We start from the raw sequence: 49,119 nt of genomic DNA, 5'->3' as shown, positions 1-49,119 counted from the left end.
GCCCCGCCCTGACCCCCGGTTCCCCCGGTGCCGGCCGAACCGCCGGGGCCGCCGGGATTGCCAGGGCCGCCCTGGCCGCCGTCACCACCCCGACCGCCCGTGCCGCCGCTTTGCCCGGCCGCTCCGTTCTGGCCGGGGTCACCATTGATACCGGCGCCACCCTGCAGTCCAGCACCGTTGCTGCCGGTCTCACCCATCTCGCCGGCGCCGCCGTCGTGCGCGACGACAGGCGGGGCAGCCGGGTTCGCGACGCGCTGAGGGTTAACCGCGTTGGCTCCGACGAAGCCGGCACCACCATTTCCACCCAGGCCCCCGTGACCGGACAGCCACCCGGCATTTCCGCCGTTGCCGCCGGCGCCTCCCGCGCCTCCAGGCAGCGCGACGCCGCCGGCGCCGCCGTTTCCGCCGTTGCCGATCAGGCCGGCACTCCCCCCGGCCCCGCCCGCCTGCCCGACAGCGCCGGCAGCACCATTGCCGCCGTTGCCATACAGCAAACCGCCGTCAGCACCGGGTTGGCCGGGCAGAGCGCCATTGGCCCCGTCACCGACCAACGGGCGTCCCAGCATGGCCCGGGTGGGGGCGTTGACCACGTCGAGTAGTTGCTGCATCGGTGAAGCGTTGGCCGCCTCGGCGGCCTGGTAAGCCGTTCCCGCGGCGCTTAGCGCCCGAATGAAATCCGCATGCAACGCCGACGCCTGCCGGCTCAACGCCTGATATGCCTGGGCATTCCCGGAGAACAACAGCGCGATTGCCTCCGACACTTCGTCGGCGCCGGCAGCCATGACTCCAGTGGTCGACGCGGCCGCGGCGGCGTTGGCCGCTCGCAGTGCCACTGCAATTCCATGCAAATCTGCCGCTGCCGACGAGAAAACCTCGGGCACAGCGCTGACAAACGACATCTCCCGACCTTCCGCTGCGCGATAACGCCCCGAGCGGATCGTATGCTCCAAACCCGCGTTTTGGGGAATCGGCGCCTAATTCATATACGAATTCGACGGTCGGGCGGCGTCCGGCAGCGGCTAGTTGACCGGCGTCAACGCTGCTTATGCAGCAGGTGTGATGGCATTCGCGAGATCGTGGGGCACGGTGTTCAGCAGTGCCGGGAGAAGTCCGCCGAATTTGGTGCCACCCAGTGTCAGGTTGATCGGGATATCGATCCCAAGAATCTGCAGTGGCACCGTCGCCGTTATGGCATGCGGCCGAACAAGCAAACCTTGGTAGGGCAGATGGACCACCACCGGTATGTTCAGGTCCCCGATGATCGGCAGGCTGAACGTCACCGGCAGCGACATATCCACGATCGTTTCGCCATTGAGGAAGCCGTTCAGGACGAGGGCGGGAGCGTCACCGAAGCCGCCGATCACCATTAGCGGGTTCCCGGTCGCTATGCCGTGGCCGATCTCTGTCGCGGCGGTGGCAAGCCCGTCGAGGCCGGCGACGGGCGCCCCAGCTACCCCGAATAGCAGCGATAGCGGCAAGCCGAAGTTCGCGCCGAGCACTAACGCGGGCGGAGTCAGGCTTCCAGAAATCGTCGTCGAGACACTCGTATCGGTGAGTGCACCGAACACGTTGGCGACGTTGTGCGTCATCTGAGCATTGATAGAACCGGTGGGCATGAGGGTGGCCAGAGCCTCCATGTTTTTACCGGGGATGCCCAGAATCGGGAACAAGTCCGCCACCGGGCCAAGCAACCTCACATCGTTCAAGTTGTGGGTGTCGAACCCGGTGATGAACACATTGACCAGGGCCTTTGTCCCGTCATTAACCGCAAGGTTGTACTGACCGGCCGCAATGTCGTTCCACGCAATCTGCATATCTGCCGGGAAGCCGGCCAGCCCCGCCTGAAGGTCGCTACCGGCGGCTGAAAGCGACGTGCTGATCGTCTGCCAATCGTTCACCGTGCCGCTGACGAACTGCTGCGCATACATGCCCGCAGGGAAGGACGCGGCGCTTTGGATACCGAACTGAATGTTCTCCGGCAGGTGCGCCATCTCGTTGGGGAGGTTCTGGACGGCAACGTTGATATCGTTGCCCAGCTGCAGCGCGTAGTGCTGCTGATTGACCAGGATCTGGCGCAGGAACGGGAATGGGTCAGCAGCCCAGTCACTGCCAAGGGCGCCCAGGTTGCTGCTGGTATTGATGTACAGCTGCCACCACGGGTTGATGGGCGGGGTGGGAGCAACCCCGGTGGGCGACGGGAACAGCCCCGGCAACAGACCCGGCAGCAGCGGCCCGATCACGGGCAAGCTTACGAGGGTACCGGTAATCGGCGCGAGCGGGTTAGCCAGCAGTGCTGTCCCGTTGCCGCTGATCAGCGCCGATATCGCGTTGCCGAATTGCTGACCGGCGGACGCGAAGAACGGGCCCAGCGGACCGCCACTGACGAGCGAGGTGAGCGCCCCGTTGCCGCCGATCAGCGGGCCCAGGAGACCGCCGGTGCCACCGAAGACGATGGGGTCCAAGAGCCCGCCGCTACCACCGAGGATCCCGCCCAGCCCGCCGGTGCTGGTAGTCGTGCCGCCGCCGAGAAGTCCGAGAAGTGGGTCGGTGGCGGCCGCCGCCGCCGTGCTGCCGCTGAACGTAGCCAGCAGATTTCGCTCGGCGTTGGCTAATTCGGTGGTGAGGTAAGCGGCCGCCCCGCCGTTCAACAGCTTGACGAATTCGGCGTGAAACGCCGCGGCCTGAGCATTAGCGGCTTGAAATTCCTGTCCGTACGCGCCGAAAAGCCTTGAGATGGCCGCCGACACCTCGTCGGCGGCCGCCGCCGCGACCTGTGAGGTGGGTGTTGCCGCAGCCGCGGTTGCCGCACCCAGCGACGAACCAATTCCCGCGAGATCCCCTGCTGCCGCACTGACCAACTCCGGCGCGATTACGAATGACATGTTTTAGCCTCTCTTCGACCCAACAGCCACCGCTCAACCTTGAGCCGGACAGAACGGGACTTATTGCTGCGGCCTATACCCGCCGGGATACCTCTTTCAAACTCCGAATTTGCAGCGATTTCTCGTCGCATCCAGCACCCGCGTCGGTTCGCCGGCGCTCCACGGCCCGGGACGTGGATTTCGCTGGGGCACTTCGTCATTGGGTCGGAGGCCGCCGGCGCCTTGCGGTCGCAACGACTAATCGAACAAGAGCCGCATTCGCGCCCACAATGGGAGCGGTTCCGCGAAATTGAATTCAAAGCCATTGCTGATTCCGATTTTCGTGTGGCCTGCCTTAATCACACCGCGAACATTGCGTCTTCGGCGTAGCGCTGTAGGCCCGAGCGTGCTCTGGCGACCACTGCGCTGCCGTCGGCCACGGATGCGGCGTAGGTGTCGAAGCAGTCAGCGCCCAACCGATCCTTCAACAGCGCCAACTGGTCAGCGTGCAGCGGTGACGGCTTAGCCGCCTTCAGCAGGGCGTAGTGCAGGAACACCGCGTCTTCGTCGGCACCGAGCCGGGCGAGCAATCTCGTGACGTGACGCAGACTGAGCCACTGCTGAGCCCAGTCGCCGACCCGATCCCAATGGTCGAGCACCTCGACGAACAGCCCGGCCGCTTGTACCGGATCACCGTGTACGGCACGCGTTGCCGCCGCCTCCATCAGCGCGATGCCATACCACCAGAAGTTCTGCACCCCACCGGCCAGCCGCGCCGCGTCATCGAACAGTGTCAACGCGCGTTCGGGCTCAGACTTCTTGAGCAGGTAAGCGAGCGTGAAGTAGGCCGTCGATTGCGCCGTCGGGTTGCCCGTCCGGTCGGCGACTTCGACTGCCTCCTGCGCGGCGGGCAAAGCGGTGTCGGGATTGCCCAGCACCACCTGACAAGTGGCAAGCACGCAGATCGTGTGCACCAGCCGGATCGGGTCGTCGTTGCCACGCGCGAGCGTGACCTCCTTGTCCCAATACGCGAGGAAACCGCTCGCGTCACCCTCGAAGAGGACCACGTCGGCGAGCACGTCCTCGGGGTAGGCAACTCGGGCGGTGCCGCGCCCGGGCACCCGCCCTTCGGCCAGGTTCACCAGGCGTCGGGCACGAGTGAAATCGCCGCGAACCCAGGCGACCCGGGCGGCGGCACCCACTACCGCGGCGAACAGCGGATGGTCCGGATCGGCGACGGCGACGGCACGTTCGGCCCAGTCGCCCAGTTCATAGCCGACGCGAACGCCAACCAACTCGGTGTTCGCGGCGACCAACCGCAAAGCCAGATCGACGTCGTCGTCGGCCATCGCGTGCTCGAACGCCGTTCGCAGGTTGTCGTAGTCCGGCAGCATCCGCTCGACCCATTCCCGCTCCTCGGCGGTATGCAGTCCGACGGCGGCGCGCTCGGCGAGCTGGGTGAAGTAGGCGGCATGCTGCTTGATCAATTGCCGGTCAATCCCCTGCTCCTGCAAGCGATCCCGGCCGTAAGCGCGCAGCGTTTCCAGGACGCCGTATCGGGTGCGGTCGGCGACGCTGCGCACGACGACCATCGACTTGTCGACCAGACCGACGAGCAATTCGAGCGTGTCCTCGAGCTCAGAACCGTCTTCGGCGGCGCCGGCTCCGCAAACGCCGTGCGCGGCATCGAGGTCGAAGGAACCGGCGAAGACCGAAAGCCGCGCGAACAAGGCTTGCTCGGGCTCGGTGAGCATTCGATATGACCAATCGATGGTCGCCGTCAGGCTCTGGTGGCGGGGTACGGCAGCGCGCATTCCGCCCCGCGAGATACCCAGGCCGTCCAGCCGCCGGACCACATCCAAGGTGCTCATCACCCGCATCCGTGCGGCGGCCAATTCCACGCCCAACGGCAAGCAGTCGACCCGCCGGCAGATCTCGGCCACCGCGCCCTTCGGCTGCTGCTCGAGGTTGAAATCCGGCCGGCTGGCGCGGGCCCGGTCGGCGAACAACCGCGTGGCATCCTCCACCGGCAGCGGCGGCAGAACCACGATTCGTTCGCCCTCGACGCCCAGCGGTTGCCGGCTGGTCGCCAGCACCGTTATCCCGGGGCAGTGCTGCACGATGCGCTCCAGCAATCCCGCCGCCGCATCCAGCACATGTTCGCAGTTGTCGACGACCAGCAGCACCTCGCGCGACCGCAGGTATTCGATCACCGATTCCTCGATGTCCAGGCGGGCCTGCTGGCGCAATCGCAGGGCCGCCGCGATGGTATGCCCGATGGCATTGCCGTGTTCCACCGGTGCCAGCTCACAAATCGACACACCGTCGCTGAACTGCTCTTGCTCGTGCCGGGCGACCTCAATAGCCAGCCGCGTCTTACCGACACCGCCCACCCCGGTCAGCGTTACCAGCGGTCCGGCGCGCAATGCGTCGACGATGCGCGCGACCTCCTGCGCGTGGCCGACGAAGCTGGTGGCGCGCCGCAGCAACCCCGAACGCGGCCGGTGAAAGATCAGCCCCTGCGGCACCGGCGAACCATCCGGCGACTTCCCGTTCTCGGCGGCGCCGTTCGAGCTGTCGCCGGACAGAATTTGCTGATGTACCTGGCGCAGGGACGGGCCCGGCTCAACACCGAGTTCGTCGACCAGACGCTGGCGCATCTTGCGGTAGGTGTCCAGCGCGTCGGCCTGCCTGCCGGCGCGGTACTGGGCCAGCATCAACTGCCCGGCCAGGCGTTCGTCCAACGGGCTGCCGGCCTGCGCCGCGGTGAGCTCCACGAGCAACTCGGCATGCCGACCGGCGCGCAGCGCCGCATCATTGCGGTCCAACGACGCCGAACGCTGCTCGGCGACAAGAGCACCGCGCAGATCGTTGACCCACGGCGTGTCCAAGGATGCAAACGGCTCGCCCGTCCACATCACCAGCGCACGATCAAACAGGGCCGCCGCCGCGACCGCGTCTTCGGTATCCCTCGCCTCGGCGACCACCTCACGGAACCGGTGCAGGTCGATCGACGATGTGTCGGCCATCAGCGCGTATCCACCCGGGCCGCGCGCGATCCTCACCCCTTCGACGGGGGCGAGCAGGCTTCGCAGCCGGGAGAGATAACTCGTCAGCGAACCGCGCGCGGAGTAGGGGGGCCGATCAGACCACACCCGATCGATCAGCTGCTCGGCCGGGATCGGATGGTTGGCGTCCACCAGCAGGGCGGCCAGCACACACCGTTGCCGGGCGTGGCCGATGTCCAGCCGCACTCCGTCGACTAGGGCTTCGACGTCGCCGAGCAGGCGGAACTCGACGGTCATCCACACCCTCCGCAAAGGCGCACAGCAAACATGGCACTAGCTAGCAGTACTAGGTAGCATACGACGCCCGCCGGAATGGTTCGGCCACTTCGGGCCCGTGGTTTGCAATGCGAGACCGGGCGGCGGCTCCCCGCTGCGTGCCAAGCCGCCCGGTCCGCAACCTCGCCGTTCGACTAGGCAGCCGCGCCGATGGCCTCCGCAAGCTGTTCGGGCAGGAAGCCCAACAACGCGGGCACGATCCCACCGAGCGGCGTGCCGCTGACGACGGCGTCCGTACCAAGCAGCGGAATCGTTGCCGTGTAGGGCCCCGGCGGCACCAGAATTCCGTCCAACGGCAGGTTGAGCGTGGTCGGGATGCCCAGTGCGTCGATGGTCAGCGGGAACGTCGTCTGCCCGTTGAGGAACCCGTCCGCGACGGCCGCCGGAGCGTTGAGGAAAGCCGTGGCGGCGCCCAGCGTGTCTCCGGTCTGCACCGCGTTGACGAACGCGCTTGTGCTGCTGCCCAACGCGTTCAGCGCGTTGACCGGCCCGCCGAGTGCATCGATACCCAGCGCCAGCGGCAAGCCCATGTTGGCGTTGATCGCCACTCCGATGCCGGTCGGAGCGCTCGGATCGAAGACCAGCTCCAGCGTCGAGGTGACCGAAGTGTTCGTCGCCGTCTGCACCAAGTTGGTGAAGTTCTGCGACACCATCGCTGGGATGGATCCGGCCGGCAGCAGGTTGGTGAAGTTCTGCGCCATCTGCCCGGGTATGGCGAAGATCGGCAATAGGTCGCCCACCGGGCCTATCGGCGTGATCGACAAGACAGCATTCGCGCCCGTCGTCACATCGAAACCGGGAAGCAGCAGATTGACCAGGCCGGCGCCCACGGTATCCATTGCGCCGGTGACATTGCCCGCCGAAAACTGCTGGAACGCGGTCTGCAAACCGTCCTGGAAGGTGGGCAGTCCGGCGTTGAGATCCTGGCCTGCGCTGTGCAGCGCCGACGAGATCGTGTGGGCGAAACCAGCCTGGTTGGTTGCGACCTGGTTGATGAGGGCGCCCGGGTTTGCTGTCAGCAGCGACTGGAAGGCCCCCTGCACCCCCGACGGCAGGTCGGCCAGCACCGCAGGCAGGTTGGCGACGGTGTTCTGCACCGACGCGGCGATCGCCTGGCCATAGCCGATCTGGTTGTGGACCAACTGCTGCAGGAACGGCGCCGGGTTCGCGTGCACGGCGCTGTTGAGGCTCTGCAGGTTGGCGGTGGTGTTCGCCAACAGCGTCTGGTACGGCGCTGCCACCTCGCCGGCGAGGGTGTTGAGGCCGGTGGCAGCAGCCGCGCCGCCGAACAACGGCTGCCCGAACAGCGCCTCGGCGGGCGCGTTCACCGCGCTCGCCAGCAACTGCGTGCCGGTGGCCTCAGCGTTGCTGTATGCGGCAGCTCCGGCGTTCAGCATGTTCACGAACTCGTCGTGAAACGCCGTGGCCTGGGCGCTGAGCGCCTGGAATTCCTGACCGTGCGCACCGAACAGCTGCGAAATCGCCAGAGACACCTCGTCGGCGCCCGCTGCTACAAGTCCGGTGGTCGGGCCGGCTGCCGTCGCCGCGGCCTGGTGCAGCGCCGATCGAATGCTGGCTAGATCCTGGGCTGCCGCCTCGACGAGGTCCGGCGCCGCGATCACAAATGACATATCAATCTCCCTGATTCATCCCCGAAAATGACCGGTGGTCATCCCGAGATGAATCTAATACTGCTGTTGTACATACGTCTAATTCCCAGCAAATTGCCAGTACGCCCTACGGCTTCTGGCAGAGATAGTCAGAATTTGGACCTGAACAGGCAGAACATGGCCGTAACTGAATTTATTCCCGGGCCGCTACAGCGTGGTGTAGTTCAGCCGCGCAGAACGGCGCCCACGCGCTCGGCCGCACGTTGCACGGCGGCATCGCGAGCCGCGCTTGCGTCGTCTTCGGTCAACGTGCGGTCCGGCGCACGGAACCGCAGGGCGAAGGTCAGCGACTTACGGTGCTCGCCGATCTGTGGGCCCACGAAAACGTCGAACAGCTCGAGGTGCTCGAGCAGGTCGCCGGCCCCTTCGCGAACAGCGTCGGCCACCGATTGAGCCGGAACGTCAGCGGACACAACCAGGCTGACGTCCTGGAACACCGCCGGGAACGGCGACACCCGCGGCGCCGGCAACACCTCGCCGATGGGAATTCCGTTCAGGTTCAGCTCGATCGCACAGGTTCCCTTGGGCAGGCCGGAGCGCTCGATCACGGCGGGGTGTAATTGGCCGGCATGGCCGACGGAGGTTTCGCCGACGAAGACCTCGGCACATCGCCCCGGATGCCACGGCAGGTATTGGGCCGGCCTGAGCGTCACGTCGATTCCGCTGGCGCGGGCGATGTTTCGCACCGCTTCGATAGCGTCCCACGCCTCTACCGCCCGGCCCGGACCCCACGGACCGCGCGGTTCGCGCAGCCCAGCCAGTACCGCGGCCACGTGCTGAGGCTGGTGCGGTAGCGACTCGTCCAACAGGGCGACTTCGGCATCGGTGGGCCTGCGATGCACCGGAATCAGCTCGACGGCCCGAGTGCGGTCGGTGGGACGGACCACCTGGGCAATGGCATACAACGCGACATCGACGAGTCCGCGGGAGACGTTGCGTGTCAACGCTTCCAGCAATGCGGGCAACAGCGTGGTGGCCAGCTGCGGCCGGTCGGCCTCCAGCGGGTTGAGCACATCGGTAGTGCTGCGCCGCGGATCATCGGCCGGCAGGCCCCACAGGTCGAAGACACCGGCGGGCAGAAACGGGGTGGGCAGGATTTCGACGTAGCCGGACTGCGCCAGCGATCTGCCGATCGCGCGACGGCGTTTTTGCACCGGGGTAAGTCCGCGGCCAGCGGGCGCCGACGGCAGCACCGAGGGAACCGCTTCCAGTCCCTCGAGCCGCAGCACCTCTTCGACGAGATCGGCGGGTTGCCGCAGATCGGGTCGCCAGCTGGGCGGGGTCACCGCCAAGCTGGCGCCGTCTTGCGTTACGGCACAACCGATTTGGACCAGTCGACGTGCGGCCGTGCCCGACGGGTACGCCACCCCGGCGACGCGGTCCGGCAAGTCGGCGGCTATCGCGATCGGCGGCATCGACCAGTCGTCGCGCGGCGGGTCACCCCGCCAGTCGGTCAAGGTCGGGTCGACCGAGCCGCCGGCGATATCGGCAAGCAGGGCGGCACACCGGTCCAGGGCCACCACCGAAACGGCTGGGTCCACTCCCCGCTCGTATCGACGGGCGGCCTCACTGGGCAGATGCAGCCGGCGCTGAGTTCGCGACACCGCGGCCGCGTCCCAAACCGCTGCCTCCAGCAGGACGTCGGTGGAATCGGCGCGCACCTCGGTGCTGGCCGCGCCCATCACGCCGCCGATCGCCGCTGTCGCGGCGTCATCGACGATGAGGACGTCGGCGGGATCGAGTTTGCGCTCGATGTCGTCGAGGGTGACAACGGTTTCGCCCGGCTGGGCGAACCGCACACCAAAGCCACCGGTGATGCGGTTGCGGTCGTGGGCGTGCATCGGGTGACCCAGTTCCAGCATCACGTAGTTGGTCACGTCCACTGCCGGTGACGTAGCCCGGATGCCGCACAGCAGTAGTCTGCGCTGCAACCACCACGGCGACACGGCGGCCGGATCAATCCCGGTCACCGGGCGCAGCGCAAAACGGCGCACCCCGGTTTCGGGCCGCACCGTCAGTGCCCACGCCTCGCCCTGTATCGGTAACGGCGGCACCACCTGACTGCTGGCCGGATCCACGAAGTCCAGGTCATAGGCGCAGGCGATTTCGCGGGCCAGACCCCGAACCGACATGCCGTAACCGCGGTCCGGCGTGATCGCCAGGTGAAAGACCACGTCGTCGAGGCCCAGCACGTCGATGCCGGACGCGCCGGGTTCCGCCGTCCCGTCCGGCAGCACCAGGATGCCGGAATGGTCTGCGCCCAAACCGAGTTCGGCCGCCGAGCAGATCATCCCGTCGGAATTGCGGCCGTAAGTCTTGCGGGCCGTGATGGTGAAACCGCCGGGCAGTACGGTACCGGGCAGAGCCACGACAACTAAGTCGTCAACCTTGAAATTGGTTGCACCGCAAACGATTTCATGCTGCTTGCCGTCGCCGATGTCGACCAGGCAGGCTAGGATCGGTTTCTTGAAGCCGGTGAGCTCATCGATCGCGGTGACCCGCCCAACCGTCAGCGGACCCTCGACCGGACCGAGCGTGCTCACCGCTTCGACCTCGTGGCCGATGCGCACCAACGCCTGCTCGAGATCGGCTGGCGCAACGTCCCATTCGGGTGCGCCAACCGCGACGACCTCGCGCAGCCAGCTGTAGGGAACGCGCATCAGGCCCCCACCCCGAACGGCAGCGAGAACCGGATGTCGCCCTCGACCATGTCGCGCATGTCGGGAATGCCGTTGCGGAACTGCAGAGTTCGCTCCAGACCCATCCCGAAGGCGAAGCCGGAGTAGACATCGGGGTCAATGCCGGCGGCCCGCAGCACGTTGGGATGCACCATTCCGCAACCGCCCCACTCCACCCAGTCGGCCCCACCCTTCTTGTTGGCAAACCACACATCGACCTCGGCGGAGGGCTCGGTGAACGGGAAGAAGTGCGGCCGGATCCGGGTGCGCGCCAGCGGCCCGAACTCGGCGCGCGCGAAGGCATCCAGTGTCCCCCGTAAATGGGCCATGGTCAGCCCGCGATCCACGGCCAAACCCTCAACCTGATGAAAGACCGGGGTGTGGGTGGCGTCGAGTTCGTCGGTGCGGAACGTCCGGCCGATCGAGATGACGTACACCGGCAACTCGCGCTCCAGCAGGGTGCGCACCTGCACCGGAGAGGTGTGCGTGCGCAGCAATTGGCGGGAATCCTCGGGCGCGATGTAGAAGGTGTCCTGCTCGCTGCGCGCGGGATGGTCGGGCGGGAAGTTCAGGGCATCGAAGTTGAACTGCTCGGTCTCCACCTCCGGCCCCTCGGCCAATTCCCAACCCATGGCGATGAACGTGTCGGCGATGTGCTCGGCCAAGATCGTGATCGGGTGCCGCGCGCCGGTCGGTTGCCGGGTGGACGGCAGGGTGACATCGATGCCTTCGGCCACCAGCACCGCCGCGTCGCGCTCGGCACGCAGCGTCGCCAACCGGTCTTCGTAGCTGCGCTGAGCATCGGCGCGCGCGAGGTTGACCCGCTTGCCCGCATCGGCACGGTCGGCTTTGGGCAGCGCGGCCAGGGCTTGCCGTGCCAGCGCCAGCGGCGAGCGATCCCCGAGGTACTCCGTCTTGACCCGGGCCAATGCGTCTAGGGTGTCCGCGCCAGCGATCGCGTGCTGCGCGGCGCTGACCGCCCGGGCCAACGCATCCGGCGACAGGTCGACGGGTTGATCACCCACGCGGCCACACTCTCCTTGCTGACGAGGCTGTTCGGGCTGCCCGGCTCCCTTGCAAGGGACTTGCAAGGGCCAATCCCAGCTCGGTTCGATCACGGCACGCGGTGCATTCGCCGCACGGGCATGACGCAAGTGCCGATCATAAGTCAGCGGTGGCGACGCGGAACCGCCGGGATCACGCCTCGAACTGCTCGAAGGCGTGCGAGAAATCCCAGTTGTTTTGCGCCACTCCGCTGCTGGTGTTGGATTGGGCTCCCACCGGACCCGAGTAGTCGCGGTCAGCCGACCACATGTGCAGCCCGCCCAATCCCTTCTGCTGGGCGAAGGCGGTCAGCTTCTGCGCGTCGGCGACAGTGAAGATTTCGCTCGCGTCGTCGTTGACGCCGATCATCGGGGTCACGTCGATCATCGACCAGATCTGCGCGTCGGTCTTCGCCGGATACAGCGGCACCAACTGATCGTGGACGGCCGTGGCCGCCTGGATCGCGTAGTCACCCATATGCCCGGTGTACTGCAGGCTCGGGTCGTAGTAATCCATGGCCATGACGTTCACGTGCCCGATGTCCACCTTGTTGGTGATGGCGTTGGTGATCACCCCCAGCCCGTCGGCGGTCAGCCCCGTCGGCAGCACGGGAAGGGTGAACGTCACTTCGACCGGATGCCCGCTGGTGGTGCCGGCCGTCTGCAGCGCGGCAATGGCCTGCGAACGGCGCGTGAGTGATCCGAGGTCGGCCTGGGCGGCGCCTTCGATGTCGAAATCGAGTTTGTGGATCCCATAGGTGTCGATCACCGACTGGTACTTGGCGGTCAATGTCTGCACGCTGGTGTTGGTGAGCGCGAGTTCCTGGTTGGCGGCGCCGCCGAAGGAGATGGTGGCGTCGGCTCCGCCGTGTTGCAATGCGGTCATGGCGCTGGTCACCCAGGGGTCGTTGAGCCCGTAGTAGGTGCCCCAAGACGGGTTGCCATTCGCATCGCTGACGATGAAGCCGAGCATGACGTGGTCGATTCCACCCGCGCCGGTGGCGGTGGTGTAGTCGAACTGCGGCCACAACGACATGTCGACGTAGGGCGAGAACTGCCCGGTCGTCGTCGGTCCGGAGGGAACCGGGGGCGGCGTCACGGGCGGCACCACCGGCGGAGTCACCGGCGGTGGGGTCGTGCCGCCGGTCACTGGTTGTCCGTTGACCACAGCGTTCGTCGGCGGCGCATAGGTACCGGTTTGCGCCACCTGGAAACCAACGGTGAACGACTGTCCGGGCGCAATGGGTTGCGCCCCGGCCTCCGAGGCCACGGTGTAGTGCGTGCCGTCCGAGACGAGCCGACCGCCCCACGCGCTGGTCACGGATTGTCCTTGCGGCAGGTCGAATTCGAGTTTCCAGGCGCCCAGGGCCGTGCTGTCGGAGTTGGTCACGGTGTATTTGGCGACGTAGCCGGTGTCCCACTGTGAGGTCACCGCGTACGTCGCGTCCAGCCCGGTACCGGTTCCTCCCTCGGTGCCCGTTCCGCCTCCGGTACCGGTTCCGCCCCCGCCGTCGGTGCCGCCCGGGGGGTGGCTGGGCGTGACGTCGGCGGCGCTCGCGCCGACCTGGCCGTTGCTCCCCGGGTGACCGAACGGCCCGGCCGTGCCGCCCAGACCGCCCTGGCCGGGATTACCGCCGTTGAGTCCCGCCACGGCCTGGCCACCGGGGCCGCCGTTGCCGCCATTGCCCAGCAGCTGACCGCCGCTACCCCCATTGCCGCCCGGCGCGCCGGCGCCGCCGGCTCCGCCGGCCCCACCGTTTCCGAACCACCCAGCGTTGCCGCCGGCCCCGCCGGGGTGGCCTTCGGCGCCGGCGGCCCCGTTGCCGCCGTTGCCGTAGATCAGCCCGCCGTCGGCGCCGCGACCGCCCGCCACGGTCGCGTCCGCCCCGTTGCCGAACAGTGGGCGCCCCAGCACCGCCTTGGCCGGTGCATTCACCAGGTTCAGCGCCTGTTGTTCAACCTGCTGGACCAGAGATCCGTTGACCGCTTCCGCGCTCGCGTACCAGCCGGCGCCCGCGCTCAGGGCCCGGACAAACCGGGCGTGAAACGACGCCGCCTGAGCGCTGAGGACTCGATAGTCCTGCGCGTAGGTGCCGAACAACGCCGCGATGGCCGTCGACACCTCATCGGCGGCTGCCGCGGCCACCGCCGTCGGACTGCTCAGGTTCGCCGCACTCAACGCCGAGCCAATGTCCTCCAAATTCGCCGCCGCAGCCGACAGCGTCTCCGGATCAGCGATCATAAAAGGCATCTCGCAGTCCTCCGGCCCCATTTATCACTTCGCAATAACGTTGCCACGTAATTATTCGAGTTTCAATTGTAAAAATTGCGCTTGCACCGCCGGTGATAAATTCGAATCTCATTCCACAATCGCAATTTGATGAATATTCGCCCGGCGCTTATCCAGACCCCGCCCTGCGCCCTGGCCTTGGCTGGCAGGTGACGGCGCGCAGATCGGATATCGCCAACGGGCGCCGAATCTGCCATGCTGTCGGCCATGGACTTACTGAAGATTTCGTCAGTTAAGGCGGTGCGCCCGGTAGAAGCGGCGCGACACTACCTCGCCCGCTTGCGTCAGCGCATGGCTCCGCCCCAGGCGGCGTTGATGGAAATGATTCTGTCGGCGTGGTCAGCGCAGGCCATCGCCGCGGCCGCAGACCTCGGCATCGCCGACGCGCTGGCCAAGGGTCCGATGTCGGCCCGGGAACTCGCGGCCGCGGTCAGCGCGGACGCCGACGCCGTCAGTCGGCTCATGAGGGCCTTGATTGGACACGGCATCTTCCGGCAACGTCGCGACGGTCGTTACGCCCTGACCCCGCTCGGCGATCCGCTCCGCAGTGACGCAAAAATGTCGGTGCGCGGAATGGCGAGATGGGTCGGCACTCCGCAGGAACGCGAGCACTGGAGCCAGCTGACGCAAGCGATCCGTACCGGCCATAGCGTTGTCGAGGAACTACGCGGCAAGGTCTTCTTCGACTACCTGTCGAGTGAACCGGACCTGGCCGCAATCTTCAATCAAGCGATGACGAGCACATCCGAACTCGCCGTCGCACCCGTGGTCGCCGCCTACGACTTCAGTGCATTTGCGACGGTGGTCGACGTTGGCGGCGGGCACGGCCGGCTGTTGGCCGCGGTTCTGACCGCGGCGCCGCACGCCCGCGGCATCCTGTTCGACCAGCCGAAAGTGGTCTCCGGAGCCTCATCGGTACTGTCCGAACACCACGTCACTGACCGGGTTCAGATCGCCGAAGGATCGTTCTTCGACGACGACATACCAAGCGGCGGTGATGCTTACGTGCTGAAGTTCATCATCCATGACTGGACCGATGACGACGCGGTACGCATCCTGCGCAACGTCCGCGCGGCGGCCGGCGCAGGCAAGAAAGTCTTGCTGGTCGAGCAAGTGATTCCTGAGCACAACCGCGATTTCCTGGGCAAGTGGCTGGACCTGGAAATGTTGGTGCTCGGTTCTGCCCGCGAGCGCACCGCCGCCGAGTACGAGCAACTCCTGAGCCGCGCAGGTCTTCAGATGACGCGGGTGATAGAGACGGTTTCACCGTTCGGCGTCATTGAGGCGGTAGCGAACTAGGCCGTTGCCCGACGACGGGAACTACCCTTCAGCGACGCGCTCGTCGACGTCCGTCGGCGCAGGCGAGGACAAGGCCAAGCCAGTCGAGGGAGGCTGAGCCACCGCCTGCAACTGACTGAGTGCATCCAGGTCCAGCGGCATGGAGCACAATCGGTGCGCCTCCTCAGCAACCATTCCGAACATCTTCAACATGTCTTCGGCGACCTCGTCGGTGGCCTGCGCCGCGTCCCGCTCGGGCTCGGCATGCAGCAATTCACCCAGGGCCAAAATCATGCCCGCGGTTAGCGCCATCGCCAGCTGCGGGTCGCTCACAGTAAGTCTGCCGGCGGCCGCCGCAGCGGCGATATCACGCTTGGCCCGCGGCCCCAAACCGCGGTCGGCGGTGATCAGGGCCAAACCGTGATTGAGCACAATACGGCTCTCCGGCTGACGAAACATCCGCCCGGTCAGCCGAAAACTAAACGCCAGCGTTTCGGCCGGGTCCTCAATTGATGCCGTCAAGGCATCAAGCAACGCCCCATGAGCGTCGAGGACTTCGTTGATGGCCGCGTCGAAAAGTTCTTCTTTGCTCTCGAAATGGTTGTAGAACGAGCCGACACCAACATCGGCCGCCTCGCTGATGTCCTGAATCGGCACATTGAACTTGCCCGCGGCAATGAACCCCTGCGCGGCCGCGATCAACGCCGCGCGGGTGCGCTGCTTACGCAACTGCAGGCGGTTGGGCCGGTTCTCGACGTCAGCCACCGATCAGCTCCTAAATCGTTAGGTGAAGAACTCTGGACTACAGCATTCCTCGGTTATGAAGGTTTCTTCGCAAGGAGTGTAATTGGTCGATCATTCTTGAGTGAAGATTCTTCAAGCATCGGTGCGACCCCAGCTTGTCGACGCCCGCTACGCTCGCCAGCGAGCCGCCGCGGTTCCAACGATGTCCGTTTGCGACGGCGGCTGGACCGCCGCCTGCAACCGACCGAGCGCATCGAGACCGACGGGCGTGCAGCACACCGTGCGCGCCTCTTCGGCTGCCATTCCGAACATTTTCAGCATGTCTTCGGCGATCTGGTCGGTAACTTGCGCCGCGTCGCGTTCGGGTTCTGCTTGCAGCAATTCCCCCAGCCCCAAGAGCATGCCCGCGGCAACCGCCATCGCAAGCTGCGGGTCGGTCACGGTAAGTCTGCCGGCAGCCGCCGCGGCGGCGATGTCACGCTTGGCCCGCGGCCCCAGCCCGCGATCGGCAGTGATCAGGGCCAAACCGTGATTGAGCACAATCCGACTCTGCGGCAGCGGAAACATCCGCCCGGTCAGCCGAAAACTAAAGGCGAATCGTTCGGTCGGATCGTCGATCGATGCGGTTAACGCGTCCAGCAACGCCCCATGGGCGTCAAGGACCTCGTTGATGGCCGCCTCAAAGAGTTCTTCTTTGGTCTCGAAGTGGTTGTAGAACGAGCCGACGCCGACATCGGCGGCCTCGCTGATGTCCTGAATCGGAACGTTGAACTTACCCGCGGCAATGAACCCCTGCGCGGCCGCGATCAACGCCGCGCGGGTGCGCTGCTTGCGCAACTGCAAGCGGTTGGGTCGGTTGTCGACGTCAGCCAATGATGGCTCCCAAATCGTTAGGTGAAGACCCCGCTGTTACAGCTTACCTCGATTTTGAAGGAATCTTCACACTCTTGACTGGTTGGGCCATCCTTGACTGAAGATATCTTCAACTATCCCCCTAAGGCGGAGGTAGCTCGATGGCGCACGAGGGATTCCTCAGTCAAGCTGTTGTGAAGAAACCTTCACCCACAAGACGGCATGGGGAAAGCCGTACTTAGTGCCGCGCCGATCAGGCGCTCAGCACCGGCTGCGCAACTGGCTGCTCGGACACCGGCGGGCCGACGACCCGTTCCCGCCCGGCGAACACCTGCGCCAGCGCGGCACCCAGCACACCGATCACCAGGCCGGCCACCATTGCCCACCAGCTGTGCGCCAGGAGCAGGAAGCCGAACCCCGAGGACATCGCCAGCATCAGGCACCGCACCCGTGTCCAGTGGATCGGGTGGCGGAAGCGGGTAGCTACCAGCACGCCCAGGATCACGGCAATGGCGTGCCCCGCGTTGGTGAACTCCGCGCCCACGACACCGGCCGTCACGCTCACCGAGACCCACCAGCCGATCCACGCCGGCTGCCAGCGCCGCGGAATCGCGGCGGTCAGCGCGCCGAGCGCGGCGAGCGCGCCGTAGCTCATGCCGACATCACTTGCCCGGGTGATCGACCATGGCAACCAGCCGAATTCGACCGCCGCGGCCAGAGCCGCCGCGACCACCAGCGTCGCCCCAACGTGGCCGACGACGAACGCCACCACCAACCGGATGGTGTGCAGATGCAGCTCTGCGAGCGCGAGCAGACAAGCCAGAAACGGCATCCAGAAGTAGAGCGGGCCGGCTTCCACGACGAAGGCGCTGCCCAACAGCGTCCCCAGCCGGCCATGCGACAGATTGTGCAAATTGGTGCTGGCATGGCGGATCAGGCGATCGTGCGCCTGTGGACTGAGCGTGAGAATCACAGTGCTGACCCAGGCAAGAGCTGCGAGATAACCGACCGTGAACCGGACCCGGGACAGCCGGGAGAAAATGCCGTAAATCATCGGGTTCCACTATGCATTGGAATTTGTTACATCCGGGTCATCGGTCGCTGTCAACTCTCTACCAGTCTTGAGGCGATAGATCGCCAAGTCCGGAGGGATGCCAGTGAGTTTGCTGGAAAACATCGGCCTGCGGGCCCGCTTAGCGACGACGCCCAAGGCGTCCAACTCGCTCTGCGGGATCAGGTCCAGGGTGGGGCTGGAAATCATGATGCCACCTTTGGTGGCCCTTTCCATAACCCGAGCAGCGATGTTCACGTCGACACCGAGCCAGTCGGCACCGAGTCGTTGCGGGCGGCCGGTGTGGATACCGACCCGCATGCGTGGTCTATAGCCGTCCACCTCAACGGATTTCAGGGCATCGGTGGCCGCACAGACAGCGCGCACGGCAACCTCGGGCTTGCGGAACACCGCCATGATTCCGTCGCCCATTCGTTTGACGATGTGTCCGCCGGCATCCAGCAGCGGGGGCTCGACGGCGCGGGCCACCTGGCGCAGCAGGGTCAGGGCCGCATCGTCGCCCGCCTGCAATGACCACGTCGAGAATGCGACAAGGTCGGTGAAAACCAGCGTGACCTCCGGATTTGCCGGGCGGCGGGAAACCGCCTCGGACAACGCCTGCCATACCTGCAACACGCCCAGACTTACCTCCCGAGACGCCGCATCGCGGTCGCCCAGCAGCCGGTCGGCGGCGCGTGCCGCGGCACGCGGACCACCGTCTCCAGCTGTGGACAGCGGATCGCCGAACTCGGGATCGCCAGGTAACAGCCGTCGCGCGCGGCGGACGAAGGCCACCACACCAGGGCTGTGGTTTGTGGTTCTCAGCCACCGGCCTGGAGAACGTCGCTCTGCAGCGTCTTCCGAGACCGCGGTCGCCGTATCGTCGGGCACGCCGGACTCCGAATCCTCCAGCCCGACCTCCACCTGGCCAGGGTAGGTGGTTTTGGCTAAGGCAGGCAATCAGTTGCGTTCGGCGTGTGCTGCGATCCGCGACACACGCTTCGCGGGGCCCGGGCTAGTGGAACAAGCTAAGGAGGCCAGGTAGCAGACCGCCGACCTCCGTGCCGCCCAACGCAATGTTCGTCGGCGCGCTACCGGTAGGCGTCAAAATCAGTGTGAGGGGCTGAAGAGGCGAGAAGAGCCCACCGACCGGAACCTGGAACCCGACTGAGGTGTATCCGAACCCCCCTGGTGCGGGCACCGTCTGCGAAATCGTGTCATGGCCGAAGAAGAAGCCGCCCATGGCATTAGTGGGAGCGAAGAAAAGTGCATTTACTGCCCCCAACACATTTCCGTGTTGCATCGCGCTGACAAATGCCGTGCCGCTGTGGTGTAGGGAATTCATTGCGAGGTAATACGGACCCAGCGCATCAAAGCTGAGCGCAAGCGGCGCCGGCAACGCGATTGAGCCCGAGTCGATGGTGATCTGACCGGTAAACAGGTCTTCCATTCCGCTCAGAGTCAGCGACAGGGGGCCGAATGGGGTGTTCGCATTGATCAGCGGAATGGTGGCCGGAGCGGAATCCAACAGGGTGGCGCTGCCGCCGGTGGCCCCGCTGATCGGAACCCCGGTGACCGGGTCGATGACCGGGGCGGGGGTGACCGGCTCGACGACGGGAGCTGGGGCGACTGGCGTAACGGTGACCGTAGTCCCGGGGTCCGCCCCGACGGCGGTGCCCACGGTCGTGGCATCGGTGGCACCGCTGGTCCCTGCGGTCACCACAGTGCTGCCGCCGGATGTGGCGGTCACGCCGGTGAGGGCAGTGCCGGTGCTGACCACTGCGCCGCTGGATGCGGTGGTCACATCGGTTGCGGCGGTACCAGTGCTGACGGTGGTGCCGCCGGCGGTGGCCGTCGTCGTTCCCGACACCGTGGTACCCGTGCTGCCGGAGGTGGCGGTCGTCGTTCCCGACGTGGCGGTACCAGTACTGCCAGAGGTAGCCGAGGTGCCCGAGCCGGCGGTAGTCGTGCCGACGGTGCCGCTGGTTGTCGTCGCAGGTATGCCGGCAGAAACTGTGCCTCCCCCATGACCGCCAACGGGGCCGGTCGGGATCACTGCGTGACCCAGTAGTGCGACCGCCGGGGCATTCACGGCGTTTATCAGCACCTGCTCGGCGTTGGCGATTTCAGAGCTGAGGTATGCGAGCGCACCGGAACTCACGGCGCGAGCGAACTGGGCGTGAAACGCCGCAGCCTGCAAGCCGAGGGCTTGATATTGCTGAGCGTACGACGTCAACGCCGCTGTGACGGCTGCCGATACCTGATCCGCGGCCATAGCCACCAGACGTGTCGTCGGTGCCGCAGCCGCCGAATTGGCGGCACTCATTGCCGAACCGATGTTCTCCAAACTCCCCGCCGCTGCAGTCACGACTTCGGGTGACACATTCAGAATCGACACAGCTGGCCTCCCCTTTACTCAAGAAGAAAACAACCGGGTAGAGCTCGGAAATCCAAAGTGTACCTTGAGCGATCCTTTCGTGGCCAAAGGAATTTTTGCCGCTTTCCGATGTCCGGACGGCCATTTCGCCGGCGTCTTGGCGCAGGTTGACCGGCCCACCGGTCCCGGGTTGGCCCGCGCGCCGGGACTCCCGTCATAGCGCCTGATCACGGCGCTGGCACGCCGGTGTGGACGGCGGATAACACCGCCTGCGACCATCCGCCGAAATCGTAGACAACGTGCGTTGTCAGCGTTTATCGTGAGCGCAAATTACGCGCATGGAGGCCGTGATGACCGTCGTATCGACCACCTCCGCCGAGCCACTCGGGCCCGACTCGCTGACCTGGAAATACTTCGGAGACTTGCGCACGGGCATGATGGGCGTCTGGATCGGCGCCATCCAGAACATGTATCCGGAGCTGGGAGCCGGCGTCGAGGAACACTCGATTCTGCTGCGCGAACCGTTGCAGCGGGTGGCCCGCTCGGTGTACCCGATCATGGGTGTGGTCTACGACGGTGACCGGGCGGCCCAGACCGGCCAGCAGATCAAGGGCTACCACCGCACCATCAAGGGCGTCGACGCCGAAGGCCGTCGCTACCACGCACTGAATCCAGAAACCTTCTATTGGGCACACGCGACGTTCTTCATGCTCGTCATCAAGGTGGCCGAGTACTTCTGTGGCGGCCTCACCGAGGCCGAAAAGCGCCAACTGTTCGACGAGCACGTGCAGTGGTACCGCATGTACGGCATGAGCATGCGCCCGGTGCCCACGTCGTGGGAGGAGTTCCAGGAGTACTGGGAGCGGGTCGGCCGCGACGAGCTGGAAATCAACCAAGCCACCCTGGACATCTTCAAGATGCGCATCCCCAAGCCCAAGTTCGTGCTCATGCCCACCCCGATCTGGGACCAGATCTTCAAGCCGCTGGTGGCTGGTCAGCGCTGGATCGCCGCCGGGCTGTTCGAGCCCGCCGTGCGGGAGAAGGCGGGCATGCACTGGACGCCGGGTGACGAAATCCTGCTACGCGTGTTCGGCAAAGTGGTCGAGTTGGCTTTCTTGGCGGTGCCCGACGAGATCCGTCTGCATCCACGTGCGCTGGCCGCCTACCGCCGCGCGGAGGGGCGCGTCTCGAGCGACGCCCCGCTGGTCGAGGCGCCCAGCTTCATGGCGCCACCGCGCGACCGCCGCGGCCTGCCGATGCACTACTTCCCGCCGCGCAGCAATCCGGCCAAGCTCTTGATGGAGCGGGCCGGGTCGCTGGTGCACGGAACGCTCTCGATCGCCGGCCTGCGCCCGGCACGCGGCCGCAAAAAGGCCGCCTAGCCGTCCGGATGGGCGCGCTACCGCACCAGGTGTGCCCGCGCGCTCTGATAAAGGCAGATCGCCGCGGCAGCGGCCACGTTCAGGCTCTCGGCGCCACCGGCCATCGGGATGTGCACCCGGTGGTCGGCCGCCGCGGCGATTTCGTCGGAGAGGCCGTGTGATTCGGGCCCGAACAGCCATGCCGTCGGCGCAGCCAAATCGGCGTCGTCGAGGCAGATTTCACCGTCAACCGTGGTCGCCAGCACCTGCAGGCCGGCCGCGCGCAGAGCGGTGATGGCCGTGTGGGTGTCGGGTGCGACGACTACGGGAATCGAGAAGATACTGCCAGTCGAGGCGCGCAGGCATTTGCCGTTGTACGGGTCGACGCTGTGGCCGGCCAGGATCACCGCCGCGGCACCCATGGCATCGGCGATGCGGATCAGCGTGCCCGCATTGCCCGGCTCGCCGATCTCCACCCCGGCCGCGATCAATGCGGGTGCGCCGCTGAGCACCTCATCCAGCCGCGTTGACGGCATGTCGCAGGCCGCGACCAGACCCGTCGGCGTCACCGTGTCAGACAGCGCTTTTGCGGCGCGCTCGGTGACCAGATGGACCGGCGCCTGCTGCGCGGCCAGTAGCGATTCGTAACGCTGGGCCGCGGACTCGGTGACGAAGAGATCGCGCACCAGCCCGCGCGCTGCGGCGGCCTCGACCAGGTTGGGTCCTTCGGCGAGGAACCGTCCCGCACGCCGCCGGCCGACGTGACGATGCAGTTTGACCGCCGTCGCCACCCTGGCCGAGCGTTCGGTCAGCAGGCTAGGCGGCCTCTCCCGAAGGTGCGTTCACGTCTTCGGGCAGTGCGGCCCGGGCGACGTCGACCAGCGCGCTGAAGGCCGCGGGATCGGTGATCGCGATGTCGGCGAGATTCTTGCGGTCCACTTCCACACCGGCGGCCTTCAAGCCCTGGATCAGCCGGTTGTACGTGATGTCGTTGGCGCGCGCGGCGGCGTTGATGCGCGAGATCCACAGCTTGCGGAACTCGCCTTTGCGTGCCCGACGGTCGCGGTAGGCGTAGTTCAGTGAGTGCAGCTGCTGCTCTTTGGCCTTGCGGTAAAGGCGGGATCGTTGGCCCCGATAACCCTTGGAGGCCTTAAGGACGGAGCGCCGCTTCTTGTGGGCGTTTACTGCCCGCTTTACGCGTGCCATTGATTTCCTACTCTCGTTCGGACGAAATGGTCAGGGCCGGTGGCCGAGTGTCGCTGGGCGCCGAGTCAGCCGTTGAGCAGCGCGTTGACCCGCTTGGTGTCGTTGGCCGCCACGGTCGTACGGCCATCGAGGCGCCGGGTGCGCTTGGTCGGCTTGTGCTCGAGCAGATGCCGGCGGTTGGCTTTCTGCCGGACGATCTTGCCGGTCCCGGTGCGGCGGAACCGCTTTGAGGCCCCGCTGTGGGTCTTGGCCTTGGGCATGTTTCCTCAGTTCTGCTAGTTCGCCGACGGCTTGGTGTCGCCGGCGGTGTTGGGGTTGGGCGGTGGGGGCCCGCCCGCAGGTTCATCGCGCGCTTTGGCACGAGTCTTCGCGCCGCGGTGCGGTGCCAGCACCATCGTCATGTTGCGTCCGTCCTGCTTGGCCGACGTCTCGACGAATCCGTACTCGGCCACGTCGGCGCCCAGGCGCTGCAGCAATCGGTAGCCCAACTCGGGCCGGGACTGCTCGCGGCCACGGAACATGATGGTGACCTTGACCTTCGACCCCGCCTCTAAGAAGCGGACCACGTGGCCCTTCTTGGTCTCGTAGTCATGGTCGTCGATCTTGGGCCGCAGCTTCTGTTCCTTGACGACGGTCTGCTGCTGGTTCCTGCGGGATTCGCGCGCCTTCTGCGCCGCCTCGTACTTGTACTTGCCGTAATCCATGATCTTGCAGACCGGTGGCCTGGCGTTCGGGGCAACTTCGACAAGGTCGAGATCGGCGTCCGCGGCAACGCGGAGTGCGTCTTCGATACGCACTATGCCTACCTGCTCCCCCCCTGGGCCGATCAGTCGGACTTCAGGTACGCGAATGCGCTCGTTGACGCGGGTCTCAGTGCTGATGGGGCCTCCCTCGTTGGCTTCTCTTCCAGTGCGGCTCAAAACCCGAAACCAGCCGGAATCAGCACGGGAAACACACCAGCCATCAGCAAAAAAGCCCTGCATAGCAGGGCCCAATGCCGACCGATCGCGGCCTGGATTTACTCAAGCCGCCTGCGGCACGCGCAGAACAGGCATTCTTAAGATGCCTGTGACCGGACCGTTTTGCCTCAAAGAGCTTTGAAAACCTTCTCGGCAAGCGGTGGGAGTGGGACTCCACTTAACTGTCCCTGGCCTTCGCCGGGATGGTCGCAGCAGTGAGTCTAACAGGCAGGACGCGCCATCTTGGCAACGAACTGGCCGAACTGGGCACACCGCCACACCCGAACTGTGCAACCTAGCCACGACATCGCCAAGAATTTCCGGGTTTAAGGGAATATCCTCGCGGTCTGTGACACTTATCAGGCCTCGCTTGGGGGAGGGCAGGCAGATTTCCCGGTTTCACTGGGTACCTGCGACGGCGGGCTGGATCGTCGGGGTCATCGCTTCCCTGTCGCTGCTGGCAAGTGTGTCGCCGCTGGTGCGGTGGCTCATCCACGCTCCACGGGAATTCATCAACAGCTACCTGTTCAACTTCCCCGACACCAGCTTCGCGTGGTCCTTTGTGCTGGCATTGCTGGCCGCCGCGCTCACCGCCCGTAAACGGATCGCCTGGCTGCTGCTGCTGGGCAACATGGTGCTCGCCGCAGTACTGAACGTCGCCGATATCGCAGCGGGCGATAACACCGCCGCCGAGAACTTCGGCGAGAATCTCGGCTTTGCGTTCCATATCGTGGCCAGCGTCCTGCTGGTACTGAGCTATCGGCAGTTCTGGGCCAAAGTTCGCCGCGGAGCGCTGTTCAAGGCGGCCGGCGTGCTGGTGACCGGCGGCGCTATCGGGATCCTGATTTCGTGGGGCCTGGTGGAAATGTTCCCGGGATCGCTTGCGGCGCATGACCGGTTGCCCTATGTCGCCAACCGGGTGATCGGGTTCGGCCTCGTCGATTCCGCGCTGTTCACCGGCAGACCGCACGTCTTTCTCAACGCGATCTTCGGCCTGTTGGGTGCCTTCGCGCTGATCGCCGCGGCGATCGTGTTGTTCCAATCCCAGCGCGCCGATAACGCGCTGACCGGTGAGGACGAGTCGGCCATCCGCGGGCTGGTCGAGCTGTACGGGCAGAACGACTCACTCGCCTATTTCGCCACCCGGCGCGACAAGTCGGTGGTCTTCGCACCCAGCGGCCGGGCCTGCATCACCTATCGCGTGGAGATCGGGGTCTGTCTGGCCAGTGGCGACCCGGTGGGCGACCCGCGGGCCTGGCCGCAGGCCGTGAACGCCTGGCTACACCTGTGCCAGACCTACGGCTGGTCCCCCGGGGTGATGGGCGCCAGTTCGCAAGGAGCCCAGGTATATCGCGAAGCGGGGCTCAACGCGCTGGTGCTGGGCGACGAAGCCATCCTGCGCCCTGCCGACTTCAAGTTGACCGGGCCCGAAATGCGCGGCGTACGACAGGCTGTGACGCGGGCGCGAAGGGCCGGCCTGACGGTCCGGATCCGGCGGCACCGTGACGTTCCCGGCGACGAGATGACCCAAACCATTGAGCGCGCGGATGCCTGGCGTGACACCGAATCCGAACGTGGTTTCTCGATGGCCCTGGGCCGGCTCGGTGATCCGGCGGACTCCGACTGCCTGCTGGTGGAAGCGCTGGACCCCGAGCAGCGGACGGTGGCACTGCTGTCATTGGTGCCATGGGGAAGCACCGGTGTTTCGCTGGATGTGATGCGCCGTTCCCCGCAATCCCCCAACGGCACCATCGAGCTGATGGTCAGCGAGCTGGCCTTGCACGCGGAAAGCCTTGGCATTACCCGGATTTCGCTTAACTTCGCGGTGTTCCGCTCCGCGTTCGAGCAGGGCGCCCAGCTGGGCGCCGGTCCGATCGCACGGCTGTGGCGCGGGCTGTTGGTCTTCTTCTCACGTTGGTGGCAGATCGAGACGCTGTACCGCTCGAACATGAAGTACCAACCCGAATGGGTGCCGCGCTACTCCTGCTACGAAGATGCCCGGTTGATTCCCAAGGTCGGCGTCGCGTCGGTGATCGCCGAGGGTTTCCTGGTGTTGCCGTTCAGCCGTCGCGACAAGGTGCACACCGGTCATCACTCCGCCGTGCCGGCTCCGCTGGTGGCGACCGGCCTGTTGCATCCCGACGGCACGGCCCCGGACGTGAGTGGGTTGCAACAGCCCGAGATCGCGGGCACCGACGACGCCGGCCGTCGCCTTCCCGAGCAGGTGCGGGTGCGCCTGAGCAAGCTGAAGACGTTGCAGGGCAACGGTATTGACGCCTATCCGGTGGGGCATCAGCCCAGCCACTCGGTGGCGCAGGCGCTGGAAGCCGACGATCACACCGATGTTTCGGTGTCCGGCCGGATATTGCGGATCCGCAATTTCGGCGGCGTCCTGTTCGCCCAACTGCGCGATTGGTCCGGGGAAATCCAAGTGCTGCTGGACAATTCACGCCTGGAGCAGGGCCGGGCCGCGGATTTCAATGCGGCGATCGATCTCGGTGACCTGGTGGAGATGACGGGGCAGATGGGGTGGAGCAAGAACGGCACCCAATCGCTGATCGTGACCCGCTGGCGCCTGATCGGTAAATGCCTGCGTCCGCTGCCCAACAAATGGAAGGGGCTCACCGACGCCGAGGCGCGGGTCCGCACCCGCTACGTGGATCTGGCCATCAACAATGAATCCCGGGCCCTGGTGACGGCACGCAGCAACGTGTTGCGCTCGATCCGGGAGACACTGTTCGCCAAGGGGTTCACCGAGGTCGAGACGCCGATCCTGCAGCAGGTGCACGGCGGTGCCGCGGCCCGCCCGTTCGTGACACACATCAACGCGTACTCGATGGATTTGTTCCTGCGCATCGCTCCGGAGCTGTACCTCAAGCGGCTGTGCGTGGGCGGCGTGGAACGCGTATTCGAGCTCGGCCGCGCTTTCCGCAACGAGGGTGTGGACTTCAGCCACAATCCCGAGTTCACCCTGCTGGAGGCCTATCAAGCGCACGCCGATTACCTGGTGTGGATTGACGGCTGTCGCGAGCTGATCCAGAACGCCGCCCTGGCGGCCAACGGCGCCACCACGGCCATGCGGCTCACCGGCGAGGACCGCCTCGAGCCGGTGGACATCTCCGGTGTGTGGCCGGTGAAGACCGTGCACGACGCGGTGTCCGACGCCCTCGGTGAGCACATCGACGCCGACACCGACCTGCCCACCCTGCGCAAACTGTCGGATGCCGCCCACATCCCCTATCGGGCGCACTGGGATGCCGGCGCGGTGGTGCTCGAGCTGTACGAACACCTGGTGGAAGACCGCACCGAACACCCGACGTTCTACATCGACTTCCCCACCTCGGTGTCGCCGCTGACCCGTCCGCATCGCAGCAAGCGCGGGGTCGCCGAACGGTGGGACCTGGTGGCCTGGGGTGTCGAGTTGGGGACCGCCTACAGCGAACTCACCGACCCCGTCGAGCAACGGCGCCGGCTGCAGGAACAGTCGCTGCTGGCCGCGGGCGGAGATCCCGAGGCGATGCAGCTCGACGAAGACTTCCTGCAAGCCATGGAATATGCGATGCCACCCACCGGCGGCCTGGGCATGGGCGTGGACCGGGTGGTGATGCTGGTGACCGGCCGCAGCATCCGCGAGACGCTGCCTTTCCCGCTCGCCAAACCCCACTAACGGCGGCGCGCCCGCCAGGCGCGCCGGGCCCCCAGTTAACTCACAGGAAACATTGCGGAAACAAGGTCACGCGCGGAGCACCATCGACCAGAATGAAACGTATGACAGCGCCGACGTCGTTCGTCGCACCGCAGTCGTTGGCAAGTGGCCACATATCGCTCATGCACGGCTGGGTGCCGACCACCGTCCAGGTGGTGACCGCCATCGTGCTGGCGGCAACCATCGGATGGCGGTCCCGTCGCTGGCGGCACCGGTGGCTGCCGGTGGCCGCGATCGCCGGCGCCGCGGCGGTCTACGGGACCCGCTGGTATGTCACGGCGCACGGTCTTGCCAGTGAGCCGGCGCCGCGTGGGCTGTGGATCTGGATCGCCATGACCGGGGTGGCCGCCGCCGTGCTGGTCCTGGGCTGGCGCAGCGCACAGCGATGGCGCCGCGGCGCATCCCTGCTGGCGGTGCCGCTGTGTTTGCTCAGCGCCGGTTTGACGCTGAACCTGTGGGTGGGTTACTTCCCGACCGTGCAGGCCGCCTGGAACCAAATCACCTCCGGTCCCCTGCCCGACCAGACCGACCAGGCCACTGTCGACGCGATGGCCGGCAAGGGCGCGCTGCCCTCACACGGCAGCGTGGTCCCGGTGGCCATCTCCTCCGACGCATCGCATTTCAAGCATCGCGGCGAACTGGTGTACCTGCCGCCTGCCTGGTTCGCCAGTAATCCGCCACCGGCACTGCCGACGGTGATGATGATCGGCGGCCAGTTCAACACGCCCGCCGATTGGGCGCGAGCCGGCAATGCGATCAAGACGATCGACGACTTTGCGACCACCCACCACGGCAACGCCCCCGTTCTGGTGTTCGTCGATTCCGGCGGCGCGTTCAACAACGACAGCGAATGCGTCAACGGAAGTCGGGGCAACGCGGCCGACCACTTGACCAAGGACGTGGTGCCGTTCATGGTCTCGAAGTTCGGGGTGAGTCGCGAGCAGGCCAACTGGGGCATCGTGGGCTGGTCAATGGGGGGCACCTGCGCGGTGGACCTGACCGTCATGCATCCCACGCTGTTCAGCGCGTTCGTCGATGTCGCCGGGGACTTTTATCCGAATGCGGGAAACAAGGCCGAAACCATCACCAGGCTGTTCGGTGGCAACGCCGATGCCTGGGCTTCATTCGACCCGACGACGGTAATCACCAAGCACGGCCCGTATACCGGCATTTCGGGGTGGTTCGCGATTTCTGCGCAGGCGTCGGTGCGCCCCGACAACGCGATCGCCGACACCCCCACCATGCGACAGGCCGGGCGCGATGCCGCCGCCAATCCCAGCAACCAGACCGCGGCGGCCAACGCACTGTGTGCACTCGGCCGGACCAACGGAATCGACTGCGCGGTCATCTCTCATCCCGGCAAGCACGACTGGCCCTTTGCCGACCAGGTTTTCGCCTCGGCTCTGCCTTGGCTGGCCGGCCAGCTGCACACGCCGGAGGTGCCCCGGATTCCGCTGCCGGGCACGGCCGCATCAGCCGGGCAATTCGTCACGGCCGGGCGGTAGCCGCCGATGACATCGGTCGCACGCGTGCGCCGGGCGATTTTTGCCCGGCACTGCAATCCGTGGAGCGCCTGGACACGCTGGGCGAGTACCCCGCTGACGCTGGTCCCGATTTGGACGCGGCGACGCAGCCACGCCCTGCTACTCGCCGGGTGGCTGGCGGTCAATCCCTTCGTCTTCGGTAAACCGCGCCATGAACGCGCCTGGGCGACGCGGGCGATGCTGGGCGAAGAACTGTGGATCTCCCGTCGGCCCCGCGACGCCGCCATGCTGGTCAGCGGTTCGACCTCAGTGATTTCGGTGGTCGCGGTGATCGCCGCACGCCGTCGGCGACTGCGGCCCGCGGCGGTGGCGACCGCCGCGCAGATGGCTCTGACGATGGTCTACTGGCAGCAGATGGTGCGCTATTACGATCGCGGGCAACAACAGGCGGTCGCACCGCCGCAGTAACGTGGCGGCATGCCCGACGAACCAACCGCTCCCGACCCCGGCTACGACAGCACCGGCGTACCGACGTTCGAATCCGTGCAGGACAAGATCGAGAACCGGTTCGCCACCGCACAGGGCGCGGCCGAGCTCGATGCCGAGACGGCCGAAGCGCAGACCGTCGAAGAGCAGTACGAGAAGCGTCAGCGCGCGGCGGCCGAACGCCTGGCGCAGATCCGGGAGTCGATGCGCACCGATGAGTGATACCGTGCCGACTTCGCGGGCCGGCACCCAATTCGGGCCCTACCGCCTGCGACGACTACTGGGCCGCGGCGGCATGGGCGAAGTCTACGAGGCACACGACACGGTCAAAGACCGCACCGTCGCGCTCAAACTCATGGCTCCGGAGTTCAACTCGGACGGCGCATTTCGCCGGCGGATGCAACGTGAGGCACACACCGCCGGTCGCCTGCAGGAGCCCCATATCGTGCCCATTCACGACTTCGGGGAGATCGACGGGCAGCTGTTCATCGACATGCGCTTCATCGAAGGCGCCGACCTCGGGGCACTGTTGTCGCGCGGCGAAGCGTTATCCCCGCCGCGCGCGGTTGCCATCGTCAGCCAGGTCGCCGCGGCGCTCGATGCCGCCCACCGCTCGGGCGTCGTGCACCGCGACATCAAGCCGGAGAACATTCTGATCACCGGCGACGACTTCGCTTACCTGGTCGACTTCGGCATCGCCGCGGCGGCCACCGACCAGCACCTCACCAAAACCGGTAGCGCAGTGGGTAGTTGGAGCTACATGGCGCCGGAACGATTCGGCGACGACGACATCACCTACCGTTCCGACATTTACGCTCTGGCCTGCGTGCTCTACGAATGCCTCACCGGCACACCGCCTTACCAGACCCAGAACCTCAGCACGCTGATGGGCGCACATCTCATGCAACCCATCCCACGCCCCAGTTTTCAAGGGCAAGGCGTCCCAGGTGCTTTCGACGACGTCATCGCGCGCGGCATGGCCAAGAATCCCGCTCAGCGCTACCTCACCGCCGGAGAGCTGGCGCGCGCGGCTCAGCAGGCGCTCAGCGTTCCGGACCGGGAACGAGCCGTGACCATGCTCGCGCACACCCAGCAGTACGTCCCCGCACCCAGTGGCCCGCTCCCCCAGCATCCCTGGCCTCCCCCGGCGGCAGCGCCACAGTGGACTTCAACCCCGAAACGCAGCTGGTGGCTGGTGCTGGCGGCGATCCTGGTCGTCGTCTTCGTGGTCGCCGGAACCGGTATCTGGCTGGCAGTCGGCAATACCGGCGGCGACAAGCCGATCGCCCAGACCACGACCACCAGCGCGGCCCACACCACTTCGGCCCGCACTCCCAGTGCTATCCCGAACATTGTTCCGGGACAACTTGATTCGCTTCTGCTGGGCCCCGAACAAATCAATGCCATCGTCGCCACCACGGGCATCGTCGTCGACCACAACGCAACGGAGATGACAGATCCCGGACCGGAGAATACGTTGTCGGACGATCGCTGCCTTGGCGCCCTCATCGGCTACCAAACCGGGACGTACAAGAGCAGCGGCTACACGGCGATGCTCGCGCAGCTGATGAAGAAGCCCAACAGCAACCCCGGCTACGTCGTGGTCCAGGGCGCGGTGATTTTCGCCTCCGCCGAGCAGGCGGCCGGATTTGTGGCAACTCAAGCCGACGCGTGGCGATATTGCGCCGGGAAAGCCGTGACCCAAGTCAACAACGGCAACACCTCCCACTGGACATTCGGCGGTGTCAGCGGCAATCCGCCCAACATCGCGCTGGAACGCACCCTGGCCGACAGCCCGGTGGTTTGCCAGCACGTCCTGAGCGCGGTATCCAATATCGTTCTCGACGTCAATGTCTGCGCGCCCGGGACAATCAACCAGGCCCGGCTGATAGCCAATGCGATGGCGGCCAAGGTACCGAAGTAGCGGCATGCGAAAATTCAGCATCGCCGAGCGGCGGAACAGACTGGCGCGCAGGCACTTTCTCTCCCAATCCCAGCCGGTGACTCAAGTCGTCGCCGGAATGCTCGGACTGCATGCCACCGATCCGGCCACACCCTATCTGTCGCTGTGGGCACGCACACCCGGCTTCGTAACCGCGAACCTCGATCGCGAGTTGTATGAAAACCGTTCTGTGGTAAAGCATCTCGCCATGCGCCGTACGCTATGGGTGGTCAGCTCCGAGGACCTGGCGCTGATTCAGCCTGCGGTCAGCGACCGCGTCGCCGGCAACGAACACCGGCGTCTGATCGGCGACGTGCAGACGGCAGGTGTAACCACCGACGGTGAACGCTGGCTCGAGGCGGGCAGCGCCGCGGTACTGCGCTATCTGCGTGAGCACGGGGCCGCCAGCAGCACCGAGCTGCGGACCGCGCTGCCCGAACTGGCCGGCACCTACGACCCGGCACCGGGAAAGCGTTATGGCGGTGCGGTTTCGATTGCACCGCGGGTGCTCACGGTGCTGTCGGCCCGCGGCCATATCGTGCGTGGACCAAACGACGGAATTTGGACCACGTCGCGGCCGCGATGGATCACCACCGCTGACTGGCTCAGCGGGTCCGGCGTGCGGCCCGTCGAGAACCCGCACGCCGAACTCACCCGCCGGTGGCTACGCGCGTGCGGTCCCGCGACCGTCGCCGATATCAAATGGTGGTTCGGCAGCACCCTGACCGCGGTCCGGAAAGCGTTGGCCGACATAGGGGCGGTGGAAGTCGACGTGGATGGCAGCCCCGGTTACGCGCTGGCCGACGATCTCGAACCGGAACCGGAGGTGGCGCCGTGGTGCGCGCTGCTGCCCGGGCTGGATCCGACCACCATGGGCTGGTACGAGCGGGACTGGTATCTCGGCCAGCACCGCGGCCAGGTTTTCGACAGCAACGGCAACGCCGGACCCACCGCGTGGTGGACGGGACGCGTGGTGGGCGGCTGGTATCAGGACTCCGATGCCCGAGTCCAGTTGCAGCTCTTGGACGACCCCGGACGGGACGGCCGGCGCGCCTTGCAGCGCAAGGCCGACCAACTGACGTTGTGGCTGGACCGCGTGCGGATCAGCCCGCGCTTCCCGTCGCCGCTTTCCAAGGCGGCGGCAATCAGCTAGCCGAGACTGCGCTCGGCGCGGGGTATTTCGCGAAATCGCGCCGTCACCGCAGGCTCGGCGCGGCGAAATCAGGCGCTGGCCTTGCGGCGCCGCCGCGGCGGCCTTGCGGGCGCGCGGCCGACGACTTCGGTGAGGAACTTGCCTGTGTAGCTTTCCGGTACCGCCGCAACATCTTCCGGGTTGCCCTCGGCGACGACGGTTCCTCCGCCGGCACCACCCTCTGGACCCATGTCGACGATCCAGTCCGATGTCTTGATCACGTCCAGGTTGTGTTCGATGACGATCACCGTATTGCCTTTGTCGACAAGGCCATTGATGACCGTCAGCAGCTTGCGAATGTCGTCGAAATGCAATCCCGTGGTGGGCTCGTCGAGGATGTAGATGGTGCGGCCGGTCGAGCGCTTCTGCAGTTCCGACGCCAGCTTGACCCGCTGCGCCTCACCCCCGGACAGGGTCGGGGCGGGCTGGCCGAGCCGGACATACCCCAGCCCCACGTCCACCAGTGTGCGCAGGTACCGGTGAATGCCGCTGATCGGCTCGAAGAACTCCGCGGCTTCCTCGATCGACATGTCGAGCACTTCGGAAATGGTCTTGCCTTTGTAGTGCACCTCGAGGGTTTCCCGGTTGTAGCGGGCGCCCTGGCAGACTTCGCACGGGACATACACGTCGGGCAGGAAGTTCATCTCGATCTTGATGGTGCCGTCGCCGGTGCACGCTTCGCAGCGGCCGCCCTTGACGTTGAAGGAGAACCGGCCCGGTTGATACCCGCGAACTTTCGCCTCGGTGGTGGCCGCGAACAAGGTGCGGATCTTGTCGAATACCCCGGTGTAGGTGGCCGGGTTGGATCGCGGGGTGCGCCCGATCGGCGACTGGTCGACGCGCACCAGCTTGTCCAGATGGTCCAGCCCGGTGACCCGGGTATGCCGGCCCGGCACCTGGCGGGCGCCGTTGAGCTTGTTGGCCAGCACCGCGGCCAGGATGTCGTTGACCAACGTGGACTTACCCGAACCGGACACCCCGGTCACCGATGTCAGCACGCCCAGCGGGAAGGACACGTCGATGCCGCGCAGGTTGTGTTCGCGGGCGCCGACGACGGTAATTTGGCGCTTTGCGTCGACCGGACGCCGGATCGCGGGAATCTCGATGCTTTCCCGGCCCGACAGGTAGGCGCCGGTGATCGACTCCTTGTTGCGCAGCAACTCGCTGTAGGGCCCGCTGTGCACGATGCGGCCGCCGTGCTCGCCGGCCCTGGGCCCGATGTCGACGATCCAGTCGGCGTGCTCGATGGTGTCCTCGTCATGCTCGACGACGATCAGGGTGTTGCCCAAATCCCTTAGCCGGGTGAGAGTTTCGATGAGCCGACGGTTGTCGCGCTGGTGCAGCCCGATCGACGGCTCGTCGAGCACATAGAGCACACCGACCAGCCCGGAGCCGATCTGGGTGGCCAGCCGGATACGTTGGGCCTCACCGCCGGACAGCGTGGCGGCCGCGCGCGACAGCGACAGATACTCCAGCCCGACGTCGAGCAGGAAGCCGAGCCGCGACTGTATTTCCTTGAGCACCTGCCCGGCGATCGCCTTTTCCCGCGTCCCCAGGGTGAGCGCGTTGAGGAAGTCCGCGCAATCGGAGATGGACAGGTCGCAGACTTCGGCGATGGACTTGTGGTCCTGCTCCCCCGCAGCTCCCCCGGCCAGCGTCACCGCCAGGATCTCCGGCTTGAGGCGGGTACCCTCGCACACCGGGCAGGGCACGTCACGCATGAAGCCCTCGTAGCGTTCCTTCATCTGCTCGGACTCGGTTTGGGCCATCTTGCGCTGCAGGAAGGCCAGCACGCCCTCGAAATCGGCGTAGTACGAACGGGTTCGGCCGTAGCGGTTGCGGTAGCGCACGTGTACCTGCTCGTCGCAGCCTTCCAGGATCGCCTTGCGCGCCTTGGCCGGCAGCTTTCGCCACGGAGTGTCGACGTCGAAACCCATGGCGTCGCCCAGGCCGGCCATCATGCGGGTGAAGTACTCGGCCGTGTGTCCGGTAGACCAGGGCGCTACCGCGCCGTCGGCCAGGGTGAGCTCCGGGTCGGGCACCACCAGATCGGGATCGACCTCCTTGCGGATACCCAGGCCGACGCATTCCGGGCAGGCGCCGTAGGGCGAGTTGAACGAGAACGACCGCGGTTCCAGGTCGTCCACCGCCAGGGAGTGCCCGTTGGGGCAGGCGAGCTTTTCGGAGAACCGCTGTTCGCGGGGCCGGTCATGTTCATCGTGGTCGTCGGGGAATTCCAGCACCACAATGCCGTCGGCGAGGTTCAGCGCCGTCTCCACCGAATCGGTGAGGCGTTGTTTGGCGGTCGCCTTCACCGTGAGGCGGTCCACCACCACCTCGATGTCGTGCTTTTCCTGTTTCTTCAGCTTCGGCGGATCGGTCAGCGAGTGCACCACACCGTCGACCCGCACCCGGCTGTAGCCCTGTGCGTTGAGTTTGTCGAACAGGTCGGCGAATTCGCCCTTGCGGGTGCGCACCACCGGCGCGAGCACCAGGAAGCGGATGCCCTCCTCCATGGCCAGCACCTGGTCCACGATTTGCTGTGGTGTCTGGCGCGCGATGCGCTCACCGCAGACCGGACAGTGTGGGCTGCCCGCCCGGGCATACAGCAGACGCAGGTAGTCGTACACCTCGGTGATGGTCCCGACCGTCGACCGCGGGTTGCGGTTGGTCGACTTCTGGTCGATGGACACCGCCGGGGAAAGTCCCTCGATGAAGTCGACGTCCGGCTTGTCCATCTGGCCCAGGAATTGGCGAGCGTAGGCCGACAGCGATTCCACGTAACGCCGCTGCCCCTCGGCAAAGATGGTGTCGAAAGCCAGCGACGACTTGCCCGAGCCCGATAACCCGGTGAAAACGATCAGCGAGTCCCGGGGCAAATCGAGGTCGACACCACGCAGGTTGTGCTCACGCGCGCCTTTGACAATGAGGCGATCTGCCACTCGGTTCCCTCCACAGATAATGCTCGTCCCCCATGCTATGTGGCCATACCGACAAGCCTTCGAAGACCAGTAACCTGACGCCTATGACCGTCGCCCGCGAGCCTTCAGACAACTACACCGGACACGTCGATCCAGGCACCGCGGCTCGTCGCACCCTGCCCGGTGCCACCATTGTGAAAGCGTCGGTAGGCCCGATGGACAACAACGCCTACCTGGTGACATGTTCCGCGACCGGGGAAACGTTGCTCATCGACGCCGCTAACGACGCCGACGTGCTGATCGACCTGATCCGACGGTACGCGCCGAAGCTGTCGCTGATCGTGACCAGCCATCAGCACTTCGACCACTGGCAGGCGCTGGAAGCGGTCACCGAGGCCACCGGTGCGCCGACCGCGGCCCATGAGATCGACGCCGAGCCGCTGCCGGTCCGGCCGGACCGTTTGCTGGCCAACGGCGACACCGTGCAGGTCGGCGAGCTGACATTCGACGTCATCCATTTGCGCGGGCACACCCCCGGCTCGGTTGCACTCGCTCTCGACGGCCCAGCGACCGGCGATGTCACGCAGTTGTTCACCGGCGACTGCCTATTTCCCGGCGGCGTCGGCAAGACCTGGCAGCCGGGCGACTTCACCCAGCTACTCGAGGACGTCACCACCCGGGTGTTCGACGTGTACGACGACCGCACCGTCGTCTATCCCGGCCACGGCGACGACACTTCGCTGGGCGCCGAGCGCCCGCACCTCGCGGAATGGCGCGAGCGGGGCTGGTAAGCACCGTTCCCCTGCCGGCGCGCAACGCACGCAGGCAACGTAGGAGAAACCGCGGCAAATGGCCCCGTCTGCGCCGCGGCAGGCCCTAGCATTCGGTTGACCGGCAACCGACACATTCTTCGCTGCGCCCGCTGATCGGAGGATGCGATGACGCATTCATTGGCGAACGATGCTTGATTTTGCTGCGTTGCCGCCCGAGATCAACTCGCTACGGATGTATACGGGACCCGGATCGGGTCCGATGTGGGCGGCTTCCGCCGCGTGGGACACGCTGGGTGCGGAGCTGACGTCGGCGGCGTCCTCCTACCGGGCGGTGGTGTCCGGCTTGCTCCGTGAACCATGGCTCGGACCGGCGGCCATGTCGATGGCCGCAGCGGCCACGCCGTATCAGGCGTGGATGAGCAGCACCGGCGAGCAGGCAAGGCAAGCGGCCAACCAGGCCAGAACGGCGGCCATGGCCTTCGAGGCGGCCTTCGCCGCGACGGTGCCACCGGCGTTGGTCACCGAGAACCGGGCCATGTTGGCGGCGCTGGTGGCAACCAACATCTTCGGCCAGAACACCCCGGCCATCGCGGCAACCGAGACGGTGTACGCCGAGATGTGGGCGCAGGACGCGACCACGATGTACGGCTACGCGGTCGGGTCGGCGGCCGCGGCGAGGCTGACGCCGTTCCTGGCACCGCCGCAGAACACCAACCCGGCCGGAGTGGGCGCCCAGGCCGGCGCCGTGGCTCAGGCGGCCGGCTCGGCGGCCGCGTCCAACTCGGCGGCGTTGTCTCAGCTGATCTCGACCCTGCCCAGCGTGCTGCAAGCACTGGCGACCGGGGCGGCGCTGGCGCCCTTCACCACCGCGCTGCAGGACGTGACAGCCGGCGAGTTCCTGAATTTCATCAGCGGCTGGACGTTCGTGGCCAGTGGTGTCCTGTTCATCCTGGGTCCGGTGCTGGAGGGCCCGGTCAACGGACTAGTCGGGCCGTTAGCGGCCGCGGGTGCGTATGGGGCCGAGGCCGCCGCCGCAGCCCTGCCCAGCGCAGCCGGTCTGGTGGGGTCGGGCTCGACGGTGGGCCGCGCCCCGGTGCTGGCTGGCGCCGGACGTGCGGCTTCGGTCGGCGGGTTGTCGGTACCGCAGGCCTGGGCCCAGGCGGCGCCTCAGGCAATGCCGGGAACCTCACGCGCCGTCACCGCGATACCTCAACCCACGCTCGCCGGTTTTTCCGAGCCCGCACCCGACGGCATGGGCCCCGGACTGGGCGGGATGCTGTCGGGAAGTCTGATGGCGGCCGCGGCCGGTGGCGGCGGCGCGGCGGGCGGCAGCTGGGCCGCGACCCGAAGCGCCGCCGGACAACGCGGTGGCGGCGTCACAGCACCCGGTGGCCCCGCGCAGTCGGGCAGCCAGACGCCCGCCCGGTACGGCCCGCGGCCCAGTGTGATCCCGCAGGTGGCTCGCGCGCTGCCCGGCGGCACGCAGGGTGAGACGGCGTGGGCTGATCAGCATGCTCAAGCCGGTGAGGCTGCGCTGAGCGAGACCTTGCGCGACGAGATCAACGATCTGCGCAGGCAGATCTCGGAGTTGGCGATGGAGCGCGATGTGCTGATGCGCTCGATGGCGATTTGGGCCCGCGAATCGATGGGAAGCGATCCGCCCCGGGGGTAACGGCCCCTATGTGGTGTGCACGATGAGCACGTCGACCTTGGCGCGCCGCGACACGTTGGCCGGCACCGAGCCCAGCAGCCGGCCCGCGATGGTGCTCAGACCGACGTTGCCGACGACCAGCAGGTCGGCTTTCTCCTCCTCGGCCAGGTGCACCAGCGCGTCGACCGGAGCGCCGACGACGGGCCGCTCTTCGACGTTCTTCGCGCCGGCGTTGTGCGCGCGCTCTTTGGCGTCGTGCAGGATCTCGTAGATCGGGGCGGTGCCCGTCACCTTGTAGCTTTCTTCCTTGAGCACGTCGGCCGCCCGGGCGTCCTCATGCTGGGGCAGGTACGCCGAGGCGATGATCAGCTTGGCGTCTGCGCCGGCGATCCTCGCCGCCCGGTCGACCGCGCGCATCGACGAATCCGAGCCGTCCGTTCCTACCACCACGGTCTGATAGGCGCCCATTTACCCTCCCAGTGTCGGTTTGCTCAGCCAACCCAAGACAGTATCGCGTTGCCGGATGAAGATAGGTCAGATTACCCACACACTCGCGGCGTGGCGCAACCCGCATTTGCCAGCCCCGAGCCGAACAACAGACAATTCCGACGATGACAGCTCGACTGGATGCCGATGCCACGGCCAGCACGTTTGTCTGCCGGGGTTTCCCGGGCCGCACCGCGTCGGCCACGGAACCGCTGGTGAGCAGCCTCATGCCACGGGTCATACAGTGACAAGCATCATGTCCTCGTCGACTCTCGTGGAACGCCATGCCGGCGACCACGAAGACACGCCCGCACGCCCGCGCGGCAGGCGCTTCGACCCGCTGGCGATATTCGTGCTCGCCACGGCGGTGAGCGCGGCATGGGCAGGCAGGCCATCGCTGTGGTTCGACGAGGGCGCGACGATCACCGCTTCGGCCAGCCGGACATTGCCGGAGCTGTGGAAGCTGCTAGGGCACATCGACGCCGTGCACGGCTTCTACTACCTGCTGATGCATGGCTGGTTCACCGTGTTCCCGCCGACGGAGTTCTGGTCGCGGGTCCCCAGCGCCGTGGCCATCGGGGCCGCCGCCGCCGGCGCGGTGGTCTTCACCAAGCAATTCGTCGGGGAAAGCCGGGCGACCGCGCTGTGCGCGGGCGTCGTCTTCGCCATCCTCCCCAGGGTGACGTGGGCCGGTATCGAGGCCCGGTCTTCGGCCCTGTCGGTGACGGCCGCGGTCTGGCTGACCGTACTGCTGGTCACTGCCGTGCGGCGCAACCGGCGGTGGCTGTGGCTGCTCTATGCGCTGGCTTTGATGTTGTCGATCCTGGTCAGCATCAACCTGGTCCTGCTGGTGCTGGTGCATGCCGCGATGCTGCCGGTGTTGGCGCCCAGGAAGTCTCGCAAGTCCCCGGTCATCTGGTGGACGGCCAGCACCGCGGTGGCGCTCGGGGCTATGACGCCGTTCATGCTGTTCGCCCACGGCCAGGTTTTCCAGGTCGCGTGGATTTCCGGGCTCACCCGAAACCTGTTCCTGGACGTGGTGCACCGACAGTACTTCGATCACAGCGTCCCGTTCGCGATCCTGTCCGGTGTCGTCGTCCTGGCCGCCGTCGTGATGCGTCTGGTCAAGGGCGCCGGCCCGGCCAAGCCGACGGGTCGGCTGCTGTTGCTGTGCATCATGTGGATCGTCGTGCCCAACGCGGCCGTGCTGATCTACTCGGCAACAGTGGAACCGATGTACTACCCGCGCTATCTGATCTTGACGGCTCCGGCCGCGGCCACAGTGCTGGCCATCTGCATCGTCACCCTGGCCCGCAAGCCGTGGCCCATTGCCGGTGTGCTGGTGCTGTTCGCCGTCGCCGCCTTCCCCAACTACTACTTCACCCAACGCGGGCCGTACGCCAAGGAGGGCTGGGACTACAGCCAGGTCGCCGATGTGATCGGCGCCCACGCCGCGGCCGGCGACTGTTTGGTGGTGGACAACACCGTGCCCTGGCGGCCGGGGCCGATTCGCGCGCTGCTGGCTACCCGGCCCGGGGCCTTCAAGTCGCTGATCGACGTCGAGCGCGGCTACTACGGGCCCAAGGTCGGCGCGCTGTGGGATGGCCACGTAGCCGTGTGGCTGACGACGGCCAAGATCAACAAATGCGCCACGGTGTGGACGATCACCAACCGCGACAAGTCACTGCCCGATCATCAAGTGGGCCAATCATTGCCTCCTGGAACGGCTTTCGGCCGGGCCCCGGCCTACCTATTCCCCAATTACCTCGGCTTCCACATCGTGGAGCGGTGGCAGTTCCACTATTCGCAGGTCGTCAAGTCGACGCGATAGCCGGACGCCGGTGCACCACGATCCGTCCACCGTCTTTCGGAACGATCCCCATGCCGCCGGCCCGTACCTTTTCCGCCGGCGCCGAGGTTGTCTCAATCGTCAAGTGGCGCAAGATGGTTCGCAGTACCACGTTCATCTCCATCTTGGCGAACGCCGCCCCCGCGCAGCGCCGCGTTCCGCCCCCGAAGGGAATCCAGGCAAACGGCGACGGCTTACCTTCGAGGTAGCGCTGCGGATCGAAGCGATCAGGTGCGGGAAACGCGTCCGGATTGGCGTGGCACCGCGAAATGCTCACGACGACGGAGTAACCCGCCGGAATGACGTATTCGCCGATTTCGAACGTCGATGCCCGTACCCGCCGGCCGGAGAAGTCGATCACCGACCTGGTGCGCTGCACCTCGTAGATCGCCGCTTGCCGCAGCGGGTTATCGTCGGTGCCGGCCTCCTCGACGAGCGCCGCGAGTACCGCGGACCGGCGACTCAGCCGTTCGAACACCCACGCCAAAGTGGTTGCGGTGGTTTCATGCCCGGCAACCAGCAGGGTGAGCAGGTCGTCCCGGATGTCGGATCGCGACATCGCCGACCCGTCGTCGTAGACGCTGCGCAGCAGCAGCGAAAGGATGTCGGTACGGTCCTCCGGATGCGGGGCCGCCTCTGCTTTGTCGATCACTCTATCGATGAGAGTGTCGTACTTGCGCCGCCATTCGGCCAGCCGGCCCCACGGCAGGTAGCGATGAGTTCGCTTCGGCATCGGCAGCATCGACAGTCGCGAGCCCAATCTTGCCCACGGGACGATGACGTCGCGCAACCGGTCGATGTCCTCCCCTTCGGCCCCGAATACAGCGCGCAGGATGACGTTGAGGGTGATTCGCTTCATCGGCGCCAAGGTGGCGAATGCCGTTCCCTCGGGCCAGTTCTCGATTTCCCGAAGCGTTTCCTGTTCGACGATTCGTTCGTAGTTCTTCATGTTCGCGGCGTGGAACGGCTGCGCCAGCAGCTTGCGCCGTCTGCGGTGCTCGGCGCCCTCGAGCCCGAACACCGAACCCGAGCCCAGCAGCCGACTCAGGTTGGGCTGAATGGCCCCCAGATCCTCTGTGCCGCTGGTGAAGACCTGCTTGGCCAACGCGGGGTCGGTGACGATCACCAGCCGGCCGAATACCGGGACGTCAAGCCGGAAGGCACCGCCGTATCGACGTGCGAGTTGCTCGGTGGCCCATCGGCGCGCCGTGAAGAATGCTAGGCCCTGCAGCGCCTTCGGCATCATCCGCGGTGGCGCCGGCGGTAAGTGGAGCTCACCCATGCCACATGGGCTACCCAACACAACACCTACAAAACAGTTAACAATATGTAGAAGTTTGTGATGCCGCTTACTCGATCACCGCCGTGAGGTTGAACTCGGCCAGCGTACGCGCCGCCAGCTGACGCAACTCCGTCTTGGAATTGCTCGCGCCCGGCTGGTAGGCGCCGACGGTGATGCACATCTTGCCGCCAATTCGCAAGAACCACAACGAAAGTTCGCCCTGCGCCTGCTCGAGGTGCTGACGCATGACGCGTTGGATCACCCCACGCCCAAACGCATATTCGGCCTCGGTGCCGTCCGGGCACCCGGCCATGGCGGTCAGGTTGCCCAGACTTGAACAGGCCACTGGCAGATCGGAGTAGGCGAATGCCGCCTCGGTGACCCGTTTCAGCACCCGCTTGGGGGTGAACGGCACCAGCGGGGTGAGGGGAAGGGTGGGTGACGCCTCTTCTGGGGCTGCTCGCAAGGTCTCGAACGTGCGCTTGATGGCCGCGCGCGCATCGGTCAGGTCGGTGGTCACCCCGGTCGGGTCAATGTCGATGCTGACAAACGACAGGGTGTTGGCGCGGGTGTCGTCTTCGGTGCGATCGCTGAGTGGCAGCTGCAAGGTAACCGGGCCGTCATCGGCACGTCGGCGCCCTGTGCGCTCGCCGAATTTGGCCGCCAGTCCGGCGGCCAGATGGTGACTGGTGCCGCCCAGCTCCCGCGCGCGCTCGTCCCAAACCGCCTCGTCAATGTGCATTGCGACGGCCGGAACCGCAGCGCGTTCATCGCCGTCGGCGCTGGGACGGGCGACCGGCCGCGAAGGTTCCGAAGGTGCCGTCTCATGCGGATGACGGCGCGCCATCTTCACCGCCGCGACAACTGCCCGGGCCACCTCGGGTACCCCCCGCACGGTTTGGCGGGCATCCTGCGCAAGTCCCCGCAGCCGGGTTCGTGAGCACGGCGGTGGATAGCCCACGTCGTGTGTTTTGCCGCTCGCCGCATCGGCCACCGCGCCGACAACCCCGAGACCGTCGATCAGGCAGTGCGAGGCCACCAAGCTCACCGCCGTCGCACCGCCCGTCAACGGCAGGGCTCCCAGCCGCCAGCCGGGCCCGAGCTCGGGATCGATCGGCCGTTGCGCGTGTTCGTCGATCCAGTCGCCGAGTTCGGCTCGGGGACGGGCGGATTCGGCGACATCGATATCGGCCGGTCCCCGATCGCGCACCCACCGGTGCCGGGCAAACGGCAGCGGGGAACGCTCGATGCGCCGCCCCAACAAGCCGTCCCCGAGGTTGCGGTGAAAGCGCCTCAGCCCGTCGAAGTCGATGGGGTGCTCGTAAAGCCACACGCATTGCACGACCGCATCGCGGTCCATGGCGCGCAATGAGAGGAACATGGCTTGATCCATGGACGTGAGCCGATTATCCTGCGGCACTTGGCCATTGCTGTTCCGCGGTGGGCGCGCCGGACGTAGTTTAACTGGCACTGGTCTGTCTGCCTCCAAACCCGGGATCAGATCTCGGTGATGACGCGATTCGCGACGGTGTTGATGTGTTCGTTGATGTAGAAGTGCCCGCCGTCGAAGAACGACGACGTGAAGCAGCCGTCGGTGTGCCGGGCCCAGCGGTGCAGGGAGCCGGCGTCGACGCGACGATCCTGCCGGCCGCCGACGGCGTGGATGTCGGCGCGGATGCGCACCCCGTCGCTGCAGTCATAGCGGTTGAGCGCTTCATAGTCGCAACGCGCCGCGTTGGTCAGCAGCTCGGCGAATTCCTCGTCGGCCAACAGCCGCGGGTCGGTTGCGCCCAGATCGGCGAGGTCGGCAAGCAATTGCGCGTCGCTGGTGGGCAGCTCGGGCAACTCGGCGACGGTCGACGGGACCGGGCCGGCCGACACCCACAGCTTTTGCACGGCGGTGCCGCGCTGTTCGGCGATCCGGGCGAATTCGAACGCGACCAGCGCGCCCATGCTGTGCCCGAACAGCCGCAAGGGGGCGGCCCGGCGCCAGGGGCCCGACTCGAACAGGCCGCGGGCCAGGCTGTGGATGGTTTCCGGCGCCGGATCATCGAGCCGCTCAGCCCGCTGCGGGTACTGCACCACGAACGTGTCGCTGCCGGCGGCCAGGGCCTTGGCCAACTTCAGGTAGCTGGCCGCGGCCGCCCCCGCGTGCGGGAATACCACGATGGCGCCGCGATACGGCTGTTGGCCCGGTCCCGGCACATGTTTGATCCAGGGCGCGAATGTTGTTCTGTCCGTTGTCATGTGCCTCTCAATTCTTTTTCGATCTGGTCGTGGCTTGTTCAGGCCGGCTCGGGTTCCGGCTCGGGAGCGGCTTTCGCGGCGTGCCGTTTTGACGGCCACCAGTTGCCCTTGCCGGCCAGCACCGCCAGCGCCGGCACGGTGATGGTGCGCACCAAGAAGGTGTCGAGCAGCAACCCGGCGCCGATGACGAAGCCGGCCTGGACCATGGTGCTGATGCTGCCGAACAGCATGCCGAACATCGATGCGGCGAAGATGAGACCGGCAGAGGTGATCACTCCCCCCGTCGTACCCACAGTGCGCACGACGCCGGCCCGAATCCCGTGCGGCGATTCGTCGCGAATCCGGGAAATCAGCAACATGTTGTAGTCCGCTCCGACGGCGACCAGCACGATGAACGCCATCCCGGGCACACTCCACGCCAGCGGCTGGCCTCCGATGAGCTGGAACACGATGACTCCGATGCCCAGTGCGGACAGATACGAAACTATGACGGTGGCAACGAGATACAGCGGCGCCACGATCGCCCGCAGCAGTACCGCCAGAATCAGGAACACAATGGCGATGGTCATGATCACGATGAACCGCAGGTCATGGTTGTAGTAGTCCCGCATTTGGCTGTACATCGGCGTCATGCCCGTCATCTCGATCGACGCGTCAGCCAGCGACGTGTTCGGTTGTGCGCCGCGCGCCGCACCGACGATCGCCTTCGTCTGATCCATGGCCTTGCTGTCGAACGGTTTCAATGTCGATTGCACCAAATAGCGCGCCGCATGCCCGTCGGGAGACACGAACACCGCAGCCATTTCCTTGAACTGGGTGCTATTCATCGCTTGGGGCGGAATGTAGAAACCGGACATGCTCGGTTGCGACGCGTTGTTCTTCATCGACAACAGCAGTTCGGACGCTTCGGCCAGGCCGCCGCCGAGTTGTTTGGTTTGATCCACCAGCTCGCGCACCCCGGCGGCCACCTGCTCGCTGCCATTGGCCAGCGCGTTGGCCCCCTGCTCCAGACTTGCGAGCTGCTGCTGCAGCCGGCTCGGGTCCAGGGCGCGGATGGCCTGGACCGCCCGCCCCAGCAATCCCCGCAATTCCTGATTGGAGGCACTCGGGCCCGCGGTGCGCTGGCCGGTGTCGACGAGCCGTTGCAGTTCGTCCAGGGCCTCGTTGCAGCGCTGGTCCATGGTGCAGGCGGGACTTGCCTTCAGACCGGCTAGCACCGAACCGGCCCGGGTCAGTACCTGGTTGCTGTTGGTGGCACTGACCGTCTGCGCTGCCGCGAGCTGGTTTTGCATCCGGGTGAGTTCGGAGAGCAGACCGCTCAACCCCCCGATCGCCTGACTCACCCGGTTGTGCACGGCCGCCAGACTGTCGGCGAGTTTGCGCGCGCCGTCGGTCAGCGCGTCAAGGTCGCCGTTCGCGCCGGCGATGCGGGAGGACGCGTCGGAAAGCCGCTGTCCGATTTCGCCGGCCTGCCAACTGAGCTTGGCCTGCTCGAGCGGTTCACCCGTCGGCCGGGTAACGCCGCGGACCATCTCGACGTCGGGCAGCTGACTGACCCGCTGCGCCATCTGCTCGAGATCAGCCAATGCCTTGGGGTTGCGCAGGTCGTGCGGGGATTGCACGAAGAGGTACTGCGGACTGATCGAACTCGCCGGAAAATGGCGTTCCATCGCGGCATAGCCGATATTGCTCTGCGCCGACGGCGGCAGCGTCGTGCGCGCGTCGTAGCTCGAGTGCAGCAATGGAACACAACAGGCCAAGGCGGCCAGAATGACCAGGCTACCGACCAGATGCGCGACCGGACGGCGCACGATGTGAGCTCCCGAACGCCGCCAGAGCCGGCCGGTCAGATCGCGTTTGGGTCCGGCCCAGCCGCGCCGCCCGGCCAGCGCGAGAATCGCCGGCAGCAAGGTGATCGCGGCCAGAAACGCGATCGAGATCGAGATGGCCAACGCCGGCCCCACGGTGGAAAAAACCTGCAGTCGGGTGAAGCTCATGCCCAGGAAGGTGATCGCGACAGTGGCAGCCGAGGCGGCGATCACCGTGCCGATACCCGTCAGCGCGCCCACCACCGCTTCGTCGGACGTCGCGCCTTGCCGCAGCTTTTCGTGGTAGCGGCTGATCAGAAACACCGCATAATCCACCCCGGCACCGATCATCATCGCGGTCATGAACACGACCGTCTGCTGTGAGATACCCAGCCCCACGCCGGCCAGGCCGGCAACCACTTGTTGGGCGGTCACCAGTGATACCCCGATGGTGAGCAACGGCAACAACATGGTGAGCGGATTGCGATACACCACCAGCAGGATCAACAGCACCATGGCGATGGTGGCCAGTTCGATGACGCGCATGTCGCGTTGACCGATATCGGCCAGTTCGGCGACGGTGGCGGCAATGCCCGTCGTGTTCGCGGTCAACGTCGATCCGGCCACGGCCTGTTGGACGGTCTGCTGGACAAGGCCGGAAATGTGGGAGTACGCCTCTTTGGACTTCGGCGAACCGAGTTCGCCGCTGACGCCGACGGGAATGAACCACGCCTTGTGGTCAGCGCTCGTCATCACGTCGCGCAGGGCCGGCGTGGTGATGAAGTCGTGGACACTCGCGACGTCGTTGGTATCGCGACGCAGCCGGTCCACCAGCGTGCGGTACACGTCTTCGTCGGCGCGGGTCAGGCCGTGTTCGTCGGTGAGCACCACCAGGGCGACGTTTTGCGACTCCGGCTCATGAAACGCTTCCGTCATCTGCCTGGTGGCGACCATCACCGGGGCGTTACTCGGCAGGATCTCCTCGGTACGTTCGCGCACCACCTGCGTCAGTTGCGGCAACGTAACCGACAGAGCGACGGCCAGCACCACCCAAAAGCCGACGACCAGCCATGGCCGGCGCACCACGACGCGAGCCCAGCGATGAAAGAAACCGGTGGCCTGCAACCGGCCACCAAGGTGTAACACCTCTCCAGGTTACGCTTCCGGCGTAGGGTGCAATGTTTTTGAGCAACCGCGGATCCTGGTTCACTGGAATAACCAGCGCCATAACGGGTTTCGAACTGCCTTTCGGTCAGTCTAACCAAACATGTTGGTGCTCCGCGAATTTGCGTGAGGGTAAATGTCCGGCGATCGCAATGGTCCAGGAAGCGAAGCGCAGCGGCGCGAAATCGCCGCTGGCCGAAGCAAGTAGACGCATGTGCAATCCGGCCATCGCTTCAAGTCTGAAAGCCCACTGAGCGCGGAGACGAAGTTCACAACGAGATAGGAAGCCTTTCGAAGTTTTCCGCGTTTACCGCCGGTCGACAGGGGTATTTAACCTGCTGACCGCTTTACGCACGTACGCCGCTTACGTATGTACGCACACCGCAGCGGTTTTCGTTGCTACGGCAACACGGTCCTGCGCTGACCTGCGAAAGACGTTTATCCACAGTTGCTGAGCAGAGGGGAGGATCTATGGCGGCGTTTGGTCTCATCATCCCGCCGACCACGGCGGTCGTTGGCGATGTCTGATCAGCGGTCTGATCAGCGGTTTGATCACCGTCCGGATACCGGCTTCGATACCGGGTTGGACCAAGACCCGGTCGCCATCGTCGGCATGGCCGTCGAAGCGCCCGGTGGTATCGATACCGCCGAGGGCTATTGGGAATTGCTGTCTCAGCAACGGGAGGGATTGTCTCCGCTTCCGGACGATCGCGGGTGGCCGATTCGCGACCTGTTGACCGGGTCTTGCCGAGACGGATTCAAGCGGATTCATGATTCCGGTGGATTTCTCACCGGCGCAACCACATTCGACCCAGCATTCTTCGGGATATCCCGGCACGAGGCCATCGCGATGGACCCACAACAACGGGTCGCGTTACGAGTCGCCTGGCGCTCCCTGCAAAGCAGTGGAATCAATCCCGACGACTTGGCCGGCCACGACGTCGGTTGCTACGTCGGCGCCTACCTGACCGGGTACGGACCGGAGATGGCTGAGTTCTCCCGCCACAGCGGTCGGCTGATCACCGGGACCGCTTCGGGCGTGATCTCCGGCCGGATCTCCTACTTGCTTGGATTGACCGGCCCGGCGCTGACGATCGACGCCTCGTGCTCGTCGGCGCTGGCGGCACTGCATGTCGCGGTGCAGTCAGTGCGAACCGGTGACTGCGATATGGCGCTGGCCGGCGGGGTCTGCGTGATGGGCTCTCCCGGATTCTTCGTCGAGTTCTCCAAACAGCACGCGCTCTCCGACGACGGCCACTGCCGTCCCTTCAGCGCGCAGGCCAGCGGAACCGTGTGGGCCGAGGGCGCGGCGATGTTTGTGTTGCAACGAAAGTCGGCCGCGCTGCGCGCCGGGCACCGAATCGTCGCCGAAGTCCGCTCCAGCGTCCTCAACCAGGACGGTCGCAGCGCGGGGCTGGCCGCCCCGTCCGGAACCGCGCAACGCCGGCTTTTGCGGCGAGCCCTGTCCCAAGCCGGCCTGGCGCCCGAACAGGTCGGAATGATCGAGGGTCACGGCACCGGCACCAAGCTCGGCGATCGCACCGAATTGCAGTCGCTGGCCGATATCTACGGCAACACCGAACCCGGCCAGGGCGCGATCTTGGGCTCGGTGAAGTCCAACTTCGGCCATGCGCAAGCCGCCGGTGGCGGGCTGGGGCTGGCCAAGATTCTGGTGTCCGCCGAGCACGGCGCCATTCCGGCGACCCTGCATGCGGCCGAAGCCAGCAAGGAAATCGATTGGGACCGCCAGGGCCTGCGGTTGGCTCAGGAACTCACGCCGTGGCCGACCGTGGACGGACAACGCATTGCCGCTGTTTCCGCGTTCGGCATCAGCGGCACCAATGCACATCTGATCGTCTCCATGGCGGAGGCTGCATGATGGCTGCACACCGCCTGCCCGATGACCGCCTTCCAGTGCTGCTCAGCGCGCATGAGCCGGACCTTATCGGTCAGGACGCCGCGGCCATCCTGAACTATCTTGAGCACCACCGCGGCGCCGAAGGCGTCACCGCGGCCGTGGCTTCGACGTTGCTGAGTACCCGCCGGGTGCGTCGCCACCGTGCGGTCATCCGGGCCGCCGAGCGTACTGAACTGGAAGCCGGCCTGCGCGCGCTGGCGGGTGGTGAACCGCATCGGCTGGTGGCCCGATCTTCGGAGAACTCGGCACCGCGCACCGCGTTCCTCTTTCCCGGTCAGGGCAACCAGTGGCCGTCGATGGGCGCCGAAGCGTATCGGCGGCTTCCGGTGTATCGCGCCGAGGCGCAGCGCTGCGCGCAGGCCTTTGCGGCGGCGGGTTTGCCGTCACCGCTGGCCTATCTGCTGGCCGATTCCGATTCCGATTCCGATTCCGGTCGGGATTCCGGTCGGGATGCCGGTCGGGATTCCGGTCGGGAGTGGTCGCAAATCCACATCCA

The 49,119-nt window shown here is 66.1% G+C and carries 34 protein-coding genes and 1 pseudogene (1 of these 35 running past the window's edge); 13 read left to right on the top strand and 22 right to left on the bottom strand.

All coding sequences use genetic code 11. The features are described from left to right. The 7 genes from BST12_RS06990 to BST12_RS06960 all read right to left on the bottom strand — a co-directional run. On the bottom strand, positions 1-899 hold an 899-nt coding region (locus tag BST12_RS06990), incomplete at its 3' end, for a PE family protein (RefSeq protein ID WP_139801523.1). Between the two features lie 144 nt (positions 900-1,043). Next, a complete protein-coding gene (locus BST12_RS06985; protein WP_083112368.1) occupies positions 1,044-2,882 on the bottom strand; it encodes a PE family protein in 1,839 nt (612 codons plus the stop codon). Positions 2,883-3,220: 338 nt separating this feature from the next. Next, positions 3,221-6,166, bottom strand: a complete 2,946-nt coding sequence (locus BST12_RS06980; RefSeq protein WP_083112367.1) for an AfsR/SARP family transcriptional regulator — start codon at positions 6,164-6,166, stop codon at positions 3,221-3,223. 173 nt (positions 6,167-6,339) lie between these two features. Then, the gene (locus tag BST12_RS06975; protein WP_083112366.1) at positions 6,340-7,836 is read right to left on the bottom strand and encodes a PE family protein; all 1,497 of its coding nucleotides are present in this window, start codon (positions 7,834-7,836) and stop codon (positions 6,340-6,342) included. Positions 7,837-8,039: 203 nt separating this feature from the next. Continuing rightward, the gene (gene pheT, locus BST12_RS06970; protein ID WP_083112365.1) at positions 8,040-10,535 is read right to left on the bottom strand and encodes a phenylalanine--tRNA ligase subunit beta; all 2,496 of its coding nucleotides are present in this window, start codon (positions 10,533-10,535) and stop codon (positions 8,040-8,042) included. Continuing rightward, a complete protein-coding gene (gene pheS / locus BST12_RS06965; protein WP_083112364.1) occupies positions 10,535-11,578 on the bottom strand; it encodes a phenylalanine--tRNA ligase subunit alpha in 1,044 nt (347 codons plus the stop codon). The genes pheT and pheS overlap by 1 nt, the downstream gene beginning before the upstream one ends. 172 nt (positions 11,579-11,750) lie before the next feature. Continuing rightward, positions 11,751-13,847, bottom strand: a complete 2,097-nt coding sequence (locus tag BST12_RS06960) for a PE domain-containing protein (protein WP_083112363.1) — start codon at positions 13,845-13,847, stop codon at positions 11,751-11,753. A 246-nt stretch (positions 13,848-14,093) separates the two neighbouring features. On the opposite strand from BST12_RS06960, the gene BST12_RS06955 reads away from it, so the two are divergent. Then, positions 14,094-15,185, top strand: a complete 1,092-nt coding sequence (locus BST12_RS06955) for a methyltransferase (RefSeq protein ID WP_083112395.1) — start codon at positions 14,094-14,096, stop codon at positions 15,183-15,185. A gap of 21 nt (positions 15,186-15,206) precedes the next feature. On the opposite strand, the gene BST12_RS06950 is transcribed toward BST12_RS06955, so the two are convergent. The 5 genes from BST12_RS06950 to BST12_RS06930 all read right to left on the bottom strand — a co-directional run bounded on the left by BST12_RS06950 (position 15,207) and on the right by BST12_RS06930 (position 20,209). Beyond that, entirely contained in the window at positions 15,207-15,929 is a 723-nt protein-coding gene (locus BST12_RS06950) for a TetR/AcrR family transcriptional regulator (protein WP_083112362.1), read from the bottom strand. 147 nt (positions 15,930-16,076) lie between these two features. After that, the gene (locus BST12_RS06945) at positions 16,077-16,781 is read right to left on the bottom strand and encodes a TetR/AcrR family transcriptional regulator (RefSeq protein ID WP_083112361.1); all 705 of its coding nucleotides are present in this window, start codon (positions 16,779-16,781) and stop codon (positions 16,077-16,079) included. A 232-nt stretch (positions 16,782-17,013) separates the two neighbouring features. After that, the gene (locus BST12_RS06940) at positions 17,014-17,814 is read right to left on the bottom strand and encodes a rhomboid-like protein (RefSeq protein WP_083112360.1); all 801 of its coding nucleotides are present in this window, start codon (positions 17,812-17,814) and stop codon (positions 17,014-17,016) included. A gap of 9 nt (positions 17,815-17,823) precedes the next feature. Then, on the bottom strand, positions 17,824-18,636 hold the full coding sequence (locus tag BST12_RS06935; protein ID WP_372510891.1) for an adenylate/guanylate cyclase domain-containing protein: 813 nt from the start codon (positions 18,634-18,636) through the stop codon (positions 17,824-17,826). Positions 18,637-18,826: 190 nt separating this feature from the next. Further along, a complete protein-coding gene (locus BST12_RS06930) occupies positions 18,827-20,209 on the bottom strand; it encodes a PE family protein (protein ID WP_083112358.1) in 1,383 nt (460 codons plus the stop codon). A 329-nt stretch (positions 20,210-20,538) separates the two neighbouring features. Here BST12_RS06930 and BST12_RS06925 point away from each other — a divergent pair, with 329 nt between their 5' ends. Further along, entirely contained in the window at positions 20,539-21,570 is a 1,032-nt protein-coding gene (locus BST12_RS06925) for an oxygenase MpaB family protein (protein WP_083112394.1), read from the top strand. A 17-nt stretch (positions 21,571-21,587) separates the two neighbouring features. Here the strand turns inward: BST12_RS06925 and BST12_RS06920 are convergent, their stop codons facing one another. The 4 genes from BST12_RS06920 to infC all read right to left on the bottom strand — a co-directional run bounded on the left by BST12_RS06920 (position 21,588) and on the right by infC (position 23,636). Continuing rightward, positions 21,588-22,364: a TrmH family RNA methyltransferase gene (locus tag BST12_RS06920; RefSeq protein ID WP_083112357.1), complete on the bottom strand. Its 777-nt coding sequence runs from the start codon at positions 22,362-22,364 to the stop codon at positions 21,588-21,590. 1 nt (position 22,365) lies between these two features. After that, entirely contained in the window at positions 22,366-22,755 is a 390-nt protein-coding gene (gene rplT, locus BST12_RS06915) for a 50S ribosomal protein L20 (RefSeq protein ID WP_083112356.1), read from the bottom strand. Between the two features lie 65 nt (positions 22,756-22,820). Further along, complete coding sequence (gene rpmI / locus BST12_RS06910) at positions 22,821-23,015, bottom strand: 50S ribosomal protein L35 (protein WP_083112355.1); 195 nt, start codon at positions 23,013-23,015, stop codon at positions 22,821-22,823. 15 nt (positions 23,016-23,030) lie between these two features. Next, the gene (gene infC / locus BST12_RS06905; protein ID WP_083112393.1) at positions 23,031-23,636 is read right to left on the bottom strand and encodes a translation initiation factor IF-3; all 606 of its coding nucleotides are present in this window, start codon (positions 23,634-23,636) and stop codon (positions 23,031-23,033) included. Positions 23,637-24,072: 436 nt separating this feature from the next. On the opposite strand from infC, the gene lysX reads away from it, so the two are divergent. The 6 genes from lysX to BST12_RS06875 all read left to right on the top strand — a co-directional run bounded on the left by lysX (position 24,073) and on the right by BST12_RS06875 (position 32,485). Then, positions 24,073-27,381: a bifunctional lysylphosphatidylglycerol synthetase/lysine--tRNA ligase LysX gene (gene lysX / locus BST12_RS06900; protein WP_372510892.1), complete on the top strand. Its 3,309-nt coding sequence runs from the start codon at positions 24,073-24,075 to the stop codon at positions 27,379-27,381. 101 nt (positions 27,382-27,482) lie between these two features. Further along, the gene (locus BST12_RS06895; protein WP_083112353.1) at positions 27,483-28,925 is read left to right on the top strand and encodes an alpha/beta hydrolase; all 1,443 of its coding nucleotides are present in this window, start codon (positions 27,483-27,485) and stop codon (positions 28,923-28,925) included. Between the two features lie 6 nt (positions 28,926-28,931). After that, complete coding sequence (locus BST12_RS06890; protein WP_276028806.1) at positions 28,932-29,372, top strand: DUF6653 family protein; 441 nt, start codon at positions 28,932-28,934, stop codon at positions 29,370-29,372. 9 nt (positions 29,373-29,381) lie between these two features. Then, positions 29,382-29,612 (top strand): hypothetical protein, encoded by a 231-nt coding sequence (locus tag BST12_RS06885; protein ID WP_083112352.1) that lies wholly within the window; start codon positions 29,382-29,384, stop codon positions 29,610-29,612. After that, positions 29,605-31,314 carry a serine/threonine-protein kinase PknH/PknJ gene (locus BST12_RS06880; RefSeq protein ID WP_083112351.1) on the top strand — a complete coding sequence of 570 codons (1,710 nt, stop codon included), beginning with the start codon at positions 29,605-29,607 and terminating at the stop codon, positions 31,312-31,314. Before BST12_RS06885 ends, BST12_RS06880 begins: the two co-directional genes overlap by 8 nt. A gap of 4 nt (positions 31,315-31,318) precedes the next feature. Next, entirely contained in the window at positions 31,319-32,485 is a 1,167-nt protein-coding gene (locus BST12_RS06875; RefSeq protein ID WP_083112350.1) for a winged helix DNA-binding domain-containing protein, read from the top strand. A 68-nt stretch (positions 32,486-32,553) separates the two neighbouring features. On the opposite strand, the gene uvrA is transcribed toward BST12_RS06875, so the two are convergent. Next, complete coding sequence (uvrA, locus tag BST12_RS06870; protein WP_083112349.1) at positions 32,554-35,466, bottom strand: excinuclease ABC subunit UvrA; 2,913 nt, start codon at positions 35,464-35,466, stop codon at positions 32,554-32,556. Between the two features lie 83 nt (positions 35,467-35,549). Here uvrA and BST12_RS06865 point away from each other — a divergent pair, with 83 nt between their 5' ends. Both BST12_RS06865 and BST12_RS06860 read left to right on the top strand, forming a co-directional pair. After that, positions 35,550-36,236 carry an MBL fold metallo-hydrolase gene (locus BST12_RS06865; RefSeq protein WP_083112348.1) on the top strand — a complete coding sequence of 229 codons (687 nt, stop codon included), beginning with the start codon at positions 35,550-35,552 and terminating at the stop codon, positions 36,234-36,236. A 169-nt stretch (positions 36,237-36,405) separates the two neighbouring features. Beyond that, positions 36,406-37,551 (top strand): annotated as a pseudogene (locus tag BST12_RS06860) (PPE family protein); the annotation flags it as partial. A 345-nt stretch (positions 37,552-37,896) separates the two neighbouring features. On the opposite strand, the gene BST12_RS06855 reads toward BST12_RS06860, so the two are convergent. After that, entirely contained in the window at positions 37,897-38,337 is a 441-nt protein-coding gene (locus BST12_RS06855) for a universal stress protein (protein WP_083112346.1), read from the bottom strand. 274 nt (positions 38,338-38,611) lie between these two features. Between BST12_RS06855 and BST12_RS06850 the strand changes: the two genes are divergently transcribed. Further along, positions 38,612-40,186: a mannosyltransferase gene (locus BST12_RS06850; RefSeq protein ID WP_083112391.1), complete on the top strand. Its 1,575-nt coding sequence runs from the start codon at positions 38,612-38,614 to the stop codon at positions 40,184-40,186. On the opposite strand, the gene BST12_RS06845 is transcribed toward BST12_RS06850, so the two are convergent. From BST12_RS06845 to BST12_RS06830, 4 genes are all read right to left on the bottom strand, one after another. Then, entirely contained in the window at positions 40,170-41,486 is a 1,317-nt protein-coding gene (locus BST12_RS06845) for a cytochrome P450 (protein ID WP_083112345.1), read from the bottom strand. The two genes, BST12_RS06850 and BST12_RS06845, sit on opposite strands and share 17 nt — an antisense overlap. Before the next feature lie 67 nt (positions 41,487-41,553). Continuing rightward, complete coding sequence (locus tag BST12_RS06840; RefSeq protein ID WP_139801521.1) at positions 41,554-42,879, bottom strand: wax ester/triacylglycerol synthase domain-containing protein; 1,326 nt, start codon at positions 42,877-42,879, stop codon at positions 41,554-41,556. A gap of 104 nt (positions 42,880-42,983) precedes the next feature. Continuing rightward, entirely contained in the window at positions 42,984-43,733 is a 750-nt protein-coding gene (locus tag BST12_RS06835) for a thioesterase II family protein (protein WP_083112343.1), read from the bottom strand. A gap of 38 nt (positions 43,734-43,771) precedes the next feature. Further along, positions 43,772-46,687 carry an MMPL/RND family transporter gene (locus BST12_RS06830; protein WP_245850109.1) on the bottom strand — a complete coding sequence of 972 codons (2,916 nt, stop codon included), beginning with the start codon at positions 46,685-46,687 and terminating at the stop codon, positions 43,772-43,774. A gap of 601 nt (positions 46,688-47,288) precedes the next feature. Here BST12_RS06830 and BST12_RS06825 point away from each other — a divergent pair. Both BST12_RS06825 and mbtD read left to right on the top strand, forming a co-directional pair. Next, complete coding sequence (locus tag BST12_RS06825; RefSeq protein ID WP_281254691.1) at positions 47,289-48,584, top strand: beta-ketoacyl [acyl carrier protein] synthase domain-containing protein; 1,296 nt, start codon at positions 47,289-47,291, stop codon at positions 48,582-48,584. Next, positions 48,584-49,119 carry the 5' end (the start) of a mycobactin polyketide synthase MbtD gene (gene mbtD, locus BST12_RS30640; protein WP_139801520.1) on the top strand. 2,551 nt of this gene lie beyond the right edge of the window, so the window shows 536 of its 3,087 coding nt (coding positions 1-536); the start codon lies at positions 48,584-48,586; its stop codon lies off the right edge, out of view. Before BST12_RS06825 ends, mbtD begins: the two co-directional genes overlap by 1 nt.

The organism is Mycobacterium angelicum (genome assembly GCF_002086155.1).
In the GTDB taxonomy this organism is placed as follows: Bacteria; Actinomycetota; Actinomycetes; order Mycobacteriales; family Mycobacteriaceae; genus Mycobacterium; species Mycobacterium angelicum.
The sequence above is the reverse complement of the archived record's forward strand: the minus strand, read 5'-3'. Positions and strand labels throughout refer to the sequence as shown.

Coding starts and splice junctions, on each gene's coding strand:
- BST12_RS06985 (WP_083112368.1), bottom strand. CDS start 2,882: ATGTCATTCGTAATCGCGCCGGAGTTGGTCAGTGCGGCAGCAGGGGAT.
- BST12_RS06980 (WP_083112367.1), bottom strand. CDS start 6,166: ATGACCGTCGAGTTCCGCCTGCTCGGCGACGTCGAAGCCCTAGTCGAC.
- BST12_RS06975 (WP_083112366.1), bottom strand. CDS start 7,836: ATGTCATTTGTGATCGCGGCGCCGGACCTCGTCGAGGCGGCAGCCCAG.
- pheT (WP_083112365.1), bottom strand. CDS start 10,535: ATGCGCGTTCCCTACAGCTGGCTGCGCGAGGTCGTCGCGGTTGGCGCA.
- BST12_RS06960 (WP_083112363.1), bottom strand. CDS start 13,847: ATGCCTTTTATGATCGCTGATCCGGAGACGCTGTCGGCTGCGGCGGCG.
- BST12_RS06955 (WP_083112395.1), top strand. CDS start 14,094: ATGGACTTACTGAAGATTTCGTCAGTTAAGGCGGTGCGCCCGGTAGAA.
- BST12_RS06940 (WP_083112360.1), bottom strand. CDS start 17,814: ATGATTTACGGCATTTTCTCCCGGCTGTCCCGGGTCCGGTTCACGGTC.
- BST12_RS06925 (WP_083112394.1), top strand. CDS start 20,539: ATGACCGTCGTATCGACCACCTCCGCCGAGCCACTCGGGCCCGACTCG.
- rplT (WP_083112356.1), bottom strand. CDS start 22,755: ATGGCACGCGTAAAGCGGGCAGTAAACGCCCACAAGAAGCGGCGCTCC.
- rpmI (WP_083112355.1), bottom strand. CDS start 23,015: ATGCCCAAGGCCAAGACCCACAGCGGGGCCTCAAAGCGGTTCCGCCGC.
- BST12_RS06895 (WP_083112353.1), top strand. CDS start 27,483: ATGACAGCGCCGACGTCGTTCGTCGCACCGCAGTCGTTGGCAAGTGGC.
- BST12_RS06890 (WP_276028806.1), top strand. CDS start 28,932: ATGACATCGGTCGCACGCGTGCGCCGGGCGATTTTTGCCCGGCACTGC.
- BST12_RS06885 (WP_083112352.1), top strand. CDS start 29,382: ATGCCCGACGAACCAACCGCTCCCGACCCCGGCTACGACAGCACCGGC.
- BST12_RS06880 (WP_083112351.1), top strand. CDS start 29,605: ATGAGTGATACCGTGCCGACTTCGCGGGCCGGCACCCAATTCGGGCCC.
- BST12_RS06875 (WP_083112350.1), top strand. CDS start 31,319: ATGCGAAAATTCAGCATCGCCGAGCGGCGGAACAGACTGGCGCGCAGG.
- BST12_RS06865 (WP_083112348.1), top strand. CDS start 35,550: ATGACCGTCGCCCGCGAGCCTTCAGACAACTACACCGGACACGTCGAT.
- BST12_RS06855 (WP_083112346.1), bottom strand. CDS start 38,337: ATGGGCGCCTATCAGACCGTGGTGGTAGGAACGGACGGCTCGGATTCG.
- BST12_RS06850 (WP_083112391.1), top strand. CDS start 38,612: ATGTCCTCGTCGACTCTCGTGGAACGCCATGCCGGCGACCACGAAGAC.
- BST12_RS06845 (WP_083112345.1), bottom strand. CDS start 41,486: ATGGGTGAGCTCCACTTACCGCCGGCGCCACCGCGGATGATGCCGAAG.
- BST12_RS06840 (WP_139801521.1), bottom strand. CDS start 42,879: ATGGATCAAGCCATGTTCCTCTCATTGCGCGCCATGGACCGCGATGCG.
- BST12_RS06835 (WP_083112343.1), bottom strand. CDS start 43,733: ATGACAACGGACAGAACAACATTCGCGCCCTGGATCAAACATGTGCCG.